41 protein-coding genes (1 of these 41 running past the window's edge) are annotated in these 57,671 nt (G+C 62.9%); 9 read left to right on the top strand and 32 right to left on the bottom strand.

The annotated features are described in order from the left end of the window. Together VFV96_17330 and VFV96_17335 are read left to right on the top strand one after the other, a co-directional pair. Window positions 1-477, top strand: a 477-nt coding sequence (locus tag VFV96_17330) for a collagen-binding domain-containing protein (protein ID HEU5072169.1), incomplete at its 5' end; no start/stop codon positions are given. A gap of 227 nt (window positions 478-704) precedes the next feature. Next, the gene (locus VFV96_17335; GenBank protein ID HEU5072170.1) at window positions 705-920 is read left to right on the top strand and encodes a hypothetical protein; all 216 of its coding nucleotides are present in this window, start codon (window positions 705-707) and stop codon (window positions 918-920) included. A gap of 44 nt (window positions 921-964) precedes the next feature. Here the strand turns inward: VFV96_17335 and VFV96_17340 are convergent, their stop codons facing one another. The 3 genes from VFV96_17340 to VFV96_17350 are packed head-to-tail and all read right to left on the bottom strand — an operon-like array spanning window position 965 to window position 3,254. After that, on the bottom strand, window positions 965-2,200 hold the full coding sequence (locus tag VFV96_17340) for a hypothetical protein (GenBank protein HEU5072171.1): 1,236 nt from the start codon (window positions 2,198-2,200) through the stop codon (window positions 965-967). Window positions 2,201-2,202: 2 nt separating this feature from the next. After that, on the bottom strand, window positions 2,203-2,787 hold the full coding sequence (locus tag VFV96_17345; protein HEU5072172.1) for a prepilin-type N-terminal cleavage/methylation domain-containing protein: 585 nt from the start codon (window positions 2,785-2,787) through the stop codon (window positions 2,203-2,205). After that, complete coding sequence (locus VFV96_17350) at window positions 2,784-3,254, bottom strand: hypothetical protein (protein ID HEU5072173.1); 471 nt, start codon at window positions 3,252-3,254, stop codon at window positions 2,784-2,786. Before VFV96_17350 ends, VFV96_17345 begins: the two co-directional genes overlap by 4 nt. Before the next feature lie 284 nt (window positions 3,255-3,538). Here VFV96_17350 and grpE point away from each other — a divergent pair, with 284 nt between their 5' ends. Further along, complete coding sequence (gene grpE, locus VFV96_17355) at window positions 3,539-4,279, top strand: nucleotide exchange factor GrpE (protein HEU5072174.1); 741 nt, start codon at window positions 3,539-3,541, stop codon at window positions 4,277-4,279. Window positions 4,280-4,319: 40 nt separating this feature from the next. On the opposite strand, the gene VFV96_17360 is transcribed toward grpE, so the two are convergent. The 10 genes from VFV96_17360 to VFV96_17405 all read right to left on the bottom strand — a co-directional run bounded on the left by VFV96_17360 (window position 4,320) and on the right by VFV96_17405 (window position 29,402). Next, the gene (locus VFV96_17360) at window positions 4,320-7,925 is read right to left on the bottom strand and encodes a UvrD-helicase domain-containing protein (protein HEU5072175.1); all 3,606 of its coding nucleotides are present in this window, start codon (window positions 7,923-7,925) and stop codon (window positions 4,320-4,322) included. 13 nt (window positions 7,926-7,938) lie between these two features. Beyond that, entirely contained in the window at window positions 7,939-11,364 is a 3,426-nt protein-coding gene (locus VFV96_17365) for a PD-(D/E)XK nuclease family protein (GenBank protein HEU5072176.1), read from the bottom strand. 111 nt (window positions 11,365-11,475) lie between these two features. Further along, complete coding sequence (locus tag VFV96_17370) at window positions 11,476-12,852, bottom strand: MBL fold metallo-hydrolase (GenBank protein ID HEU5072177.1); 1,377 nt, start codon at window positions 12,850-12,852, stop codon at window positions 11,476-11,478. Window positions 12,853-12,862: 10 nt separating this feature from the next. Then, complete coding sequence (locus VFV96_17375) at window positions 12,863-13,630, bottom strand: hypothetical protein (GenBank protein ID HEU5072178.1); 768 nt, start codon at window positions 13,628-13,630, stop codon at window positions 12,863-12,865. A gap of 84 nt (window positions 13,631-13,714) precedes the next feature. Continuing rightward, a complete protein-coding gene (locus VFV96_17380) occupies window positions 13,715-15,619 on the bottom strand; it encodes an O-antigen ligase family protein (protein HEU5072179.1) in 1,905 nt (634 codons plus the stop codon). Window positions 15,620-15,683: 64 nt separating this feature from the next. Then, entirely contained in the window at window positions 15,684-22,892 is a 7,209-nt protein-coding gene (locus tag VFV96_17385) for a lamin tail domain-containing protein (GenBank protein HEU5072180.1), read from the bottom strand. A gap of 467 nt (window positions 22,893-23,359) precedes the next feature. Continuing rightward, the gene (locus tag VFV96_17390) at window positions 23,360-24,733 is read right to left on the bottom strand and encodes an aconitase family protein (GenBank protein HEU5072181.1); all 1,374 of its coding nucleotides are present in this window, start codon (window positions 24,731-24,733) and stop codon (window positions 23,360-23,362) included. 34 nt (window positions 24,734-24,767) lie between these two features. Continuing rightward, the gene (locus VFV96_17395; GenBank protein HEU5072182.1) at window positions 24,768-25,832 is read right to left on the bottom strand and encodes a hypothetical protein; all 1,065 of its coding nucleotides are present in this window, start codon (window positions 25,830-25,832) and stop codon (window positions 24,768-24,770) included. Between the two features lie 368 nt (window positions 25,833-26,200). Beyond that, window positions 26,201-26,578, bottom strand: coding sequence for a TIM barrel protein (locus VFV96_17400; GenBank protein ID HEU5072183.1), 378 nt, complete (start codon window positions 26,576-26,578; stop codon window positions 26,201-26,203). A 19-nt stretch (window positions 26,579-26,597) separates the two neighbouring features. Then, window positions 26,598-29,402 carry a glycoside hydrolase family 2 TIM barrel-domain containing protein gene (locus VFV96_17405; protein HEU5072184.1) on the bottom strand — a complete coding sequence of 935 codons (2,805 nt, stop codon included), beginning with the start codon at window positions 29,400-29,402 and terminating at the stop codon, window positions 26,598-26,600. 191 nt (window positions 29,403-29,593) lie between these two features. Here VFV96_17405 and VFV96_17410 point away from each other — a divergent pair, with 191 nt between their 5' ends. From VFV96_17410 to VFV96_17425, 4 genes are all read left to right on the top strand, one after another. Beyond that, a complete protein-coding gene (locus tag VFV96_17410) occupies window positions 29,594-30,478 on the top strand; it encodes a hypothetical protein (protein ID HEU5072185.1) in 885 nt (294 codons plus the stop codon). Then, window positions 30,478-30,885, top strand: a complete 408-nt coding sequence (locus tag VFV96_17415) for a hypothetical protein (GenBank protein ID HEU5072186.1) — start codon at window positions 30,478-30,480, stop codon at window positions 30,883-30,885. The genes VFV96_17410 and VFV96_17415 overlap by 1 nt, the downstream gene beginning before the upstream one ends. Window positions 30,886-30,902: 17 nt before the next feature. Further along, on the top strand, window positions 30,903-31,340 hold the full coding sequence (locus VFV96_17420; protein ID HEU5072187.1) for a hypothetical protein: 438 nt from the start codon (window positions 30,903-30,905) through the stop codon (window positions 31,338-31,340). 113 nt (window positions 31,341-31,453) lie between these two features. Further along, window positions 31,454-31,786: a DUF4404 family protein gene (locus tag VFV96_17425; protein HEU5072188.1), complete on the top strand. Its 333-nt coding sequence runs from the start codon at window positions 31,454-31,456 to the stop codon at window positions 31,784-31,786. A 61-nt stretch (window positions 31,787-31,847) separates the two neighbouring features. Here the strand turns inward: VFV96_17425 and VFV96_17430 are convergent, their stop codons facing one another. The 4 genes from VFV96_17430 to VFV96_17445 form a co-directional block, all read right to left on the bottom strand. Next, on the bottom strand, window positions 31,848-32,501 hold the full coding sequence (locus VFV96_17430) for a lysophospholipid acyltransferase family protein (GenBank protein ID HEU5072189.1): 654 nt from the start codon (window positions 32,499-32,501) through the stop codon (window positions 31,848-31,850). 9 nt (window positions 32,502-32,510) lie between these two features. Further along, window positions 32,511-33,170, bottom strand: a complete 660-nt coding sequence (gene cmk, locus VFV96_17435; protein ID HEU5072190.1) for a (d)CMP kinase — start codon at window positions 33,168-33,170, stop codon at window positions 32,511-32,513. 95 nt (window positions 33,171-33,265) lie between these two features. After that, the gene (locus VFV96_17440) at window positions 33,266-34,537 is read right to left on the bottom strand and encodes a 3-phosphoshikimate 1-carboxyvinyltransferase (GenBank protein HEU5072191.1); all 1,272 of its coding nucleotides are present in this window, start codon (window positions 34,535-34,537) and stop codon (window positions 33,266-33,268) included. 9 nt (window positions 34,538-34,546) lie between these two features. After that, window positions 34,547-35,428 carry a prephenate dehydrogenase gene (locus tag VFV96_17445; protein ID HEU5072192.1) on the bottom strand — a complete coding sequence of 294 codons (882 nt, stop codon included), beginning with the start codon at window positions 35,426-35,428 and terminating at the stop codon, window positions 34,547-34,549. Between the two features lie 106 nt (window positions 35,429-35,534). Here VFV96_17445 and VFV96_17450 point away from each other — a divergent pair, with 106 nt between their 5' ends. Next, window positions 35,535-35,942, top strand: coding sequence for a c-type cytochrome domain-containing protein (locus tag VFV96_17450; protein HEU5072193.1), 408 nt, complete (start codon window positions 35,535-35,537; stop codon window positions 35,940-35,942). 31 nt (window positions 35,943-35,973) lie between these two features. Here the strand turns inward: VFV96_17450 and VFV96_17455 are convergent, their stop codons facing one another. The 5 genes from VFV96_17455 to VFV96_17475 all read right to left on the bottom strand — a co-directional run bounded on the left by VFV96_17455 (window position 35,974) and on the right by VFV96_17475 (window position 42,691). Further along, a complete protein-coding gene (locus tag VFV96_17455; protein HEU5072194.1) occupies window positions 35,974-37,482 on the bottom strand; it encodes a flippase activity-associated protein Agl23 in 1,509 nt (502 codons plus the stop codon). Between the two features lie 74 nt (window positions 37,483-37,556). Continuing rightward, window positions 37,557-38,240: a hypothetical protein gene (locus VFV96_17460; GenBank protein ID HEU5072195.1), complete on the bottom strand. Its 684-nt coding sequence runs from the start codon at window positions 38,238-38,240 to the stop codon at window positions 37,557-37,559. Between the two features lie 98 nt (window positions 38,241-38,338). After that, window positions 38,339-40,150, bottom strand: a complete 1,812-nt coding sequence (gene dnaG / locus VFV96_17465) for a DNA primase (GenBank protein ID HEU5072196.1) — start codon at window positions 40,148-40,150, stop codon at window positions 38,339-38,341. A 44-nt stretch (window positions 40,151-40,194) separates the two neighbouring features. Next, window positions 40,195-40,815 (bottom strand): CvpA family protein, encoded by a 621-nt coding sequence (locus VFV96_17470; GenBank protein ID HEU5072197.1) that lies wholly within the window; start codon window positions 40,813-40,815, stop codon window positions 40,195-40,197. Between the two features lie 76 nt (window positions 40,816-40,891). Then, window positions 40,892-42,691, bottom strand: coding sequence for a tetratricopeptide repeat protein (locus tag VFV96_17475; GenBank protein ID HEU5072198.1), 1,800 nt, complete (start codon window positions 42,689-42,691; stop codon window positions 40,892-40,894). A 51-nt stretch (window positions 42,692-42,742) separates the two neighbouring features. Between VFV96_17475 and VFV96_17480 the strand changes: the two genes are divergently transcribed. After that, window positions 42,743-43,816 carry a hypothetical protein gene (locus tag VFV96_17480; protein ID HEU5072199.1) on the top strand — a complete coding sequence of 358 codons (1,074 nt, stop codon included), beginning with the start codon at window positions 42,743-42,745 and terminating at the stop codon, window positions 43,814-43,816. Here the strand turns inward: VFV96_17480 and VFV96_17485 are convergent. The 10 genes from VFV96_17485 to VFV96_17530 form a co-directional block, all read right to left on the bottom strand. After that, window positions 43,792-45,012: a hypothetical protein gene (locus VFV96_17485; protein HEU5072200.1), complete on the bottom strand. Its 1,221-nt coding sequence runs from the start codon at window positions 45,010-45,012 to the stop codon at window positions 43,792-43,794. The two genes, VFV96_17480 and VFV96_17485, sit on opposite strands and share 25 nt — an antisense overlap. Before the next feature lie 61 nt (window positions 45,013-45,073). Beyond that, complete coding sequence (locus tag VFV96_17490; protein HEU5072201.1) at window positions 45,074-48,214, bottom strand: M12 family metallo-peptidase; 3,141 nt, start codon at window positions 48,212-48,214, stop codon at window positions 45,074-45,076. Window positions 48,215-48,264: 50 nt separating this feature from the next. Then, on the bottom strand, window positions 48,265-49,749 hold the full coding sequence (locus VFV96_17495) for an NADH-quinone oxidoreductase subunit N (protein ID HEU5072202.1): 1,485 nt from the start codon (window positions 49,747-49,749) through the stop codon (window positions 48,265-48,267). After that, window positions 49,746-51,254: an NADH-quinone oxidoreductase subunit M gene (locus VFV96_17500; protein ID HEU5072203.1), complete on the bottom strand. Its 1,509-nt coding sequence runs from the start codon at window positions 51,252-51,254 to the stop codon at window positions 49,746-49,748. Before VFV96_17500 ends, VFV96_17495 begins: the two co-directional genes overlap by 4 nt. 281 nt (window positions 51,255-51,535) lie before the next feature. After that, the gene (locus tag VFV96_17505) at window positions 51,536-53,101 is read right to left on the bottom strand and encodes an NADH-quinone oxidoreductase subunit M (protein HEU5072204.1); all 1,566 of its coding nucleotides are present in this window, start codon (window positions 53,099-53,101) and stop codon (window positions 51,536-51,538) included. Beyond that, window positions 53,098-55,230, bottom strand: coding sequence for an NADH-quinone oxidoreductase subunit L (gene nuoL, locus VFV96_17510; GenBank protein ID HEU5072205.1), 2,133 nt, complete (start codon window positions 55,228-55,230; stop codon window positions 53,098-53,100). The genes VFV96_17505 and nuoL overlap by 4 nt, the downstream gene beginning before the upstream one ends. Next, entirely contained in the window at window positions 55,227-55,538 is a 312-nt protein-coding gene (nuoK, locus tag VFV96_17515) for an NADH-quinone oxidoreductase subunit NuoK (GenBank protein HEU5072206.1), read from the bottom strand. The genes nuoL and nuoK overlap by 4 nt, the downstream gene beginning before the upstream one ends. 94 nt (window positions 55,539-55,632) lie before the next feature. Further along, complete coding sequence (locus tag VFV96_17520) at window positions 55,633-56,136, bottom strand: NADH-quinone oxidoreductase subunit J (GenBank protein ID HEU5072207.1); 504 nt, start codon at window positions 56,134-56,136, stop codon at window positions 55,633-55,635. Window positions 56,137-56,238: 102 nt separating this feature from the next. Further along, the gene (gene nuoH, locus VFV96_17525; protein ID HEU5072208.1) at window positions 56,239-57,447 is read right to left on the bottom strand and encodes an NADH-quinone oxidoreductase subunit NuoH; all 1,209 of its coding nucleotides are present in this window, start codon (window positions 57,445-57,447) and stop codon (window positions 56,239-56,241) included. A gap of 109 nt (window positions 57,448-57,556) precedes the next feature. Further along, a protein-coding gene (locus tag VFV96_17530; GenBank protein HEU5072209.1) for a 4Fe-4S dicluster domain-containing protein crosses the window boundary here: on the bottom strand, window positions 57,557-57,671 show its 3' portion. Its footprint extends 488 nt past the window's final position; 115 of the gene's 603 nt are visible here — the last part of the coding sequence; its start codon lies beyond the right edge, outside the window — the gene reads right to left on this strand; its stop codon occupies window positions 57,557-57,559.

Raw genomic sequence — 57,671 nt, forward strand, 5'->3', positions numbered from 1 at the left:
GTTTACCAGGTTCCGAGCATCAATAACGCAAACGTGTTGGTGATGGGTGGCTACGCGACCTTCATCGTCACAGGCGATGTCAGCATCAGCGGCCAAAACGGCCTGACCATCGCACCCGACAGCTCACTGAAGATGTATGTCGGCGGCTCGTCCGTCAGCTTGGGCGGCAACGGCGTGATGAATAAAAATGGTTACGCGCGCAATTTCAAATTGCTGTGCGCAGATTCCGTCACGTCCTTGAGCATTGGCGGCAACGGTGAATTCACCGGCTGTGTTTACGCCCCCAATGCGGCGGTGAAACTCAACGGCGGCGGCAACTCCGATCAGGATTTCGTCGGCGCCCTCGTCGGCAACACCATTACCATGAATGGTCACTATAGTTTTCACTATGATGAGTCGCTCAAGAGCGAAGGTGACAGCAGCCGCTACGTGATGCAGTCCTGGCAGGAAGTCTCTCTGACCCAGGCTGGAAACTGATCGAACACTGCCTTTTTCAACCTCCGGGCGAGCCATGCTCACCGGAGGTTTTTACTTTTAGGGACACGGGATTCAAGAGCAGCGGCACGCAACCGTCACATGGCGGAGCTTTACCCAATTCTGTTGGTTCGATTTGGAGCGGCATCAGAAATCCGGAGAGAGGATCTCCGAATTAGTTCAAAGCTGCCTGACAGCCGTCATTCCGATAAGGGAATCTCTCATAGATTGTGGCCAAGGCCACGTTCTCGTGCCAGCGATCGTTTACACCAGGCCGCACCACGCTTGGCAAGATATCGATTTACTTCGAGAGCACCGACAATGGCCGCGGAAAAACAACATCCGAAGTGGACGTTGGCGAATTCGAAAAGCGGTGGCTGGGACAAATCGCCACCGGCATTTGTCTGGTGGCCAGATTGCATTCCCGAGTTTATCCCGAAGCCTAAGAAATTTATCCTTTGAACACCTGCGAAAGCAGAAGAATCAACTTCTAAAGTTCCTCCCATGCGACGGCATCATAGCCACGGATGATGGGCACGTTGGGCAGCGCCTCATCGAAGTGAAAATTCACGTGGCCATTCATGGTCGCTGATTTGACTACTACGGCACCTTTGAAATCGATGGTGTCGGAGCCACCTCCGCCCAAGGTCAAATCGGAGCCCGGTGCATAAATGGTCCCGGTGTAGGTTCCATTGCCCGACATGCTGATGGTTTTATTTCCGTCGAGTCCCACCAGCATGAAATCCTTTGGCGCCGCAGCTGGATCGGTGTTCAGCGAACCGGCCCCCGACATCGAGAACGTCTGGCCCGCCATGTATATCGTCAGGCTGCCCCCCTTTTCAATGGTGATGGCCGGTGTGCCGTTCAACTTGACATCACCCGTAATCAGCAGCCGCACATGGCGATTGGTGGTGATGAGCAAACTGGTGGAAAGGGAGCTGAGCGTGTAATCGCCGTCATATTGGGGAACGTAGTCGTAAGCTGACGCCCCACCGGGTTTTGCCGGCGCCCCAAAGGTATTCCAGTCGGCCGGCAAGCCCGCCACCGCGACGTCCATGTTGAAATCGTTGGCAATGGTGCCGGAAACCGTGCCGTTCTTCAGAATCGAATTGGTGACGGTCTGCAGGCTGTTCGTGTTATTTGCCCCGAGCAACAAATCGCCATGCACATTGGCATTTCCCACATCCAACAACCCATAAAGGCTCACCACATCTCCCTGGCTGCCGACGTAGCTGGAATTGGTCGAGTTATAGCTGTCCGTGCTGATGTTGTTTCCCTTCATGTCAACGTCGTTTAACGCAACCAGAGCCGCGCCAAACAACGGCGTGGCGGCGGTTTTAACCCGCACCACCCGCACCAGTGTGGCTCCGAGCGCCGGCACCGTAACCCGGCCCGTGGAATAAAAAATCGGCGCGCTGTCGGCGGCAAAGGCCGCGTAGTTGACGTCATATTGGCTTCGCCCAATCGTCCGACTGGCCGCCCACGCGGCGCCATTGGTCCGATACTTGGGCATGCCCACGTTAACCTGGGCAAACGCCTCTTCAACACCCGCCTCCGCCGTAGCCAGTGCCACGTTCCACGCCTGGGACCGGGCCACCGTGGCGTTCTGATGCCGGACGAGCACGAGATAGCTGGCCAGCACAATACCGATGATGACGCCGGTAACCAGCGTGACCATCAGAACGCTGCCGGCGTTCCGCGAGAGGCGTGTCAAACGGAGCTTCATGGTCACTTGGATTGTTGGTTGCGGAGCACGATTTGGGCGGTTTGAATCGTTTCGGTGTTCACCAGGTTGGTGCCCATCACAGACCGCGAACATTTCCAGTTCATGCTCACCAGCTTGCACAATGCCAGCGTATCTGCGGTGTGAAAGGCATTCGTCTGGTTCGCATAGGGCGTGCGCTGCCAGAGGCTGAAGTTCCAGCGTTCACAGCCGGTCAAAAGAGTCTGTTCCTCGGCTTTGTCCGAATACTTGGCCGTCAATTCCTGGGCCGCCGGATCCCACGCGTATTTGACGGTGATGCCCTTGGGGGCGTTGGTAATCAGCAGCCAGATGGGCGTCGTGTTGGTTTGCACGCCGATCACGGCGGTCGCCTGCCGGATTTCCCGCGTCATGCGGTCGATTCCCAGCCGGCTTTGCTGGTCCAGCACGGAGTAATTGCCCAAGGCAATGAAACTGCGCGCGCCAAAAACGATCAGCGTCACCACAATGGCCAGCACCAGCGAACCGATAGCCACTGCCACCAGCACTTCCACCAGGGTCATCGCCCGGCGTGCGGCAGTGGATTGGTTTGGGGCGGCGCAGAATTTCATTGGCGGTAACCGTAAACGTAGTTTTGCATCCCCCAACGGGCGACCTGAGTCCGCAGTTCACGATAATGCGGCACCGGCGCGCCAATTCCGTTGGTCCAGCGCACTGCAATGGTCACGGCCTTGATGTCGGCCAGGTAGCCGGGCGACCCGAGATATGTCGGCTGGTTCAGGCTGATGCTGCCGTAGTAGGTCGCGCCCAGCGGGGCGTAATTGTCGGTGAAATTCGTCTGAAAGTAGGCCGAGTTGGTTAACTGGCTCCACGTGTAGAGCCGAAGGGTTTCGGCCCGCTGCACCAGAATCTGCGTGGCCCGCAGGTTTTCGCGCGCCACTTGAATCACTGAGAACGCCGCGGAAAACGCCAGATAAAGCGACACGAAGAGCACACCGATCACGCCTACGGCGACCATCACCTCGACAAACGTGTAGGCTCGTCGTGAACCGCATCCACGCTGTTGGCTGGCGCGCATTTTTGTGCTGTTTTGCTCCCCGATCTGCATCACGGCTAACCATAACCACAGGCAATGTCAAAATTAAACCCGGGAAAAACCCGTAACCTCCGCGTTTGCTGGCCCCGGTGTCTCCCGGGGTGACTCGGCCCATTCACGCGTTCTTGCACTGCTGTTGAACATCCTCTACACCGTGGGCGATGAGCAGACCATCGCAACCCACGGTCCCTAAATGGCCATTCTTTTTCAGCGACGCCTTCATGTTAGGACTGGCTTGGTTGATTTATGCCCAGGGCAAGTTTCCGATGGATACCTTTAACACGGCCGCCCTCTGTGCCTGCGTCGCCGTGGGCGCCGCCTTTGCCGTAACGCCGTTCGTGCTCGATTACCGTCTGATCCTGAAGGCCACCGAAGCCGAGGCCCTGACCACCACAATGGACAAAGTGCAAAATCTGGAGACCGTGGCCACGCAAATCGCCCAAGCCACCAGCCAGTGGCAAACTGTGCAGGATCACTGCGCGAAAACCACCACGGCGGCGCGGGAAATCGGCGAACGTATGGCCACCGAAGGCCGGGCCTTTGCGGAGTTCATGCAAAAGGCCAACGACGCCGAGAAGGCAAATCTGCGGTTGGAAGTCGAAAAACTACGTCGCGTGGAGGCCGACTGGCTGCAGGTGCTGGTGCGCATGCTGGATCATACCTTTGCCCTGCACAAAGCCGCGTTACGTTCCGGAAAGCCTGCATTGATCGAGCAAATTGCCCAGTTCCAAGGCGCTCTGCGGGATGCCGCGCGCCGCGTTGGTGTAAACCCGTTTTCCTCCGATGCGGGCGAACCCTTCGACCAGACCAAACATCAGGCCAATCAACCCGGACAACCGACAGCCGAAGCCGTCGTGCGGGAAACACTGGCCACCGGTTATACGTTCCGTGGTCAAATGGTCCGCCCCGCCCTGGTCGAACTGACCTCCCCGGCCGAAGCCGTCGTGGAGCCGGCCGCCTCGACCGCACCGGCAGACGACACCCCGAAGGAGCCAACCCTGTTCTAACCGCCGGCCGGTGCACCCCTTGCCAGCCACGCTGTGAAAATCAGACTGACACTGTGACCCCGGGCGCGAGGAAATACAGCCAGCAGCGGGTAACCGGTTTGCCGTAAATGGCCGCCAACGCCGCCGCGTAAAGTTTCAACTGGGGGCGATACAACTTCTCTTTCGCCGCCACGTCGGCGGCCGCCACCTGGTCGGTCTTGAAGTCGAGCAGCCATAACTCTGCGGGCAGCATCACCACCAGATCGGCGACGCCCTGCACCACCACGAATTCTCCGGCCGTGTCCGCCGCCGCCACTCCGGTCATTCGCTCCAATTCGGCCATCGTGAAGCGCGCCGTGAAGGGCAGTTCACGCCGGATTGCGGCGGCGTGCACCCGAATTTGCCTCCCCACATCGCCCTGCCAGAAGCGCGCCAACGCCGCGAGTTCCATCGCCGCCGCCTGCTCTGCACTGAATACACCTCGCGCCACCAGCGCCGCGAGTTGCCGGCGCAAGTCCGCCTCGTCACACGGCTGCTGGAGATTCAACCGTTGCAGGAATTGGTGGTGCAACGTGCCGATCTCGGCGGCGCCCCCCGCGCGCGGCGAACGCCGCAGCGGCTCCAACCGGGCCACCCACGGCCGCGCATCCTCATCCGCCAGTTCCGCAGCCTGCCGCCGCAGCGTCGTGACACTGGTCTTGGCGGCGGTGTTCGTCGCGACGCGATGGGGGTATTGCCAGCGAATACGCTGTTTAACCTCTTCAATCGCCCGGCCAGTTTCCGCGCTGGCTTCGGTGGCGGGCACGGGTGAATCGGCCGCGGCCGGCAACGGCATCCGTTTTACGGCCGCCCAGATGCGCCAACTGAGCAATTCCCCTGCTCCGCCGCTGTCCTGCCAGTCCTCCGCCCGTGTCACAGTCGGCAGCCACAACAACAACCAGTCGAGCGGCGTGCGCGCCGCGAGAATCTCCCGGTCGGCGGGAATGCGGGGCGGCACGGATTCCCACGCCTCACCATCCCGCCGCGTCGCCGTCGCCGTCAGCAAGAGACGGTCACGCGCCCGTGTCGCGGCGACGTAGAGCAGACGGAGTTCTTCGCCCAGAAGCTGGTGACGATGTCGCCGCGCCGCGAGCCAGTGCGCCAGCGATGGATGCTTGGTGCCCGCGGCGGGCAACACCACGCGGGCGCCCAGACCAAACTTTTCATCAAGCAAAATGTCCTGCCGCAAATCGTCGAAGTTGAACCGCCCACCGAGGCACGCCACCACCACGACCGGAAATTCGAGGCCCTTGCTTTGATGGATGCTCATCAAGCGGACGGCATTTGGCGTCGGCGCAGCGGCCGGCTCCAAGTCCTGTCCCGCCGCCTCCAACGATTCCACAAATTTCAAGAAGCGGAACAATCCCTGGCGTTGATACGGATCGTATTGACGGACGGCGGCGACGAACTTGCGCACATTGGCCGCCCGTTCCGCACCGCGTTCACCCGCCTTGATGATCGACTCGTAATCCGTCTCTGTCAGCGCCTGCTCCAGACACTGGGACAACGATGCGTGCCGGACCCGTTCCCGCCAGACGGCAAATTGGGTCAGAAAGCGATCCACCTTGGGCCAGGCCGTTTGGGCCGCCGCGGGCAGTGTGGTCCCTTCGGATGGCTGCCGGGCGACGCGATGAAACTCCCGCACGGCCGTCCAGAAACGGCGCGCGCCGTTGACGCTGCGGACGGCCGCCAGTTCATCCAGACTGACCGCGACGAGCGGCGAACGCAGCACGGCCAGCAGCGGAATATCCTGCAACGGATTGTCCAGCAGCCGCAGCAGGCTCAGCAAATCCATCACCTCCGTGCTTTGCAGAAAGCCTTCACGCGCCGCGTGCAATGGCACCCCGCACTTGTGAAACTCCTGCGCAAACGCCTCCACCCGGCTCCGGGGAGACCGCAGCAAGACAGCCATGTCACGCCATTCCACGCGTCGCAGTCGCTGGAATTCCTTGTCCCAAATCTCGAGCCCGGATTCGTGCAGCTCGCGCAATCGTTGGGCAACCAGGCACGCCTCGCGTTCCACGGTCAGCAAGTCCTCCGGCTCCGCCGCGCCGTCAGCCGGACCGTTTTCCCCACCTTCTTCCTCACCGGAATCGCGAGGGATCAGGTGAAATTCCACCGCCCGCTCCGCCGCGCGCGGCTCGTCCGCCGCCGGTTCCTCACGGCCCGGCACGAGGGGTTCATACGGCACGCCGCCGATGGTGTCGCGCATCAGGCAGGGAAAGAGCGCGTTCACGAAGCGGATGATGCCCGGCACGCTGCGAAAATTCTCCGCCAGCACCACGCGCCGCCCGCGGATCCCATCCTGCCACTGTCGTTCGTAATCACGGAACAGCTCCGGCCGCGCGAGGCGGAATTGATAAATGCTCTGCTTCACGTCACCGACCAGAAAGCGGTTGGCCAGCATGACGGGTGTTCCAGGAACTGCTTCATCGGACGCTTCGCGGCTGATGGCGGAAAGAATCGCGTCCTGTGCGGCATTGATGTCCTGGCATTCATCCACGAACACATATTCCAACGCGGCGCGCCATCGCCGCGCCACCGGCGTCAGCGCGCCCGCATCGTCCCGCAGCAGCCGCAACGCGAACTGCTCGAGATCGGCGAAGTCGATTCCGCCCGCTTCTCGTTTGGCCGCGGCGAAGGTGGCGGCAAACTCGGTCGTCAGCGACAGCAACGCCTGCAGGCACGGCCGCACCTGTGTCCAATCCGCATCCAGGCCGTCGCCCGCTTCGGTCGATTCGCACTGACTTGCCAGAAACGCCGCCTCGTCGAAAAAGCCCTGGAAGGGCTTCCGCAGTTTCAGCTTCATGCGCGGCGGCCAGTCAGCGTCGGCCTCGAGAATGGTCTGAAAATGCGGCCCGCAGGCCGCCGTGCCTTGCCGGGCCGCCACGGCGAGCTGTTGCACCGCCAGCGCGCAGCGGGCCATATTCGCCGCTTGCGCGGCCGCCGTGGCCAGTTCCGGCTCCCATTCCTTCGCCCACTCGTGCACCGCGGCGCGGAACCAGTCGCGCCATTGCACCGGTTCGGCATCGGCCAGGGCCTGACGTTGCGCGGCAAACCAGCCCGCGGGCGACGGCAGCGTTTGGGTGTAGGTGTGGACCTGACGCACCATCGCCCGGATGCCTTCCACGTCACCCTGACCGTAGCGCCGGATCAATTCCCGCACCGCCACAGACAGCTCGCCGGCGCCGGCAAAGCGGGGCGCGAGACTCGCCTCCAACGCATGTTCGATGAGCGGCCGGGTTTGTTGTTCATCGAGCACCTTCATCGCCGGATCCAGTCCCAGCAGGTGGAAGTTTTCGCGGACCAATTGAAGGCAGAACCCATGCAGCGTGCAGATGCGGGCCGAATCGAGCAGCGCAAGCTGTTCCTGCCACCAGCGGGACTGCTCCGCTTCCGTGCTCGCCTCAGCCGCCTGCATCAAGCGCAGACGCAGCCGGTGCCGCATTTCGGCCGCGGCCGCCTCGGTGAAAGTGACCAGCAGCACATTCTCGATCGAGCAACCGCCCGCCAGCAATGCGGCGCAGCGCTCCACCAGCGTGCTCGTTTTGCCGGTGCCCGCGCCGGCCACGACAATCACGTTGCCGCGCGCCTGCACGGCGTCTTGTTGGGATGGCGTCAAGGGCATGCCGAAGGATCGGTCAAGGAGTTGAGGGTTTGGGTTTGCGCGCCTCCAACCGGCGGAATGCCATCGTCCACGGATCAAACCGGCACACGGCCCGGTAGGCGCAACGGTCGCAGGCCGTTTCCTGCTTGAAGCGATACGGCGAAACCTCCGCGTCGCCGCGAAAAATCGCCCGTCCAATCTCGCGCAACTTGGCGATGGCGCCGTTGACCAGGCCGGCAAATTCGGCGGAGGTCAGGGCTTCGTTACCCCGCTTTGAAAACGAGTTGTCCCGGTTTTTGCTGAAACGAAACTGGTCGCCCTTGGATTCCCCACGCGCGTCAAACAGTTCCAGCACGCCGCCGTCGAACCGGCCGCGATGTTGAAAGCCCGCCCGCGTGTCCACCGCGGAAGCCGCCGCCTCTGCGCGCGTCGCCGCCGTCAACGGGCGCGTTCGCAACGGCACGTAAAAGCCGCCGGCCGCCCGCAGGCGCGGAGCGCCGAACCACGCCGCCGCCTCGGGCTGATGAGTCAAGGCGGCAAGATACGCGAGCAACTGCAATTCGAGCCCGTGCTCGATTTTGACCGCGTCCATCTGCTTGCCACCCGATTTGTAATCCAGGATGACCACCAACGTCTCTCCCGTTTCGGTCGGGCAGAGGTCCACGCGATCAACGCGGCCCCGCAGTTTCAGCGAGCGCCCTTCGCCCAGGTCAATGCCCCAAGCGGGCAGCGCCGCGCCGGGAAGGCCGAAGCTCACCTCCACCGCGGCGGGATCGAAGCCGTATTGCCGGGCCCAGCCCACCAGCGTTTCAATGAGTTGCTCCAGGTTGTTCAACAGCAGCGACGCCGTAAACCGGGCCGCGTCGTCCACGTTCAGCAGGCCGCCGCGGTATTCCTGGATCACGGATTGCCCGATTTCCCGAACCCATTGACGCGCCTCCGCCGGCGCCAGGTCGCGCCAGCATTTTCCCGCGTCGCGCACGCGGAGGTGAAATCGCTGCAACACCTCGTGTTGAAAACTGCCCCGCTCCCGCGCATCGACGACAAATTCCTCCCGCTCCTGCGTGCGCAGTGCCCGCGCCGCGAGGAAGTGGAACGGACAGGCGGTAAAATCCTCCAGCGCACTCACCGACGTGGCGAGTTCATTGCCATAGAGGCGGTGCGCGACATCGTCGCCCAGGCGAACCGCCTGCAAGGCAAGGCGCGCGTTCGCCCAACGTTGCACCACCGGCGCAAATTCCTCGCCGCCGGCCAAAGCGTCCAGGCCGTCAGGAGCGGGCGTGATTTGACCTTCGCCTTCGTCCGCCACACGGGCCGATTGGCGGCTCAGAATGGGCTCAACCAGTTCCGTCCGATGCCGCGCACCCGTCCAGTCCGGGGCTGTGAAGGTCGTTTCGCAAACGCCGGGGACAGCGCGTTTGATGGCCGCCACGAACGCGGACGGATTGAGCGTTTCGCCCGCGGCCTTCACGTTGGCCCAGGTGGCGGTCAATTCACGGCTGGCGCGCGTGAAGGCGATGTAACCAAAGTAGCGTTCGTGGCCGAGTTGCTGTTTCAGGCCCGCGCCCAAGGCCACGCCGCGCGCCTCCAGTTCCAGCCGGTCCGAATCCGTCAGCAGCACGCCCGGCGTGGGCGGCGCCGGGAAAACGCCCTCATTCAACCCGAGCACAAAGACCCGTTGCAGATCCGGATTGCGCGACCGATCCACGCTGCCCACGAGCACCTGGTCGAGCGAGGGCGGAATCACCCCCACGGTCAATCCCGCCAGCCCCGCTTCCACAATCGGCAGCCAGTCGCGCAACGGCAGGGTGGTCGGCCCGAAGGCGCGCTCCAGATTGTCCAGCCAGTCATTCAACTGCGTCCACACCGTTTCGTGCGCCGCGCTGTTGACGTCCAGATCGGCCGCCCGTTGGCGCCAGGCGGCGAGCGTTTCTTCCACCGGCAAGTCGCGCCACAACCGCCGGATGGCCGCCGCGAGCAGTGCGCCATCCGGATTGAATCCGGCCCGCTGGAGCGGCTCTGCAAATCTCGCGAACGGTGGCAGAATGTGCTGCCGCAGGCGTTCCAGCTCTGGTGCCCGCCCGGGTTCATCCGGCAACGCGAACGGTTCATGCCAGACGCGCCCCACCCAGCCGCGCTTTAACGCCTCGTTTTCCAGCCAGTCCACGTCCTCGTCGGACACGTTCACCAGCCCGGTCTTCAACGCGCCGAACCAATCCTCCTGTCGCCAGTCGAATGTCACCGTGCGCAACGCATAACGCGTGAGCTCGGCCAGCGGGTGATGTGTCACCACCTCGCGCCGGTCGAGGAACAACGGAATCTCGTAGCGGCGCAGCACCCGGCGCAACACGTCGTGGTAATCCTCCAACGAACGGACCAGAATGGCGCAATCGCGGAACCGTCCCCCGCCCTGCACGTGCTGCAAAATTTCCCGCGCGGCAAAGGTTGCCTCGGCTTCGGCATCCGTGCAGGCCACCAGGCGGATGGAAGATGGCGCGGCAGTGTCCGCAACCGGCGCCGCGCCTGCCCGTTCGTGGCCCGCGGCCCAGACGCGTTCCAACGCGGCCAGTTGCGGCGCGTTCGCAAACCGGCTGTGCACCGGATCCCGGGTCAACACGGACACCGCCGGACTGGCCCCCAAGGCTTGCGCCACCGCCTCCCGACAGCGGCCGAACGTGCGCCCCACAACCGTCCAGGGCGAAAGCCACGAGACCTCCGCCAGCGGTTCGCTTTCGAGACAAAAGGCCAGCGTGACGCGTTCCGCATGCGGCACCAGCGCCGCCAGCAAGGCAATTTCCTGCGGTGTCATTTCGGCGAAACCATCCAGCCACAGTCCCGCGAGCGGGAGCCGCCGGCCTCCCTCAAACCCGCTGCGCAAGGCTTCCGTCGCCAGGTCGAGCAGCCGGCTGGCATCCTCCAGCTTCCGCCCGTCCGTTTGCGCCTGTTGCAGCCATGCTTCGTAATGCCCCAGCAGCAGGGCGAGATCGTCCAGCTTTTCCGCCAGCCGCCCTGATCCGCGCGTCGTCGCTGCCAAGGCCGTCAGCCTCGCAGGCGAAACGCGGTGGCACTGGAATTCCCGCAACAACTGGCTGAGCTGGGTGGCAAAGCCGGTGAGCCGCGCGCTGGCACGGAAGATTTTCAACCCGGCATGATGCTGCGCGAGCAGGGCGCGAAGCACCATCACCCGCCCCGCCTCGCTGAGCAGCTCGGGAAACGGCCGCTCAAACTGGTCGAGAACAAACGCGGCGAGACGCTCGAAGGAAAGAATCTGCAGCCGGGAATAGCCCGCCAGCCCGGTGGTGGACAGCAACTGGCGTTCGATCTGAAACGTCGCCTGCTTCGGCGCAAGAAACACGAGCGGCGGGCCGTCGGGCGCGCGGCAGAGTTCCGCACGCACTTCCTCGACACAGCGGAACGTCTTGCCGCTGCCGGCCGGGCCGAGAAGGAATTGCACGTGCATGCCGCAGCTTTTCTGGAAAGCCGCCGCGCGCCAAGCAATTTACGGTGTCCGTTGGGAGGAACGAGAGCAGGTGTCCGCAGTCGAGGCGCGTAAACGAGGACCTCGATGATTTTACGCCTCAACCCGTTTGCCGGGCTGCGGGTGAACCACCTTGATTTTGGGATGCCGGGCGCGGATGTGATGCTCAAACCATTTCCGCGCGGCGTCGTCGCCATGTGTGAGCAGCACCACCCGCGGGTCCACCTTCCCGACGAAATCCAGCAGATCCTGCCGGTTCGCATGGGCAGTCAAATCGAAGTCGAGCAGCTCGCAGCGGCGGACGGCTTCACCCCCGCTGGGGCTGAACAGGAACTTTTCCCCCGGCCTGGCTGCCTTGAGCCGGCCGCCGGGCGTCTCCGGATCCGCGTAGCCGACAAAGAAAATTCCGTGCCTTTCGTCAGTCATCATGCGCAGCGCCAGGTCGTGCGCAGCCGTGTGTTCGCTCATCATGCCCGAGGTGATGACAAAAATGCGCCCGCCGCCCAGCTTCATTTTGCGCATCTGCTCGGGGTCCGCGACGATCAATTCAAGCGTCTCGTGCAACAGCAGGTTGCTGTGCTGGCGATGCGTCCGGTGCGCCTGCAAATCGTAAATTTCCGAGAACACGCGGCCGAGCCCGCCGATGTAGATGGGCTGGCGCTTGAGGCGCCCCTCGCGCATGAGCAGCGCCAGCAGCGTCAGGATTTCCTGCGTGCGCCCCAGTGCAAAGGCGGGAATCAGCACGCTGCCCTTCCGCTTGAGCACACGCTGGATGGCCTGGGCCAGCCGTTCGATTTCCGCCTCACGGGTGAAACCCTTCGGCACCGCGCGGTTGCCCCGCGTCGTTTCGAGGATCAACACATCCGCCTGCACGTCCTCGAAACGCGCGGCCCGCAGGATGGTCTGGTCATGAAAACACACGTCGCCCGTGTAGAACATCGTCTCCTTGCGGCCGCGCACCATGACGCCGGCCGAGCCGAGCGTGTGGCCGGCGTCCAGGAATTCCAGCGTGGGCGAGGGCTGCCCGCTACGCGACTTGTGAAAAGCCGCCCATTCAATCTCGCGGTTGTAGCGGAAGCCCTGAAACAAAGGCGCGATTTCCTCCACTTCACCGTGCGTGAAAAGCGGGTATTCGCGGATGCCGCGTTCCTCGCGTTCGCGCATCATCACATTGACGGAGTTGTGGAGCACGCGCTCGACAATGAAATAGCTCAGCTCCGTCATCAGCACGTGCGCCTTGGGGAAGTGGCGGATGGCCACCGGCAGCGAGCCGACATGGTCGAGATGACAGTGCGAGATGGCGATGGCGTCCACCTCCTGTTCGGCGACCTGTTGATACAGCGGCAGGCTGGCGTTGCCGTCATGACGCGGGTGGGTGCCGGCATCGAGCAGCAGCCGGTGCCCTTCCAACTCCACGAGCCACGAGCTGGCGCCGATGTTCGAATCTGGATTAAGATTGGTGATGCGCATGAGTGAGTTGCTATTTGCCGAGCGCCTGGCCGATGAGTTTTTTCATGACGGCCTGTGACAGCGCCCGGGCGTCGTCAAATTTTTCCGTGCCCGCGGGCAGGTCGAACAAGGCCGGCTCGGCCCGCTCGAATTTGACCCGCCAGAAATGCAGGATGACCCGGTTGGTGCCATCGTGCGTCTCGATCTGCAAGGGAAAATCCTTGAGGTCCGCCGCGTTCCAGGTGGTGGCCTCGAACCGCTGGCCATCCGGCGCCGTCAACACCACCTTCGTTTTGACGCAATGATGGCCGTCCAGTTTTTCCTGGCCCAGCGGCGTCCTTTCGATTTTCGCCGGCCGCTGCAGCACCGCGAGGTCATCGTCGCCCAAGGGCGCCACAACACACGCCTTGAACGCCGGATACAGGAGGTAGCTTTCCTTCTTGTCCGGCCGGACCAGGGTGACGACACGGTCCATGCCGACGCTTTGCGCGGCGGCGGCCGCGAGCGCGGGTAATTCCTTCGATTTGAGCCGGGCGACGTCGACATCGCCGCGCATCTTGCCATCCAGCAGCCGGAACTTCAGCGGCGCATTGAGCGTTTCCTCCCCCTTCTCGTCCAGCATGCGAATTTCCAACTGCGCCGTGAAGGCAGTGATCCCGCCAAAGAGCCGCACCAGTGCGGTGTTGAGGCCGGGTGACGCACCGGCGGCGACCTGGGCGGACACCGGCACAAGCGCGGTCCACAGGAGCAAACCGGCCAGCGCCAGCGGCCACCACAACGATCGGGAACGGACAGACATCGCGCCGCAACATAAACCCGCCCCCCGCTTAAACCAGCGAAAACTCCGGCCGCCGGCCGGCCTCGTTGAAGGAATCCACCGGTTTTACCTGGCCGTGCGCAGCAGTAATTCCTCGGGCGACTGATTCGTGGCCATTTCCATCAACCGGCGGTCGCACAGCTGAAGGTAATTTTCCGCGATGGGATTGTTGACCGATTGCAGGCGCAGCGAACGTTCAAACCACGCGCGGGCGGCGGCGTAATCGCCCGTTTGCACGTAGTGCCAGCCGATGTGCGCCACCGTGTAGTAACCATTGGGGTCCAGATCCTCCGCCCGGCTGTAATAGGGCATCGCGGCCTCGTGCTGCCCGAGCCAGTCAAGACACATCGCATAACGCAACACACTGTAGGCGTCGTAAGGATTCAGCTCCATGGCGCGCTTGAACCACTGCATCGCCGTCTGCGCCAGTTCCGCGTAATCGTCGCCGCCGTCCCAGCTTTGCACGCGGTAGCACTCGCCAATTTGATACGCGATCTCGAAGTTCTTCGGCTCGGCGGCAAACGCCCGCTCCAGCGCCGCCGCGCGTCGCGCCGACAAATCGGGCATGGCTGCGGCCCGCTGCAATTGCACGTATTCGTCCGCCCGCCGGAGGCCCGCGACCGTCAGGACCGTCATGCCCGCGAGCAGCAGCAGCGTCACCAGCACCACGACGGACCGCCGCACGTTGAACCACCAGCGTTCGGTGGCAAACCGCAGATGCGCGGCCAGCAGCGCCATCAGTGTGACCGCCAGAATCGCATTGGCCGGAATCTGCATGTTGAAATCCACGAGGCTGTGAATGGCCAGGGCCACCAGCCCGAAGGATGCGCCCAGCACAAACGCGAACCGGTTGCTGCGACGCTGGCCGAGATCCGCCGCCGTGCCGCCCACGTAACGCCACGTCTTGAGGACGCCCGCCGCCACCAGACCAACGGCGAGCCCCACCAGCGCCAGCCCGATGATGCCCCAGTCCACAAGCGTGTTGAGGTAATCATTGTGCGCCCGGTCCGGGCGGAGTTGCACATCCTGCGGCCGGACGCTGCGGAAACGGTAGTCGAAATGGCCGGGCCCGATGCCAAGCCATTTGTCCTCTTCCCACAGCCGCAGCGCGGGCCGCCATAGCTGGTAACGCACGGTTTCCCGGCTCGTCGCCTCCTCGACGCCCGCGGCAATGCGATGGCGCACCACGGAAAGCTTCGGCGCGTAAAAGCCGGCCCCGACGGCAATCACCAGCAACGCGAGTCCGGCGGGCCACCGAAATCCGCGATGACACAGCAGCACGAGAAAAAAGAGCACCAGCGCGAACAGCGTGGCCAGCCAGCTTCCGCGCGACAGGCTCACCGCAATCCCCGCCGCCACCACGCAGGAGGCGTAGCCGAGCAGGATGCGCAACACCGGCTTCATGCGGCCCACAATGGTGTAGGCCAGCCCCAGCGGCAGCAGCATTTCCAACAGGCCGGCCATGTGGTTGGGATTGATGTAAGTGCCCGTGCCGCGGCCACGATAGGCGTCGTTCGCAAAATTCCAGACGTGCGCGTTGCCGGTGAAAAACTGGTAACACGCGTAAAACGCAATGCCCATCGCGAGAAAAAGCATCACGTAGCCAAACAGGTTGACCGCCTCCTGCCGGTGCAGGTTGTTGATGACGATGAAGAACAACGCCGTGTAAATGAGGACGCGGAGGACTTCGAGCCGGGCGACATATTCAATGTCCGCCGTGAAGTAGCGCACGACGGCATAAAGCGCGAACGCCAGCACGGCCCAGCCCAGCGGTGGCATCAAAAACTGCGGCCGGGGCTTGAGCCAGAGCCGCACCAGCCACAACAACATGGCGGCCACCGTCAACCCCTGGATGATGAGAAACTCCAACGTCCGCACGGCGCCGGTCGCCAGCGGGCCAAACACCAAAATGCCGAGCACCAGCGCGATGATCCCGCGCTCGCACCAACGGTCCATTTGTTCACGATCCATGCAACCCAGAGGCTAAAAAACCGCGCGCGACCGGTCACGCGAATTAGCGCGCGCCGCATCCTGGTTACGGCGCGAGGCGCACCCGGTAAAAACGGGCCGACGCCGGCGCCGAAACGTCGACTGCGCGCAGGACCGGCCCGGTGGCCACGCCGTTCGTCAGCACCTGCCAGTTCGGCGCCGCCAAATCATCGGTGTATTGCAGGTCGTAAGTCCGGTTCAGCCGCGTCGTCCAGGCCAGGTTGAATCCGTTCGAACCCGGCGTGGCCGCAAACAATTTGGGTGCGCGTTCCGCAACAGGAGCGAGGGCCACGCCCCGAAACAATTGCCCGGGGCCCGCCGTGGCCAGGATCACGACGGGCGACAGCGCGCCATTGTCCGTGAGGGAAATCAACTGGTTGCCGGCATCCTCGGCCGTGGTCGCAAACAGCACCGGCCGCGCGCCCGAGAAATCCACCGCCAGCCCGCGGGCACCCCGGTTCGTCACGCCGGCGAAGGCATAGCTCAGCGACCAGGCACCATTCGTGAAATCCCATCGTTGAAGGCCGCCCAGATCGCCGACGGTGTCGTCCGCCACATAGGCAGTCGTGAACTCCTGATTGAAGGCGAATGCATACGGTTTCCCGGTTGGCGAACTGAACAGGAGTTCGGGCGTGGCCGCAACGGTGGGAGCGCCTGAAATGCGCCACAGCCCCGGCGTCGTTTTGCTGGTGCTGAAATAGAGGTTACCGCCCGACATGTGCACCACGGCCGTGTTTTTTACCGCGGTTTGGATCACGGCCGGCGGACCGTCACCGAAATAACAGGTGCCGCTGGCCGCACCTGCGCCCCAGTAGTTGCCAAGGCCGTCCGTGGTGCCGGAGCGCATGTTGTTCCCGCCATATTGATTGGTGGTGACTCCCACCAGTGCAAAGCCCCCAGCGGCGTCCATGACGCCCAGCGCACGTGGCACGGTGACGGCGTCCGCATTGGCCAATGACGAGGCAAGCACCGCGGCGTCGGCGAGGTTGAGGTGGTAACCCGCCAGCACCAGCAAACGGCCATCCGCCGAACGCGTGAGTGCGCCTTCGGAGGAGGCGCTGCCGCTGATGATGAACGCGTTCGTGGCGTTGTTGGGAACGGCATGGGAGTCCACCCGCACGCCGTTGGTGGTGAACTGGTCGATGAAGACGGAATTGCCGTGGCTGCCGAGCGTTTCGGTGCCGTCGCCCACCCGCAGCACGGCGAGATTACCCGCCTCAAACGGCAACGGCCCGTTGGTGTCGCCCTGATAGGTGGTCGTCACCGTCGTCGTGGCGCCCGGAACCTCCGTGTTGCGCAAATCGTAGCCCGTGATGCTGACCTGATTGGTGCCCGGCTGCAACGTGATGGTCGCGGTCCAGTTTGTCAGGCTGGTCCATGTAACCGGCACGACGGCATCGCCGAACCGGATGGTTGTCACGCCTACGGGCGCCGTGCCGGTGAGGGTTTCGAGATTGTTGGATACCGTGACGGATGGATCGACACCGAACGGCGCCGCCACCCCGGCCAGTTGCGACTGGAGAAAACCACGGCGCTGGCTGAACCAGTGCTTGACCACCGTCGCGTCCGTCAAAGGTTGTCCATCACACCATTGAATGCCGTTGGCAAACAGCGCCTGCGATTTCGCATCAATGACCGGGTCGCAGTGCTCCGGCGCCAGCGGACCGTTCACGGCGTCCTCGATGGCCCGCCAATAGGCCCGGGCAAAGGGCGGAAACGCGTAGAAGCGCGTGAGGGTTGGATCTTCCGAATTGAACAGCGGCGCGCTATCAGGCGCGTAACCGGCGTTCTGCTGGGCGGCCGCAAGCATGAGCCAGTCGAGATCGAACATGAAGAGCTTCGCCTTCCCGCTGGTGGACTGGAATAGATACATGTTCTTGCCGATTTGATGACCCCACGAATCGAAATTCACAATGATGTGCTCGGTGGCAAAGATGCGCATCCATTCCTCCACGTCCACCAGGCTGGTGACGTCGCTGGTGTAAGGCTCGGGCTGCGCCGCGTTGAAGGCATCGACGAGGTCGAACAGATGCGAAAAGTCATTCACGCGGTCGGCCGCGCGGAACAGCCAGTTCCAACGGTAACGCGCGGTTTTCTTGAGCCCGCCAGTGGTAAGGTAGGGCTGCAGGCGCGGCTGCGGATCCGCCACGAGATTGCCGGCGTCGCCGAATTCAAAGGCGCGCTCCACCTTGTAAAAGGCGCCGTCGGTTTCGTCCGGCGACCATTCATCCAGGAAATCGCCGCCCGGCTGCATCACTGCCTCAAACGTGAGGTGCCGCGCCTCATCCGTCACGCCATTGACATGCAGCCGGATGGTGTGCCGGTGACTGAAGGGCAGGTTCAACTGATCGGCGATCCAGTAGCCCATTTGCTCCTGTAAGGCCGTGGTTTCGCTGCCGTGACCGCCCGGCCAGTCGAGCACCAGCTCGTTGGCACCGAGGAACAGATCGTCGTCGGGAAATTCCACGCTGTAACCGCAGGCCTTGCCCGTGGGTGAATCGTAACCGGGCGCGATGTAGGGGCTGCCGGCGTAACGCGCCCCGGTGTTGTAAATCACCCGGCTGTCATTCAAAACAAACGTCACGTCAAACGGCGTGTTGTCGGCCTTGTTCCGGCTGCTCCAGGCATTGAGCGTCGCCTGCGTCATCCAAATGCGATAGACGGGCAGATTTCCCGTTGGCTGAACTTCGCCCACGCGCACCAGGCACTCGCGGCTGGGCGCATTCGCGGGAAACCGGGCGGTCACCGGCTGGACTGCGCCATCCGTCGCCTCGAGGTAAAAGGCGATCAGGGTTCCCGCGGCCTGGCCCGGGATGATGGCGCGGAAGGTGCCGTCGCCGTTGCTGTCCATGGACACCGTGGAATAAACCGCGCCGGGATCGAGCCGATACTTCAGGCTCAAGGTTCCCAAACCATCGACATCGCTGATGCGGGCCGTCACCACAATCGGTTCGCCAGCTTGCGGCAGCACGGGCGCGGGGTGGACCTCCGTGATGGCCGGCGGTGCGTTGGTCACGTAGCGGCTGTTCGGCAGCCGCGGCGTGCCCGGCGACGCGGGCAGGTTCATTTCACCCACGCATTCCAGCCAGTTGCCACGCAATCGCAGCAGCACTTCGGGATGCCCCGTCAGCCAGCGCACTTGGGCCTGGATGGTGGCCAACGAATTGGTCGGCAGCGGCGGGTTGACGGCGATGCGAACACGGTTGACCTGGTTGTCACCGCGGTCCACCGCCCGGATGTGATAGGACTGGCTGCTGTGGTAACCTTCCCCCGTTTCGAGGCCGGATTGGGATTCGGTGCCTTCCGCGGTCCAACCGCTGGCGCCGGATTCAAACGTCGAGTTGGCAAGGTGATTGGTTCCGCCCGCGTCCAGCACCTGCACATCGTCCACCAGACACTCGCCGGCGCCTTGCAGGAGAATCTGCAGCTCGTCGGCCGCGGTGCCGTAAGTGGAATTGTCCAGCACCCCCGTCGCCGTGACGCTGGTCCACGCGGCCTTGTGCGATTCATCGCTATCCTGCCAGTTGGGCGCGAGCGAATTGTCGGCCCGGGGATCAATCAGTTCCAGACTGCTGCCGTCCTTGTGCGCCCACCGTCCCCAGCGGCCCCCGATGCCGTAGGTCAGTTCGTTTTCGACCGGATAAATCACGTTCGTCACCGCTTCACCACTGCCGTTGGTGGTGATCAACGTGTCGGTCCGGGCGAGCGCGAGCCGTTCCCCCTTGTGCGCCAGCGAGCCGCTGAAACTGCCGGCCAGCGTGGCGGTGGTGAGATAGGGATGCGTGGCCTGCAAATGCGCGGCGTTGCGCGCCACGACCAGATAGCCGCCCGCCGGCAGGACGGTGCCATTGGAAAACGCAAAGCTGATCCCGCTCACAAATCGCCAGCCGCTGAGATCCACCGGATTGAAGCTGCGGTTGCAGAGCTCGATGTATTGGTCGTCGTCATCCAGCGTGATGGGCGCATACATGATTTCGTTGATGACCACCGGTGCCGCCTGCGGACCGCTGTTGAGCGTGCCCGGAGAGGCCGTCGCCAGCGGGCTGAATCGTTCGACGCCGTCCGGCTGCCGGCCGGTTGCCACGTCTGTTTGTTGCGCGTCAAAGCGCACCGCGTCAAGCACCCGCGTCCGGCCGGGGTTGTGGAGGTAAATCGTGTCCCCCGCCGCCGCGAGGGCAAACCCCAGTTGGGCTTCGTTGAAAGACAGCCAGCCGTGGGCCGGAATGATCGTTCCGGAAGGGAGCACCAGCTCATTGGTCTGCGAGTCGCAACCGAGCGAACACCCGGAAAGGTCGAGCGAAACCGCCCCGCGATTGTAAAGCTCGATGAACTGCGTCTGCGCGACGCCGTGCGCCAGAAATTCATTGATGACCACCGGACGCAACGGATCGGGTGTGACGGGATCCAGCCGGCCGGGCGATCCGCCCACGGAATCGCTCGCAGCCCAGGCCTGCGGGTCGTTCTCGCCATACGACGGCCGCGCCAGCACCAACGAATGCCCCGCACCATCCGCCGCCACCGGCCACGGCGCGCGGTCCGAATATTCCACCTCGAGAAACACGCCACCCGCTTGATTGAGCAAACGCACCGTGCCTTCGCTGTTGGGAAGGCTGCCCGTGAACGGACCGAACACGTTGCTGAGCCCGTATGCCGCGGCCAGCTCCGAGGGCGACTTGGCCACGACCAGACAGGCGCCGCCGGCGAGCAGCGTGCCCGGCGGAAACGTGTAATTGAGGTCGCCCGCCAGCGAGTAACCGCCCAGGCTTTGAGGTTCACCGCGCGTGTTGCACAGTTCCACAAATTCGAGCGCGCTGTTCGTCGGATGATACATGATTTCCGAAATGACCAGCCCCGTGCGCTGGCTGGACGGACCCGGCACTTCACCCACCACCACGACATTCGGGCCGGCATTCGTCACGGCGGCCAGGTCGCGGAACCGCACCGTCGTTGACGCATTCGTATCATCACTGGCCGCGAACAGGCCGAAATAAAGGGTCGCCGGCAGGCTCAAACTGGCGGTGCCGGTTTGGGTCCAGTTCTCGCCATCAAAACCCGCGTAGCCCGTGAATGTGTCACCGGCGCGTTTCAAACGCAGCCAGGTGTTGGGATAATTGACCGGCACGGAACCCGTCCGCATCGTCGCGCTGTTGCTGGCTGTGCGCGCCTCAAAAAATGCGCCGCTGATGCTTGGCGTGGCCAGTGCGGCAACAAAACGCGCCCCCGGAGCCAGCGCTTCCCGCGCCATCAAGCCGGCCTCGGACCAGGCATTGACGAACGCCAACGCATCCAGCCGCACTGCCACGTCGAAATCGCCATTCTTGAACAGGTAACTGAACTGGGCCTGGTCATTGGTGCCGCCCACCCCGGCACCGCCGGCCGTCAGATCCAAGCCGTTGGTCTGGCCGGATTGAAGTCCCGCCACCACCGGCGCACCGATGGCCTGCGGCTGAAAGACACTCGCGTTGAAGCCGGCCTGTGAGTTGGGCGCGATCTCGTTGGCCGCCGCCGATTGATCGGTGAGATGATTCACCGTCAGCACGTAGGGCGCCCCGTCGGTCGGGACGGCGACACTCAAAACCACATTGCTTTGCGACGCATCCAAGGCCGCTCCGGAAATGGCCACCGCGCCCGCCGGCCCCGCCAACGCAAAGTTTGCCAGTTGCATCGCCGTCGCCGGCACGAGGCGTTCCGAAAAACGCGCCTCCACCTGATTCAACCCAAGCGACTGCGCGGCCACGAGCGAAGGCGCACGGGTGTCCGCCATGACGAACAACGTGGCCACGTGGCTGGTGGCCGCGTAAGGAAGGTTGCTGACGACATTGGCCGCCACGACGGCAAAGCGCGCGCCGTCGTCGGCCAGCAACGCCGCCGGAATCGTGTAATTCAGGTTCGTCGCGCCCGGGAGGAGCGCATCGTTCTTATACCATTGCACGGCGGGCGCCGGGTTGCCGGTCACCGCCACGGCAAAGGTTGCGGACGCCAGTTCATCAACGGTCTGGTCGGCTGGCTGCGTCAGGACGAAGGGCGGAAACGCCTGCGCCGGCTGACCGCTGACCGCGTATATTCCGGTCGATTGCGCCGATGAGGCCCGACTGAAGGTGAGGCGGGTCAGTGGTTTGTTGGTCGGCCCCAAAAGCGCCGCCAGATTGATCGTGGTCGGATAGAAGCGCGGATTGTCCGGCGCACCTTGCGTGGCACCGGAGGAAAGCGTGATGCGCTCAACACCACCGAGGGCGTAACCGGAATTATTGAACCAGTCCGGCGCGCGATAATTGGTCACCACGGTGCTGCCGTCTGCAAAGGTCAGCGTCCAGGTGCCCGCGCTGCTCGATGAAGCGCTGGCTGAATTGGCCAGGACGGAAATGCGGTCATAAACCGCCGGCTTGATCAGTTCCAGCGTGCCGCTGGTGCTGCCGGTGGCGCTGCTCAACACCAGCGCGTTGCTCGCGGTGAAGGATGAAAATTGAAAAACGGTGTCGTCGCCGGTTGCACTGAGAAAGCTCCCCGAAAGTGGCAGCCCGTAACTCGTCCCAGCCAGTCCCTTCTGGTAAAAGGCCCGCCCTTCTCCGGGATTCAACTCCATCGCCGCCGCGTCGTAAGGCGGCCCGACCGCGCCCTTCTCCACCACCACATCACGATTGAAGCCGGTGACGGCCACGGGCCGCTGGTTCGTCGGATTAAACTCCTCCAGCCGGAAACCACCCAACGCGTAGCCGTAAACGCCGTTGGCCACGCCGCCGCCCGGCAGACCATTGGTGTATTGCCGCGTCGTCACGCTGAACGAACCCGCCGCCGACGGCACAATCTCCTCCCAATCCACCATCGCGCCGTCGGTGTTGACTCCCGTGTTGATGGCCACTTGATTCGCGGCCAGCCCTGCCGTAAAGCCGCCTGCGTGGGCACTGACAAACGACGTCGCACCGTCGATTTGAAACAAGGACCAGCGATTGGTATAGGTGGCGCCGCCGCGCACCACGCCGCCTTTCAAGCTGTAAACTTTTGTCGGGTCCAAGCCCGTAATCGTGTAAGTGACGAAGGCTCCGGCCGGAACCTGGACGATGGCATCGGATGCGCCGGCACCCGCAAAGTCCACGTAACCATTGAAGGCGTCATACAAGGGTGTGCCGGGATTCGGATTGGCCGCCGCGGGTGCGCCGCTGACGCTGCCGGCGCTCGTGATGACGACGCTCACCGGCAGCGCCGCGCCGGAATCGACATCCTTCAACGCACCGCTGCTGCCAGGAGTATTGCCCATGATGTTCCAAGTGGTCACATTCGTCGCTGTGCCACTTGCGGGCGCATGGTCGTTGAACGCCACAAACTGCGCACGGCAAAGGGGCATTGCGGCAACAAAAGCAATGAGGCTGAACCAACGCCATCCCCGACGTGAAGAGAGATTCGATTCCATGGCGACAATGTTCTGGCGGGGAGGATTCACACTCCCAAGCCCGCCCTCCGCAACCCCCGTGCGGGCCTGCCCCAGCTTGGACAGCTTCCCCCGCACGCCCGACACGTCGCAACGGCAAAGGACGCATGGGTGGAAGTTTGCAGAATACGTAAGGCTAAGAATAAACCCACCCCATGCAAGTCGCACAAGAGTGGTAGGCGGGAGTCCGGGCGTTGGATTTATCCGGTTGCCAACTTGGGGACCGGCGCGCAAACATCGATAAACAAAAAAGCCCGTCCGGCCGAAGCCGGACGGGCGGATTAAAACATGGCCCTTCAGCTCAGGTAGTCGCGCGGATCCACGATCTTGCCCGCGATGGCACTGGCGGCCACGGTGGCCGGACTGGCGAGGAACACCTGCGATTCCTTGTCGCCCATGCGGCCGGGGAAGTTGCGGTTGGTGGCGCTGATGCACTTGAGCCCCGCCTGATTGATGCGGCCGAAGGTGTCCACCGGACCGCCCAGGCACGCGGCACAACCGGCGTTTTCCGTCATGCGCACGCCGGCGTCCTCGAGGATTTGCCAGATGGTCTTGTCACCCCAACGCGTGGACTGCAATTCATGCACGATGTCGGGCGTGGCCGGCACCCCGAAGGTGTCGATGCTCACCTTCCGGCCGCGCAGCACGCGGGCGAATTCGACAAAGTCGCTGGTTTTGCCGCCCGTGCAGGAGCCGACATACGCGCGGTCGAGTTTCATGTGGCCCATCTCTCGGGCCTTCTTGCGCTGGCCCGGATCAGGATGGCAGGCCACGGTGGGCTCAAGCTTGTCGAGGTCCACCACAAGTTCGTAAACGAACTTCTGGTCGGCGTCGGCCGCCACGGGTTCATAATTCGCCTTCGTGCCGTTCAACCTGGTCCGCGCATCAACGTATTCCGCCGTGCGCGCGTCGAAGGGGAAGATGCCGTTCTTGCCGCCCGCCTCGATGGCCATGTTCGCAATCGTCATGCGGTCGTCCATGGAAAGGCTCGCCACGCCCGGACCGTCAAATTGCATCGCGCGATAGGTGGCTCCGTCAAAACCGATTTCGCCGATGCAATGCAGGATGACATCCTTTGCCATCACGCCCGGCTGCAATTTCCCTTCCAATCGGAAATGCATCGTCTCCGGAACCTTGATCAACAGCTTGCCCGTGCCCAGGACAAAGCCGGCGTCCGTGTTCCCGATGCCGGTGGCGAACTGGTTGAACGCGCCCGCCATGCAGGTGTGGGAATCGGTGCCGAAGAGCACTTCGCCCGGACGCGTGTGGCCCTTGGCCGGCAACGCGGTGTGACAGACGCCCGCGTAGTTCGCGCCGTATTGCCGCTTGAGGTTGCCCTTGGTGGCATCGAATTTCCAGGTGCCGTTCGGATCGTCAATCACGTCGTAAAAGTAGGGCAGCCCCTGCTCCCGGGCGAACTCGCGCAGGATGTCCACGTTGCGGTTGGACCGCGAATCGGCCGTGAAAATGTAGTGGTCGGGAATGATGACCACCTTCTGGCGGTCCCAAACCTTGGCGGTCTTGCCGAACTCCCGTTTGAACACGCCAATGGTGCCGGGGCCGCACACATCGTGCGTCATCAGCACGTCAGCGTTCACCCAGATGTTTTCGCCGGCTTCCACCTTGGCCTTGCCCGCCGCACGGGCGAGCAACTTTTCAGTCAACGTCATAGTCCGCAGAACGTATCCGAGGACCGCGCCAAGTTCAATACGTGACCGGCAGCCGGTCGAAGGACCGCAAATCCGGCCAAACCCGCGCCCGACCGGGGATTTGCCGGCGCACGTAGGCCGCCATGCTGGCCAGGATTTGCGGATCCAACGTCACCTTGTGGCCGCGCGGCTCGCGGTCCAGGTGAAAAATCTCGTCGTTGCCCAAATCCGCCAGGCGCCTCCGGAGCACGGTCATCTGGTGCAACGCATCCGGCGACTCGCTGCAATTGATGGTCAGGAACAGCGGCAATGTCGGCCGGGTCAGGTAATCAAGCGCGCCCTCGCGTCGCCAAACATCCAAGTTGGCATCGTGTTCACCCCACGCCGTCGCATAGCGCGGCAGCATGTGATTATCCGGCAGCAGATCCAGATAGGTGAACCGACCGGACATCACCACGGCCCCCTGCACCGCACTGCTGACGCCCGGATGTTCGCCGTGCCCCTCAAACTCCGGCAGGCCCTCCGTGGTCACCAGCATCAACGCCATGCCGCTTCCCCGGGAAAAACCCACCGGCACGATGCGCCCATTCAACCCGAGCGACTCACCCTGCGCCCGCAAGGTGCGCACGGCAGCCTTGATCTTCCACGCGCAGTCCGGCATCGGGTCGAGCCCCTTGTAAGGCGGCGGCACGGGATGATCCGCCATCGCCACCGCGAAGCCCTCCGTCGCAAACGCATCGAGTAGCGTGTCGCTGCACACCGAAAGTGAGAAGTTGCCGAAGCGATCCTTGTTGTCGCAGGAAAACTCCAGCACCGTTCCCACAGGCTGTCGAGGCCATGACGGATAAATGATGTCCATGGCCAGCGTCCGGCCTGGGTCGCGGTAGAAAACGACATCGCGCTTCAACCGGCATCCGGCCGGCACCAGGAACACGTGCGCCAGGTCCACGTTGAAATCGCCGAGCAGCTTCTTCGCGAGAACCGCATCGCGCAGCCTGGCCAGATCGCGATTGATGAAGGGCATCCGGGCGTTTGTGCGCCCGCCAAAGTCCACGGTCACGACCAGATAGCCCGCGTCCCGGAAGTCGTGCAGGATGCGGGCATCGCTTTCCATTCCCATGCGCGGCGTCGCGAGATTCTGGAGATAGAAGATGACCCGCGCCGATGCATTCGTGCTGAGCTTTGCGGGGCGAAAAACGGTGAGCGCCAGGGATTCATTGGCAACCGCGCCCGCCCAGTGCCGCCGCTCCCCTCCTTGGAGGGGCTAGGGGTGGGTTTCACCGACCATGCGACAACCAGCGCAAACCGAAAACACCAGCACTGCAATCATCGCAACCGCAAAACGGCCCGGAAAATTATGAAGCGCACCGCGCCAACACCGGCGGCTGTAATTCACCAGAAGCCGGCGAATGATTCCCCCTCTCCTTGGGGAGAGGGGCGGGAGGGAGGCCGTTTCACCAATCGCCTTCATTTCCTTCAAGCTCGTCATCATCCCTGGAAAATCTTCTTCAAATATTCCGTGTTCGCGCCGAAGTTGCGTTTCACATTCCGCGGATCGTGCTTGTCGCACGAGCGCTCAGCCACCAGCCAGCCGCGCCAGCCGAGCGCGTCCAGCGTCTGCTTGATCCTGGGCAAATCGATCTGCGGATCGTTCTCCAGCCACACGCCATCCTCGTTGGTGCAGTGAAACTGGCAAATACGGTCCCTGCCCAGCCTGCGCAGTTCGGTCGGAATGTCGCGGCCGAATTTGGCGGCGTTGGCAAAGTTGAAATAGCTTTTCACGCCGGGCGAACCCACGTCGGCCAGCAGCTTTACTTCGTCGGCAGCGGCGGCAATTTTGCCGGCCACCTGCACTTTAGACGCCAAGCCTGTGATTTATTGCCCATCAAAAACCGGGCGGACGGCCTCCCGGCAGCCGGCCAAAATAAAAGCTTACCGTGCCGGAATACTCGCCCTGCCCGACGTTCGGCTGGCCTTGAGGCCCCGTCGTGTCCGCCGGTTTGAACTTGGTGCCAATCGGCGGAATCGCATGCAGGAAACCCAGCCCGCACTGCGGCACGTTAGCGTAGGCGTGGCCGACCAGGTTCTTGGGCGGAAACTCGGGCGTGAGCACCTGCACGAACGGGATGTTCTCCGGCACCACGGTGATCAGGCCCTCGGTCGTCTCCAATTGCAGCCAGCGCACGTTGGCGAAGAAGCCCTTGAACTCGGGATACACCCAGCCGCGATAGCCGGTGATGGTGTCGTTGTAATCGTTCTCCCAGACGCCGAGCGTGCCGCCGCCGAGGCGGTTCTTCCAGACGCGATACGGCCCGTCGCCCAGCCAGCGTTTGCGCTTCACGAGCTGCTCCGGGTAATCGAAAAACACGCCGATGGCGTCGTTCCTGCCGGTGGCGGTGTATTCATAATCGCAGCACAGCCAACCGTCCCCACGCAATCGCCACGTCACTCTCTTAAGGATGGAACCGGTCGCCGCCACCTGGGGACCGCTAGAAAGCGTAAACCGCCTCCCACCGCGCTCGACATATACCAACATGCCATTCTCAATGCGCGCTACGATACCGTTTCCCCTCAACTCATTCGTGGCGCGCAACACACCGTCGAAATCTGTCCGGGCAATGACGGGAACATCCTTCGCCAGCATGTCTCGTCGCTTTAGTGGCCAGACGTAAGTATGCAACTCCCATCCGTTCGGCCCCACCACTCGCACGGCCAGAAAACCGCCTTCCGTCACGTCTGCTGTGTGCCAGAAATTCTCCGGCAGATCCAAATGCAGCTGGCCGCGACCACCTGGTGGAATGCCGGACACTCGCGCGACACCCTCGGCGCTGATCGTTTCCACACTCGAACCCGCAAGTGCCGGCGGAATGAAACGACGCAGCTGCCAGGTAAACTTGCATTGTTTCGCATCGGTAAAGTCAAAATGGTTTTCCACCGTCAGCGTGCCATCGAAATTTACGGGCAGGTTTGTCTCCAGAATCTGAATCGGCGACCACAGTTGTTTGATCGCATAGAAGCTCCCCTCGCGTTCGCGATACGGGCCGACGATGCCGTCCGGCGCCTGGTTGCCCGCCGTGTCAATCTCGCCCGTGTCCGGACGCCGGATGCCCTCGTCGGCAAACGCCCAGATGAAGCCGCCCGCGCAGTTCGGGTGGCTCATCATCATGCTCCAGTAATCCGCCAGCCCCGCCGCCGCGCCGCCGTCGTAAAGCCCGTGGATGAATTCCGTCGGCAGGTAGATGAGACCGCCGGGATAATTCGTGTTCAACATCTCCAGCTTCTTGCCCATGTTGAAATTCATCGGCTCGCCGCGCGCCGCGACCTCGGCTTTGTCGTAAGCGAGGTAATGTGCGGTGTTGAGGCCGCTGAAAATCGCCCACGGATGCAGCACCCGCCGTTGCTGCGGGTCATACGCCCCAAACAGCCGGTCGAGGTTGGTGTTGAAACCGCCCTCGTTGCCATTGTCCCAGAAAATGATGCTCGGGTGGTTCACGTCGCGCGTCACCATTTCGCGGACAAGTTTGGGGCCAACCTCGTTGTCGTAGTGATTTTGCCAGCCCGCGAGTTCGTCGAGCACGTAGAGGCCGAGTTCGTCGCAGAGGTCGAGGAACTCCACGTCCGGCGGATAATGCGACATGCGGACGGCGTTGCCGTTCATGTCCTTGATGGTCTCGATGTCGAGCCGGTGCACCGCCTCGCTCAGGCAGCGACCCGAGTCCGGCCAGAACGAATGCCGGTTCACGCCCTTGAGGATGATCTTCTTTCCGTTGAGATACAGCCCGTCGCCATCGCGCACCTCGAACGTGCGGAAGCCGAAGCGTTGTTTGCAGGTGTGGATCGTCTCGTTGCCACGCTTGAGCCGCACTTCGACCTGATAAAGATTCGGCGTCTCGGCGGTCCATTGTTTGGGCGATGAAATTTGCGTCGTGAGTTGCGCATAATCGTCGCCCATGCCAGCGGCGGCGATGGGAGCCTCAAAAGGTTCGCCAACGTCTTTGCCATCGAGCGTCTGGATTTGGGCCTCGGCATTCCAAGCGTTGGTGAGCCCATTGAAGAAAGCTTTGGCCGAAAAACGCCCATCCGCCTTGGCATCAATCGCCACGCGAGAGATGAACTGCTGTGGCACCGCTTCGAGATACACGGGCCGGTAGATGCCCGCGAACACCCAGTAATCCGCCAGCCGTTCGGCCTTGTTCACGGATTCGTTCGCCGAATGCCGTGCCACGTCCACCTCCAAATGGTTCGTCGCGCCAGGCTTCACCAGCTTCGTCACCTCGTATTTGAACCGATAGAACCCGCCCTGGTGCGTCGGCCCGACGGACTCGCCATTCAGCTTTGCGCTCGTGTCGGTCATCACACCCTCGAACACGAGAAAGACGCGTTTGCCGGTCCAGCCGGCCGGCACGGTGAAGTCGTGCTCGTATAGTCCGTGTTCATTCCAGGCGTTCGTCGCATCCTTGTGATAGGTCAAGGTGCCGAAACCCTTGACGTCCCACTGCGACGGCACGGGCAGATTCGTCCAGACTCCCGAGTGTGCGCCGCTCGTGCACAAGAAGCGCCAGGGGACCGTATTGTCCTTGTCGCGACCGGAGAGATAAAGGCGCCCGGTCTCGACGGGCGCCGCGTGAAGGGCGTTGGTGGAGGCGGCCAGCAGCACAAGGGTGGCCAGGCGTGAGGGCAACTGGATCATGGTGCCGCCATCGTAACCACACCCCGCCCCAGCGACAAACCGCGAAATGGCCGAAAGAAATGCACTTTTATGCTTTCGCACACCCTTCGCCGCCACTTGACCGTCCGTTCGCGGCCGTTCGAAAACACAAGTTCTGAACCGCTTTTTCCATGGTTGCCCGAAGCCGCGCGCCACTACGCTTGACTGCATCCATGGAACGCATCTTCGCCACGTATCGCATTGAGACACCACTGGCCGTCGAGCAGGCCGCCGCGGTGCTCGCGGGCGAACAATCTTCCGGCACGTTCGTGGAAGTGCCCGGCGAAACCGCAGAACTCAAGCAACGCTTCGCCGCGCGTGTGGAGAAAATCACGCCGCTCGTAAGCGTCACGAGCCCCGCGCTTCCCGGCTGCCGCGGCGGTTCCGGCAAAATCCAACGCGCCAAGGTCGTCGTTTCCTGGTCGCTGGAAAACATGGGCTACAACCTGCCCACGCTCGTTTCGACGATTCAGGGCAACCTCTACGAGCTTTCGCAATTCTCCGGGCTCAAGCTGACGGACCTTCAAGTGCCCGCATCGTTTGGGGAGCATTTTCGCGGGCCAAAGTTTGGTATGGCCGGCTGCCGCGCCTTGACCGGCGTTTACAACCGTCCGCTCGTCGGCACCATCATCATCCCCTTCTTCCGGCACGCGGTCGGAATGAGCGCCTACGAATACTTCGGACACCGCTTCGGCTACGGGGCCCGGGCTTACAGCGCGCTCGCGTTCACAGCAGGACATTTTTCCAAGATGGGTTTCGTGCTTTACCTGATGGCGCTCACGATCAACAGCATGACCGGCTGGAACATTTTCGTGGTCATTCTCGTCGTCGGCGTGCTGACGGTGCTCTACACGCTGGTGGGCGGACTGGAGGCGGTGATTTGGACGGACGTGGTGCAGGGCATCATCATGGTGGCCGGCCTGGGAGTGGTGATTGGCTTCCTCTGCCATCTGATGCCGGGGGACCTTCCGCGGCGTTTCACCTCGCCTGGGAAAAAAGCAAGTTCAGCCTCGGCACGACGGACCTGGACTTCACCCGCAAGAGCAGCATCTGGGTGATGTCGCTCTGCGGATTCTTCTGGCATCTGCAAAAATACAGCTCCGACCAGACGCTCGTGCAACGCTACCTCGTCGCCAAATCCGACCGCGACGCGCTCAAAGGCGTCGCACTGGGCGCCGCCTTGTGCGTGCCGGTGTGGACGTTGTTCATGCTGATCGGCAACCTGGTCTGGTGCTATTACCAGTTGTCCGGGGAGGTGTTTCCGGCCTATATCGACAGGGCCGACAAGGTCTTTCCCTACTTTCTGACCACCAAGATTCCTGCTGGCGTGACGGGTCTGTTCATGGCCGCACTGTTCGCCGCCGGCATGTCCACCCTGTCCTCGGACCTCAACTGCCTCTCGGCCGTGGGCGTGGAGGATTATTACCGCAAACTGCGGCCCCACGCCCCGGATCGCGAGCACTGAAAGCGGGGAAAATCATCGTGGGCGTCTGCGGGCTCACGGCCGTCAGCATTGCGGTGGTCATCGCGTTGCGCGGAGAACGTGTCCTGTCGCTTTACTACGCCGTGTCCTCGATCATCTCAGGCGGACTGGCGGGACTGTTCCTGTTGTCCTTCCTCAGCCGGCGGGCCAACCGCCAGGGCCTCTGGATCGGCATCACCGCCAATCTGCTCTTCACGGCGTGGGCCACGTTGACCAGCGGAAAAAGTCAGATGCTCGACCTGGGCCGCTTCAACTGCAAACTCCCAGGCGTGATGATCGGCGTGGTCGGCCACGTCTTGGTGCAACTGGTGGGCTACCTCGCCAGCTGGTGCTGCCCGACCGATGAACACGCCAAACGCGAATGGACCATCTGGGGCTGGTTGGAAAAGCGCAAAACGCTGTCCGCAACGTCACCCGACGCCGCCCGGTCCGTTTGAATTCGACCGGCAGCCGCCGTTTCAATCAATCGTCGCTCGCGGGCGGGCGCAGCATCCGCTTGTGACGTTTGGTGAACCGGCGTAGCTTGAGGCCGGAACGACAAGTTCAAGCCATGATTGACGACACGATTTCCAAACTGGAAGCGCAACTGCGCGATGCGGGCGCGATTTCGCCGGAGCGCAAGGCCGAACTGCTGACGCTGCTGGGCACGTTGAAGGCGGAAGTTTCGCAGCTTTCCCGCACGCACGCCGAGGACGCCCAGAGCATCGCCCGCTTCACCGAAGTGTCCACCCTGGAAGCCACCCGGCACGCGCGGAACCAGCAGTTGCAGGATTTGTCGCTGCAGGGCCTGCGCTCGTCCGTGCAGGGCTTCGAACAATCACATCCCCGGCTGGTGCAGGTGGTCAACGCCATCAGCCAGACGTTGTCGAACCTGGGAATTTGAGCGATGGCTCAATGAGTGATTGCCTGCCTGGTTGAATCGTTGCCGGACGAATGACACGAGCTTACGGAAACCGCTGCTTGTCGCGACACGGCTGCAGCGCCGTAATCGCAGCCATGAGTTCATCCGCCACTTCCTGGTAAATCTGCTTCAACCGGTCCTTGGAGCACGTCTTCGCCTCAGCGCGCGCCGCCGCAAACAACATTGGCTCGCCGTATTTCACCGCAATCCGGTGCGGGCGCGGAAAACGGACGCTTTTACCATACGCCTCAAAGGTGCCAAACACGCGCACCGGCACCACGGGTGCGGTGGACTTGATGATGGCCAGACCGATGCCTGAGCGCGCCGGCTGCAACCGGCCGTCCAGCGAGCGCGTCCCCTCAGGAAACATGATGATGGCGCCACCGCGTTTGAGCCGGTCGAGAATCTCCTTCAAGCCCGCGGCGCTGCCGCCGTCGCGATCCACCGGAACGGCATTCCACGAACGCAGCAACGCGCCAATGCCCGGGTAGCGGAACAACGTTTTGCGGGCCATGTAATTGATGCCGCGCTTCACGCCGGATCCCACAAGTGGCGGGTCGAGAAAGCTGAGATGATTTGAGGCCAGGATCACCGGTCCGGTGAGCGGCACGCGCTCCGGATGATACACCCGCCAGCGAAAGTAGGTGGCGTAAACGAACCGGAACAGGCACCAGCCGATGAAATAGGACGGGTTCATGGCCGCCAGTCAGCGGATCATCGGCATGATCTCGCGGATCATGCCGATGATCCGGTTGCTCGTCTGTTGCGGCGTTTCGCCGGAGTTGTTGATGATGCGCGCGCCCAATGCGATCATCAGCGGCGCCGCGGCCCGCTGGCTGTCGCGCTGATCACGCGCCGCCAGATCCTCCTTCACGCCGTCCGCCTCGCGCCGCCGCGTGCGCTCGGACAGGCTCGCGTCGAGGTAGAACTTGAAATCGGTTTCCGGAAACACGTTCGTGCCGATGTCGCGGCCTTCCATCACCAAGTTGCCGAATTGGATGCACGCCCGCTGCGTTTTCTTCATCCACTCGCGCACCTTCGGCACGGCGGCCACGTGCGGCACCGCTGCCGCCGTTTCCTTGGTGCGGATTTCCTTTTCCGGATAGTGACTGTCCACCAGCAGCCGGACGGCCTTGAGGTCGCCGTCAATGCAGCACAACTGGGTCTTCCAGCGCCGGCACGCGTTCGCAACCGCCTTCGGATCGTGCACGTCCACGCCCTGCTTCAAGCAATGCCACGCCAGCGTGCGATACATTGCGCCGGTGTCGACATAAACGTAGTCGAGCGCTTTGGCGATGAGCTTGGCGTTGGTGCTCTTGCCGCTGGCGCTCGTGCCGTCAATGGCAATGACAATGGGTGTTTTCAAAGTGTCAGCTTCTGGGTCCAAGTGTCGGTGGTCCGGTTCAACCATCGTGACGCGGTCAGTTTACAAACCTGCCCGCCGCTTGACCAGTCGCGGTCTCAGGCGGCGAACAAATCTTCCGGCGCCAGGGCCCGGCCGGTCTGCGCATCCAAAATCGTCGCGCCCAAACCGTGTGGCGGCGGGGCGGAGAGCTTCTGGAAAAAATTGGGAAAGGTCTTCTTCACGCAAGCCGGGTTGCGCAACCGGATGCCCGGCACCCGCAAGCCGAGCACGGCAAAACACATCGCCATCCGGTGGTCGTTGTAGGTTTCAATATCCGCGCCGTGAAATTCCCCGGGCTTGGCCGGATAAACCGTCAGCGTGTCGCCTTCCTCGACGACCTTGGCACCGCATTTGGTCAGCTCGGTGCGCAAAGCGACGACGCGCTCGCATTCCTGCACGCGGAGGCGGCCGAGGTCGGTGAACCGCACGGGCCGGTCCGCGAACGGCGCCAGCACAATGGCCGTCATGATGCTGTCGCCCAGTTGCGTCCGGCGGGAGACGTTTTCCGGCAGCGGCAGGAATTGGGGAAACTCGGCGTCAATCTGCCACCGCGAAACCGGCCAGTGCGCCACCCGGCAACCGGGCACTGCCCAAAAATAACTTCCGCTCGACGCGTCCGGCTCGATCTGAAATTCGCCGCCACGGCGCGGGAATGTCTTCACAAGTTCGCGGGTCATTTCCACATACGGCAGCTCATCCGCATTCGCGCCCGTGACTTCGATTTCCCAACCGCCATTTCCGGCCGCCAGCAGGAGTGCCGAGGCGAATTGCGAGCTTTCCGCCACGCTGACCCGGCATTGGCGGGGCAACAGACGCGTCTCCTGCTCACCGCCAAAAATCAGCGCCGGCAATTTGTCGTTTGCTGATTCCACGCGGTAGCCGAGTTCACGCAACGCGGCGAACAACGCCGCCTGCGGCCGTTCGTGCATGCGCGGAACACCGTGCAGGCGATATCCGCCCCGCCCCAGGCAAACGAAGGCCGCCAGGAATCGCGCGGCTGTGCCGGCATTGCCGACAAACAATTCCACCGGCTGCCCCGGCGCCCCGCCCGGCGGAATCCGGCCGCCCTTGCCATAGACGGCAATCGTCCGGTTGCAGGAATCGGCCGGGTCCGGCGCCACGTTCACCATGAAACCGAGTTCCTGCAGACACTCGACCATGATCTGTGTGTCTTCGCTCCACAACGCGCCGCGCAACACCGTCTCGCCATCGGCCAGCGCCGCGAGAATGAGCGCGCGATTGGTGATGCTCTTGGAACCGGGCACGGTGATTTCCGCCCGCGCCGGCCGGGCGCGGGGCACGATTTCGATGAGGTCAGGCAGCGCCATGGGCAACGGTTACTCGGGCGAAGTGTGGCCGGCCCGGTTGCACCACGCGTCGCGCCGCTGCTTGGCCAGGTCAAAAAAATCGGCCAGCGCTTTTTCGTCACCGGCCTGAACGGCGCGCTGCAAACGGCGCAGTTCGGTCATGAACTCGCGCAGGCTGCGCGCCAGATTGGTGCGGTTGGTCACGGCGATGTCGCGCCACATTTCGGGCGAGCCGGACGCGATGCGCGTCGTGTCGCGGAAGCCGGTCGCGCAGAGCAGCGGCTGCGCCGCGGCACTGTGACCAAGCGTGTAGTTCACCAGCTGGCAGGCCAGCAAATGCGGCAAATGACTGGAACGGGCAACGAGCTGGTCATGCACCGCCGGCGCCAGTTTCAACACCCGGGCATCGAGACCGGCCCACAGCTCCGTCACAGCCCGCACAGCGCGACGGTTGGATTTGGGCGTTGGCGTCACCACGCAGACCGCGCCGGAATAAAGATCGGGACGCGCCGCGGACACGCCCATTTTTTCGGAACCGGCCATGGGATGACTCCCCACGAAATGGGCACGCGCCCGGGCCGCAATGGGTTCGAGCTGACGAACCACTTCCCCTTTGACACTGCCGACGTCGGTGATGATGGCGCCGGGCCGGAGATGTGGGATGAGCGGCTCCAGAACAAAGGGCATCTGCGCAATGGGGGTGCACAACACTACCAGATCCGCGCCGGCCACGCCCGCGGCGAAATCCGTGGTTGCTTCGTCCACCGCGCCGACACGGCGGCACTCGGCGATGCTTGCCCGCCGGCGCACGCACCCCACTACCCGCTCCGCGAGGCGGCGTTGGCGAAGCGCCTGGCCAAGCGAGCCGCCCAGCAGGCCAACACCCACAATGGTGACCTTTTTCCAATGCACGCGGGGAAGATAGCGGAGGCTTCAACCCGCCCAAGCGAAAACGCAAACTCTCCTTGTCTGCACGCCGGTCCGCGTCCAAATTGCCCGGCATTTAAGAAAATTGACCATGCGCATTCTGCTGTTCATTGCCGTCGCCGCCACGGCCATTTTGACCAGCTGCACCCGCCAGTCCGAAGCTGCCGTCACGCCGGGCACCATTCCGCCGCCCGCTGCCAAGCAGGACGTCACGTTCGCGACCGACATCAAGCCCATTTTCGATGCCGCCTGCATCAAATGTCACGGTGCCGACAAGCAAAAGGCCGAACTCCGACTCGACAGCCGCGAAGGCGCGCTAAAGGGCAGCGAAGACGGACCGGTGTTCGAAGTGGGCAAGAGCGCCCTGAGCATCCTCGTCACCAACGTGGCGCGCGTGGGCGACGAAGACGACTGGATGCCGCCCATCGACAAAGGCAAGCCCCTTACCGTGGAACAGGTGGCCCTGATTCGCGCCTGGATCGATCAAGGCGCCAAGTAAGCGGTGCGCGGCGTTCCATCCCGGTTCACGGTCAACGGGCCACGTATTTTTCCCACAGCTGGTGCTCGACGTGCAGTTCCAGGAAGACGCCGGGACGAAGTTGAAAATAGCCAGCCATGACGTGTGATTCTTTGACGTCCTCGGGCAGCTTTAATCCTGCGGAAGCAATCACCACCGGTGCTGCCAGATTGGCCGGCACCTGCGCCCACCAGCCAACGTGTTGGTAACTGCGCAAATACCAGGGCAACGGCCAGTAGTCCCCTTCCCGCGCGACCACCCCAATCACCGTGTTCGGGCCCTGCGCCAGCGCCGCCACCGCGTTGACCTGCTCCATGAGTTCCAGCAAATCAGGCGAAGTCTGCGCATAAACCCACGGATTGGTCCGCTCGGCGCACATGGGAAAACTCGCCCGCCATGCCTCCCAGCCCAAATGCGTCGCCCCCGCGCCGAGCAACAGCGCCACAGCAACGCGCGACCCGACCCGGCGGCTCACCTGCCACAACGCCGCCGCCCCGGCGCCCGCCAGCATCACCAACCCGTGCAGAAAGCCGAGCGCGCACCACGGCGTCTTGTAGGGAATCACCGTGTAGCTGCCGGCCAACAGCACGGTGAAGCCGGCCAAAAAGCGAATCAGTTCCGGCCGGGCTCCGCTCCGCGGCATGGAACGAAAACCGTCCCACGCCCCAACCAACCCCAGGACCAGCAGCAGCCCTTCGGACCAGAACGGCCCTCCCGCCGGATGAAACCAAAATAGCCGGGCGAAGTAGAACGACCACGGATGCGCGTGCGGTGATTCACCTTTGGCCTGTTGAAACCAGAGCGCGTAGGTGCGCAGCGAATCCGCCAGGCCGCCGGCGTGGGAGAAGAAGGACGTAAAAAACACCAGCCAAACCAGCAGCCAGACCCCGACGGCCAGGCTCACATGAGCGAGCGGCAGTGAACATCGCCCCGGCTTGAGCCCCGTGAACCGCAGCCACAGCCAGTTCAGGAACAGCGCTCCCAACGCGGCAGCCACCGCGAACACAAACGTCTCCTTGGTCGCCTGCATCAACCCCAGCCCCAACCCCGTCAGCGCGGCCCAGCTCCAGGAGCGGTCGCGCCACCAACGCCACGCCGCCGCGATCGTCAGCAGCGTGAACAGGACGAGCAGTTCCTCGTGAATCCAGTAACGGCTGTAGAACACGAGCGCAGGGGACAACGCGGTGAAACCCGCCGCGCCCAGCACCGCAGCACGCCCCAATCCGTCCCGCAACAGCGGCAGGAGCACCACCAACGCCACACCCGCCAGCGCCGTGACGAGGCGCAGGCGGGCAGCGGAGTAATGTTGAAAGTCCGGCGCGGCGGTCAGCCAGCCCAAAGCCGCCGTGAAATAAGGCAGCGTGGGACCGTGATATTCCTGCGGATCGTAACGGTATTCGCCGTGTTCCCAGAGCGCGCCGAATTTGAGGGCGTTGACGGCCTCATCGTTGTGCATCGGGCGGAGCCCAAGCTCAGGCAGGCGCAAGGCGGCCGCCAAAGCCACCGTCAGCAGAAATACCAACCACCAAACGCGGGTTTGGCGCTCCGCGCCAGCGCGGCCCGAACCGGCTGGACCCGAAACGCCAAACGCGCCGTTCATTGAGCGGGTTTGCCCCAGACCTCAACTTCCGTGTATTCGTTCAGGGCGCTCTCCGTGCTGCCGCGGCTGTAAAGCCGGACGGCCGCCGCCTTCTCGCCCTTGACGGCGATCAATTTGCCTTCGTGGGTTTCAAAATACTGGCGGTCCTTGCCCGCGCCCAAGCCATCGTTGTTGGCCTTGTCGTTGTTGAAAACCGTGCGGACATTTTTGGTGAAGGCCGCATCATCGGCAATCTGCACCACGACGTCGCGATAGACCTTGCTGGAATCGAACGCATGCCAGAGCACGATCGCGTAAACTTCCGACGGCTGCTTCAGGTCGATTTGGACGTATTGCACCCCTTTGCGCAACAGGACGATTTGTTCCTCGTAGGCTTCCTTGTTGCCATCGGTGATTTTGGCCAGCTTGGCCGCCGAGGCGTTGGCGTCGCTGCTGGTCGGCTTGATGCCGGCAGCCAGGTTCACGCACCCGGCCGGCACCATCAGGGGCGGGCGCGGCTTGTCCGAAAGCGGCTCGACGTCCATGCCCTCGGGAAGTTCCTTGGGGGTGCCCTTGAAGGCCGGGGCGGGCAGTTTCAGCGGCAGCGGAACGAGATCCTCCGCGGCGCGGGTGATTTGAGGCAGCGCGGCCACGGCGAGCACCGCGGCAGTCATCCAACAGGTTGGTTTCAGCATTTTCATGTTCGGTCACGAATGTTTGCCAGCCGGAGCCGGAAAATCAAAGCCCGGTTTGCGAATTTTGGACGCCCGCCCGGCGGAAATGTTCGAACCTTTTCCTGTCAAACGGCCGGCGGCGGAATGGGCGCCTGCTTCAACAGGCGCAATTCATGGTCCTCGCGCAGCAAATCGGCGCGTGCTGCGTCGGAGGTGTCCGGCGCGTGCAACCGCTGCCGCAGCGTGGCGCGATGCGCGTCGATGTGCAGGTTGCGCAGGCGGGAGGCGACGTCGGCCAGTTGAATGGCCGGATTCGGGAGGGGCCGCTCCGTTGTGGCCGCTTCGGTGATGAGACTTTTGACCTCCGGCGCCTCGAAGGCATCAAGCATCGCAGCCACGCCCTGCCAACGGCCTTCGCGCTCCGCCGCAAACCGCCATTCCACTATGCTCCGGGCCGCGGCATGTTCGATCCATTCCGGGGCCAAATGCTCGATGGCCCACGGCACCAGGGCATCGTGCAGCAACAGCAGTTTCAGCAACCACGCCTCGGTCAGCGGTGGTTTGCTGACGACCGCGGCTGACTCGTCCGTTTCCTCCTCCGGTTCCACCGCGGACGACAGCGAAGTTCGCGCCCGACCGGCCTTCTTGAATTCCGCCCGCACCGCTTCCGGCATGACGCCGAGCCGCAGCGCCGTTTTTTGCGCAAAGGCATCGATGATCACGGCGTTGCCGGTTTTGTGCAGCGCCTCCGCCATGCTGCGCAAAATGTTCAGCCGCCCCTTGTCGCTCGTCGCGTCGTTCCCGGCACAAAGCCGGTCGAGATAATAATCAAAGAAGCCGCGGGCGGATTGAATCAGCGTGCGAAAGGCGTCGCCCCCCTGCTCCTTGATGAAGCTGTCCGGATCGTGCGGCGACGGCACCACCGCCACCCGCACCGCCAGTCCCGATCCCAACAGTGCATCCAGGGAACGCACCGCCGCATTCTGGCCGGCGTTGTCCGAATCAAAGCACAACACCACCTCGTTCACGTAACGCTTGAGAATCCGGGCGTGCTCCATCGTGAACGCGGTGCCTTGCGGCGCCACGATGTTCTGGCCGCCCGCCATGAAGCTGGCGATCAGGTCAAGCTGGCCTTCGCACACAATGGCGTATCCGGCGTCCAGAATCGCCCGCTTGGATTTGTCGAGCCCGAAGAAGACTTTGCTCTTGGTGAAGATTGGCGTTTCGGGCGAGTTGACGTATTTCGCCGTTTTTTCGTCGCCCGCCAGCACGCGGCCGCTGAAGCCGATGACCCGGCCCTGCTCGTCGCAGATGGGAAACATGAGCCGGCCCCGGAAGCGGTCGTAATGGCGGTCGGTTTCCTCCTTGCGGATGACCAGTCCGGCCTTTTCCACGTCGGCCAGATCATAGCCTTTGCTCTTCGCCCAGTTGACCGTGTCGTCCCAGGCATCCGGCGCGTAGCCGAGCCGGAACAGTTTTATCGCCTCCGCCGACACGCCGCGTTTGGCGAGGTAGTCCCGGGCGATCTGGCCGTTGGCGTCGTTGGCCAGCGCGGCCTGCCAGCGTTGGGTGATTTGCTCGTGAATCTGGAGCAGCGTGTCCTTGAGAAGCCGGACCTGCGCGCCCGCGCCGTCCTTTTCGAGTTCGAGCGGAATCTTGGCACGGTCGGCCAGCCGCTTCACGGCCTCGACGAACGTGATGTTCTCGAACTCCTTGACGAAGGTGAAGACGTCACCACCCTTGTGGCAGCCGAAGCAGTGGAAGATTTGCCGCGAGGGATTGACGTTGAAGCTGGGCGACTTCTCCTTGTGAAACGGGCAGAGCGCCACGAAGTTCGCGCCGGCCCGCTTGAGCGGAATGTAGGAGCCGATCACGTCCACGATGTCACTCGCGGCGCGAATCTGTTCCCGGGTGCTCTCTGCGATGAAGCCAGCCACGCCGACACGTTAGCGGCGCGCGCCGGCAATGTCAGCCCACAACCTTACATCGGCAGGTCAAATTGCTTGCGCTGAAGCTCCTTGGATTGTGCAATCGTCGGCCTGATCAAAATGGCGCCCAAACTGTTGTGGATGACCGGTCCGGAGAAGGAGTCCTCGAAGACCTGATGCTGGATCGTGTAAAAGGTCGGAAAGAAATTATTGTCAAAGTTCTGCTGTTGAAACTGGTTCATCGAATCAATTTCCTTCTGCGTGTAAAGCCGCGCATTCAACAGCGACAGCGCAAAAACCAGGATGCAGCCATAGCGGAACATGCCGGCCAGGATGCCGAGATAATACTCCGCCGCTCCGAAGGTGTCGCTGCCAATGATCTTTCCGCCGAGCCGCCGGCTGATCAACGCAAACACGCTGGCCAGAATCATCGCCATGCCCAGATAGGCAATGAACGAGGTCGTCAACAAACTGAGCACGGTGGTGTCCGCCATGTATTGGGCCGCCGGCCGGTAGAACATCCCGCACACCACAGCCAGCGTAATCCACTTGAGCAGCGGAATAAGCTCCTGCGACATGCCCCGCTTGCGGCCGCGCATCGCACCGGCGACAAGCACAATCACCACCAGCACATCGAACCAGTTTACCGGCAGGTTGTGGGGCACCATGTTCATTTGGTTGTCATCATTTTGGACGTTTCCCGCGCCTTCCGACGCTGGTGATTTCCAAACGAGCCATATTCGTGCCACGTCACTGCGGGTGTGCCGCCAGCCAGAAACGAATCGCCGTGGCCTGTGGATGGCCTGGGGCCAGCGCCAGGACTTTCTGGTAATGACTCCGGGCCCGGGCCGGATCTGCCAACGTTCCTGCGTATAAATTGCCCAGGGTCAAATGCGCCCGGACATCGTCCGGATTCGCCTGCAACAACCGCTCCAATTCTCGCGCGGCCTCCTGGTCGCGATGGCTGCGCTTCAGCGCCAGGGCCAGATTGAAACGCGCTTCCGCTGATGCCGGGTCCAGGGCCAGCGCCGCACGCGCGGCCGTGATGGCCTCGGCAAATTCGCCGGCTTCCAGGGCGGCGGCGGCATGGTTCAACTGCGCCTGAAACCAGCCGGGATCGGCAGCCGTGGCGGCGCGAAACGATTCGTTGGCGAGGACGAATTGCCGGCCCTTCATCGCCTGCAAGCCCCGCTCAAAATGGCGCTGCGCGGCTGCCCGATCGCCGGTTGAAACCGTGGAAATCTGAGCTTCGTCACCGGCGGCACTTTCGGAAATCGAAGGTTCTTCCGTCGTGGAATTCGTGTTGGGGCCGACGGCAACACGGGAACGCGCCGCGGGCAGCGGCGTCACTGACTCCGCCCTGGTTTGGGCGTGAAAGAGGTTGAGGGGATTGAGGCTTTGCAGAAAGCCGCGCCGGGCGGGCGGCGCTTCGCTGACGGCCGGAGTGACAGTCGCGGACGATGGGACAGAAGCGGTGGCGGGAGCGGCGGCAGCAACCGCCGAAGGGGTCGGTGTCGGTGCGGATTTGATGACCGGTTCGGGCGGCACGGTCACCACGGTGGGCGGCGAACGCACCGGCTCGCCCGCCACGCGCCGGGTCGGCGACACGGCGGGCGGCGCACGAGGTTCAGGCTCCGGCGTCACCAACTTCGCTCCCGGCGGCGGCGAACTGGGCGGCACTGATTTGACCACGGGCACGGAACCCGATGGCGCCTGCGCCAACTGCGGCGGCGGCGAAGTCGGACTCGCGGGTGGTTCCACGGGTGGTGCCAGGGTTTGCCCGGCCGACCGCGCCGGGGTCAGTTCCAGTTGCAATTGTTTGATCACTTCACGCACGGCCGCCGCGTCGTCCGGCGGGGGGCGCAGCGAAAGGTAGGCTTCATACCATTTCAAGGCGGCCGCGCGATCGCCCAGATACTGCTGGTTCACGACGGCGAGGTTCAGCAGCGCGGAGGCAAAATCACGTCGCGCCTTGACCGCCGCGGCGAAGCTTTGCGCGGCATCCCGGGCACGCCCACGCTGCAATTGCGCCAGCCCCAGGGTGTTCCAGGAGTCCGGCGATTGGGCATCCAGCTGCACGGCTTTGCGCGCGTGCTGCTCCGCGTTGGCGGTTTCCCGCAGATGCACTTCCGCCAGGGCCAGCCGCTGCAAACCGACCGGATCATTCGGCTGGCGCAACGCGTAAGTCGTCAGCTCTGATTTCGCGTCATTGATGCGACCAAGCTGGAAAAGCAGCGTGCCGAGGTTCAAATGAATGGCCAGCAGATCCGGATTGGTCGCCAGCGCCCGGCGGTAGGCACTTTCGGCGTTGGTCATCTGCCCGGCCTGATGATACGCCACGCCAAGGTCATTCCACACCTGTGCGTTCGTGCCCAGCAACTGCGTCGCCGTTTGCAAGCGCGCAATGGCCCGCGCCGTCTGGCCCGCGTCCAGCAGCCGCCGGCCATCGACCAACGCCTGCGGACCGGGCGGACGGCAGCCCGCCAAAAAGCCGGCGCACAACAGGCCCGCCAGCAGTTTGAACGCAGTCCGATTTTTTATGGTCAGCATGGGCGGGCGTGGTAGCATCCACGCTCTGACGTGTCAAGGAACGCACCAATCATGTTCGCGATCCGCTCGATTCAACCGGTAATCCTCGCTGCTCTGCTCGGCGGCGCGATCCACGCAAAGGCCGATGCGCAAGGCCTCGCGCTGCAACCGCCGACGCCGCACGCCCGCGTCGTCACGGTGCAGGATCCTCGCGCCTCCACCGCATTCAAACCCGACGCGCGCGTCGTGCAAGACATGCTAAACCGCGGCCTCACGAATCTGACGGGCCAGGCCTCCGTTGCCGCCGCCTGGGCAGGCTTGATTGGCAGCAATGAAGTGGTCGGCATCAAGGTCTATTCCGCCCCCGGGCGGGAAACGGGCACACATCCCGAAGTCGTGGCCGCCGTGATCAACGGCCTGCTCTCCGCCGGCATCCCTGCCCGGCACATCATCGTGTGGGACCATCAGGAGGCGGATTTGCGGCGGGCCGGTTTTTTTGCCCTGACAAACCAGTTCGGCGTGCGCGTGGCCGGAGCCGCCGAGGCGGGTTACGACGAGAAGACCTTTTACGAAACCGCGCTGATTGGGAACCTGGTCTACGGCGATCTGGAATTCGGCAAACATGGCGAAGGCGTCGGCCGCAAATCGTTCGTGTCAAAACTGGTCAGCCAGCAAATCACCCGGATCATCAACGTGGCTCCCGTGTTGAATCAGAACGGCGCCGGCGTGGCGGGCAATCTGTTCAGCCTTGCCTTGGGCAGCGTGGACAACAGCCTGCGTTTCGATTCCGTGGCGCGCCTGAGCGTGGCCGTGCCGGAAATCTACGCCCTGCCGGCGCTAAGCGACAAGGTGGCCTTGAACATCACGGACGCGTTGATTTGCCAATATGAGGGTGGCGAGCGCGGGTTGCTCCATTACTCGGTCGTGCTGAATGAAATCCGGCTCAGCCGTGATCCGGTGGCGCTGGACGTGCTGGCGTTGCAGGATTTGGAGCGCAGCCGGCACGCAAACGCGCCCGGCGAACCGCCCGTGGCCACGGAACTCTACAAAAATGCCGCGCTGCTGGAGCTGGGAACGGCCGATCCTGCCCGCATCGATGTCACGACCCTGCGGCCCCCACCTCACTCCGAAACGACGACGCGGTAGAAGCGCATCCGGCTGTTCGGTGACGAATCAATGGCGCCCATGACGGTGTTCGTCGCCAACACAGGCGCACCGAGACTCTGCCACGCACCCGCGACCAGATTGGTGCGATACTGCACCTGATAATGCGGGCCGGGAATCGCATTCCAGTCAAGGCGGACCACATTGTTTGACCAGCCGGTGCGGGCCAACGTGGGAGCGGGAAAGGTCGTGCAGCACACCACATTGGACGTGACCAACGTCAGGCTCCAGCCGTTCGTAATCTGGCCGGCGTCTTGGGGGGAGTTGTCCCAGACGTAGAGTGACCAGGTCCCGTTCGGCTCCGCGGCCAAGGGGGTCAGCATTTCACCGTAAGGCCCCGCCGGCGCCGGCGTCGGCAGCACGTCGGAGAAGGCGTAATTGTTTGGCTGATACGTGGCGTCCATCAAACTGGCCGTCAGTGGGAGTTGGTTGGTCGCATCGTCATTAAAACGGAGCGTCAAGCCATCAACCGGGAAGTCGGCGCCACAATTCGCCATCAACATGACGGTCGGCCCGGTATCACGCACCAGGAGCGCGTCCACATCCTGCGGAAACGAGTGACCAAAGCCCGCCAATGTGACGGTTACATCAAGCAGCGTTCCCGTAACGCCGGCGACGTTAATTGAGGACGGATACGGATCCGCCGGTGAATCATCCAGGATGTTAATAAAGGAGGCATTCGCGAACACCTGGGTCGTAATCACCGGGCTGCCGAGCAGGAAAAGGTTCGTTTGGAAGCCCAGGTTCGCGCCGCCGTCCACCAGCTGGACCACGCCCGTCACCCAATCACCGCAACGGCCGGCCGGAATGAAGCTGAATGGTCGCACCGCACTGCCGCCCGGAGGTATGGCGCCGTAATCTTGTGCTCCACTTGGGTAGTAAATGCCATTCGTCGTCAGCAACGTGGCAACGAGATTGGTGGTCGGCGCGGTCCCCGAGTTGGTGATGGCCCAGTTCACGGTGACCGTTTCGTAGGGGTCCACCGCCCCATTGGCCGGCAGACAAGATTCAGTCAGGAGCGTCGTGGCGGAAAGGAGAACGGGCTGCGCCTGAACCGCGGACCGCGCACCAAGAAATGCCAGCAGGAAGATCAGCACCGCGGACCGGCCGGGCGATTTCGCCAACAACCGGACACTCAGGTTTGCACCGCCCCAGCGAAAGCAAGCCGCGCATGGCATGCGCGCGACAATAATCCGGCGGCAGCCAATTTCCAGCGCCAAATACCTTCCACGCCGGGAATCACTCGGAAACCACCACCCGATAAAAGCGTATGGGCGCGTTGCTGACGGCGTCCGTGATGCTCATGGCAGTGTTGGTGGCCTGGATGGCGGCCCCCAGATTTTGCCACGCGCCCGTCGCAAGGTTCGTCCGGTATTGAACCTGATAATGCGGACCGGGGATCGCATTCCAGGCAAACCGCACCACATTGTTGGACCAGGTGGTGCTGGCCAGGGTTGGCGTCGGAAATGTCTCAACGCAGGCCGAAGTGGCATTCGAAATCACAAACGTCAGATTCCATCCGCCCGAAATGCTGCCGCTGTCTCCAGCCAGAAAATCAGCAACGAAGAGGGACCATTGTCCATTGGGATTGGAACCGGCCAACGTCGATAACAGACTGCCATAGGGAGGCTGTGGCGCCGGACTGGGCAGCAGGTCGCTTGGGTAATAATCCGTCGGCAGATACGTCCCGGAGGAAAACGGCCCGGTTGCCGGCAGGGAAACCGTTGCCGCATCGTCAAAGGTGAGGTTCACACCGCTAACCGCGCTCGTGTCACCACAGCCACCAATGAGCTTGACCCCCTGCCCGCCCGGATTCACGAGCAGGACGTCAACATCGCTCACATAAGCGTGAGTCAGGCCGTTGATTTTGGCCGTCACTTTACTGACAGTTCCGCTGATGCCGGAAACGTTGATGGTGGACGGATACGGCAGCGCGCTGTTGGTATCGCGAATGGTGATGAAGCTGGCGTTGTTGAAAGACTGCGTGATGACCTGAACCTGCACTCCGCCCAACGGAAATACTTGCGCCACGGTGCCCATGTTCGCGGTGCCATCCACCAACTGAAGCAGGCCCGTCACGGAACCGCCGCAGGTCCCGGCCGGCGTGAACGTGAAGGGCCGGGTGACCATGCCACCCGCGGGAATGACCCCGAAGTTTTGGGCGGCACTCGGATAATAAACGCCGTTGGACGTCAACAGGGTGGCCGTCAGGTTCGTGGTTGGGGCGCTGCCGACGTTGGACAGCGACCAGTTGACGGTCACGGTTTCGTAGGGGTCCACCGCGCCGTTGGTGGGCGAACCAGACTCGGCCACCAACACCGCGCCCACCGACTGCACCAAAGGCGTGGGACTGCCTGGACTGATGTTGAAGTTTGCATCAGACACGTCGTAAAAGATGTTCCCGGTGCCTTTGACCATGATGCGGGCCTGAGTGGAGGTAAGATTCGGGAGGACGACCGGAGCCGATCCGGAATTGGCTGCGTTGGAGGCGAGCAGGAAGGTGAAGGTGTTGCCACCGTTGGTGGAAAGATAGATGTCCACGCCGCTGGCATTAATCGGCGCCCCGGCTGTGCCCGCCACATTCCAGGTCACGGTGCGGCTGCCCGACCAGTTCGTGGCCGTGTTGGGTGCCGTCACCACAAAGGGGCCGGCGCCGCTCGCGACCGTCACCTGCGTGTCCGCGTCGGCCACGCCGCCGCCGCCCACCCGGTTGTCCCGCGCCGTCACCCGAAAGTTCATCGTCCGCGACGTTGTCGGCAGCACTTCCTGGTTCCAGTTCGTTCCCACGAGCACGCTGGACAGTTTGGGAAAATACCGCGTCGAACTGTTCACCGGGGAGAGCGACCGGAACAGCGGGCCCGAGCCACCGTCCACACCGGTGACGTCAGCGCCCGCGCCCAGATCGCGCTCCTCCCAGCAGTAGCTCAGCGTGTCGCCATTGGGATCGCTGCCCGTCGCGGTCAACATGAAAGGCGTTGACGCGGGAATCGTATGGGTGGTGCCGGCACTGACCGTGGGCGGGTTGTTGCCCGTCGCGGTCACCACCGCGCAACCGCCGCCGGCTCCCGCCAGGTAGGTTTGAATTTCATCCAGACTCGCCGTGTGAAAGTAGGGATCGCTGTGTGGCTGCAGGTCATTCGGCGGGCAGATCCCGGCATAGGCCATGATGGTTGAACCGCTGCCTGGCTCGTAGGCGGTGCCGGGGTTGCGATTGCCGGAGCAGCTGCCGGTCTCGCTGTTGAACGTGTGGTTCGCGCCAAATTGATGGCCCATTTCGTGGGCGACGTAATCGATCCAAAACGCATCCCCGTTGGGGACCGGCGAACCCGTAACACCCTTGGCCTTGTAACCAGCCACGCAAACGCAACCGAGGTTGGCGATGCCGCCGCCGCCGGTGCTGAAGACATGGCCAATGTCGTAGTTTGCACTGCCGATGACAGCATCGACCGTGCTCTGGTTCTGCGACAACATCGCCACGCCATCGTTGTTGCTGTAGGGATCGGTGGTGGCATTTGTGTAAACCAGCAGATTATTGTTCGCCACCAGCACCAGGCGCACGGCCAGTTCGGTTTCGTAAACGCCATCCACGCGGTTTACCGCCGTGATGATGGCGCTCATCGCGTTCGTCACCGTCCCGCCAAAGTAAGCGGCATATTCACCCGTGCACGCCACCGCGAGCTGGTATGTCCGCAGCGCCGTGCCCGATTGAATCTTGTTCGCCACCACACCCGATGTTCCCGCGCCCGCGCCGGTTGCCGTCCCGCCGCGCTCCGCCGTCGTGCATTTCCAGTCATCGAAAGGTTTGACGTAATCGCGCTTGTAATAGCTGACGTGGTCCTCGTCATCGCCCCGGTAAGCGGGGTCCACATACACGGCCCCGCGCGGCGACAGAATTTGCGCGTGGAAACCTTGCGGCGAGAGGTCCAGCCGCACGGTTGCCTGTGGATCATCGATCCCTTGCCCCGCGTAGGTCTTGATCTCGGGGAATTTGGCCGCCAGTTCCGGCGCCATGACCGGCGCATCAACCACCACAAAGCGTGCCGTGGTGCCGTCGGGCATGGGCAACTCGACTTCCGTGCCGGCGTTCCGGGCCAGCGCCGGGTCAATCTGGCGGGCCTTGCCAAGCCGGGTGCGCATTACCGTCCGGTTCAGGCGAAACAGCGCCCCTTGCAACGGCTGCACCCAGCGCGCGGCGCCGATTTTTCCGGCCGGCGGCGCCGTCAAAGGCGTCCAGCTGTTCGTGTCCGCCGGCAAAGATTGACTCCGCGCGGCCGTCGCTGTCCCCAGGCAAACCGCCAGGACCAGCGCGACTTTGGGAAGCTGAAAAAAACCAGCAACCGGTGTGGGGAGGAAACGCAAGCGGGGTGAGGCGATGTGCATGCCGCGCACGGTAATGACCGCTCCCGAAAAAACGAGTCCAAAAACTGGCTCTACTGAACCGCTTGGGCGGCCGCCGACAGCAGGTGCCATAAACCCTGCGGCGCGCAGCCGAGCAGCACCACCAGCAGCGCCAGCACAGCCAGCGCGATCTGTGTCGCCACCGGCACGGCGATGCGTTCCACCCCGGCCGGCGCGTCTGCCACGTAGGCTTGTTTCAAAACCCGCAGGTAGTAGTAAAACGACACCGCGCTCATGAGGATGGCCACGACCACCAGCCACAGCAGCGTGAGATGGTTTGCCTCGGCGCCCACCACACTGCTGAACACGAAGAATTTTCCGACGAATCCAGCCAGCGGCGGAATGCCGCCCAAGGACAGCAGAAACACGAGCAGGCACAGCGACAGCAACGGCGCGCGGCGGCTGAGGCCCGCGAAGTTTTCCAATCCATCGCCGCCCGTCGCGTCTTCCACCACGCCAACCACTCCAAACGCCCCGAGCGTGGTCAGCGCATACGTAATCACGTAAAAGAGCAGCGCCGTCTGGCCGGATGCCGTGTTTGCCACCACCGCCAGCAACAGGTAACCCGCGTGCGCAATCGCCGAATATGCGAGCAGCCGTTTCACGCTCGACTGCGCGATGGCCGTGAAATTGCCGAGCACCATCGAAAGCACCGCCACGACCGCCAGCACGGGCACCCAGCCGGAGTTCATCACGTGCCAGCCGGCGCTGCCTTCGGCCCCTGCAAAGCCGACCATCATCACCTTCGCGAGAATGAAGAAGCTGGCCACCTTGGAACCCGACGCGATGAACGCCGCACTCGGCGTGGGCGCGCCTTCGTAGGCATCCGGCGCCCACAAGTGGAACGGCACCGCCGCCACTTTGAAACCAAAACCGATCACCACCGTCACGATCGCCACGAGCAGCAACGGGTCGAGCCCTTTGCCCGCCAGCCCGGCGGCGATTTGCGGCAGATTCGTGGAACCCGACAGTCCGTAAAGCAGGCTCAGTCCGAAGAGTGTGAACGCCGCCGCCATGCCGCCGAACAGGAAGTATTTCAGTGCCGCCTCGGCCGATTTGAGGTTGCGCTTGTTGAACGCCGTCAGCACATACAACGAGAGGCTGAGCAGTTCCAGCGAGATGAAAATCATCAACAAATCCTCAGTGCTGACGAGGAACATCATGCCGACCGTCGCGAGCAGGATCAGCGCGAGATACTCGCCGACGTGCTCCGTGAACCTGCCTTGCGCCGAAAGCACAACGGTGAAAATCGTCAGCGCCAGGACCGCCGCCTTCACCAGGCTGGTCAGCGGGTTGACGACGAAAATGCCGTTGAACAGATTGACCTGACCGGACGCGCCCAGCACAAAGAACAAGGCCGCAGCACACCCCAGACTCGCGATCAGCGCGCCCAAGCCAAAGCGGATTCGCACCGGCTGCTCGCGCAACACCAGCAGATCCGCCGCCAGCACGACCAGCGCGGTGAGCACCACCACAGTTTCGGGCGCGGCCCATTGCAGGATTTCGAGGTAGCTCACAGCGCACCTCCCTTCACCAGGTGCTGGAACAGGGGCGAATTCACGCAAGGCTGAATCCAGTGCAGCAGCAGGTTCGGGAACAAACCGATGGCCAGCGACGTCGCGATGAGCAGCGCCGCACCGAGGCGCTCCGGCACGGAAACCGGCGGCAACGGATGATGCGCTTCCACTTCATCGTCCGGGTCAGGCGCCGGTGCGTCCGCATAAAACGCCTTTTGAATCGCGCGCAGCGTGTAGGCCACGCCGACAATAATGCCCACGCCGGCCACGATCGCCGCCGTTGGGAACGCCTGCCACGCACCCCAGAGCACCTGCAGTTCGGCCACGAACCCGCTGAAGCCGGGCAGCCCCATCGAGGCAATGCCCGCGACCACAAACGTGCCCGCCGCGAAGGGCAGCAGCTTGTTCAGCCCCATCGTTTCAAGGTTATTGAAATCCCGTGTGTGCGTCCGGTCGTAAACCATCCGCCCCACCACCGCGAACAACAAACCCGCGATGATGCCATGCGAAAACATCTGCAACACCGCGCCGCTCAGGCCAACCGAATTCAAGGTCGCCAGGCCGAGCAGCACAAAGCCCATGTGGCTCACGCTCGAATAGCCGATGACGAACTTGAAATCCTTCTGCACCAGCGCCACGCCGGCGCCATAAACGATGCCGATGACCGCCAGCACGGCGATGGTGGTTTTCCACATCACCACGCCTTCCGGGAACAGCACCATCGCCACCCGCAGGCAGCCGTAAGCGCCGAGTTTCATCACCACGCCCGCGAGCAACATCGAGCCCGCCGTCGGCGCGGCGACATGGCCCGTCGGCGCCCAGGTGTGAAACGGCCACAAGCCGGCCAGAATGCCGAAGCCCACGAACACCAGCGGAAACGCCCAGCGCTGAAAACCGACGGGAAAATGCACCTGCGAAAGCTGCACCAAATCCAGCGTGGCCTGGCCCGTCTGTGCCCGCGCCACCACCCACGCCGCAATGAGGCCGATCAGCACGAGATGGCTGCCCACGAACGAATACAACGCCAGCTTCATCGCGCCGTATTCCTTCCGCGTGCTGCCCCAGCGCGCGATGAGGAAATACTTGGGGATGATCGTCAACTCGTAGAACACGAACAGCAGGAGCAGATCGAAGCTCAGGAACACGCCATAGACGCCGCCAATCAATGCGAGGTAGAACGCAAAGAATTCCTTCGTCCGCTTCTCGATGTTCCAGGAAAACAAAATGCCCGCGATGGCCGCGAGGCCGGTCAGCACCACCAGCGTCAGGCTGATGCCGTCCGCCGCGAGATGATAATTCGCCCCGAGCGAGGGAATCCAGGCGTGGTTGGTGATGGTGGTGATTTCGCCCGGGTTGCCCTGCTGCCACGCCCCGATGAGCGCCACGGCCAACCCGGCGATGGCCGTCAGCAGCGCCACCTTGCGCGCCGAGCGGGCGTCATCGCGCGGCAGGAGCATCAGCACCAGCACGCCGAAAAACGAAATGTAAATGGTCCAGGCTAACATGCGAAACAAAGTGTCTGACGCCCCCCCTCACCCCTGCCCTCTCCCCAAAGAGAGGGAGAACCATCCGCCGTCCCACTCGAATACCAGCGACTGGATTGGCCGGACGAACGACCGAAAAACAAACCATGCGGAAACGCCATTCCCTCTCCCCGGGGGAGAGGGCCAGGGTGAGGGCGAGCGTGAAACCATTCAACTCCCACGGCGAAAATGACGATGCAAAGCGCGGGCATTTGCGCCGCTGCATCAGTTTCAAATCCGTGTCTGTCGGTGTTCATCCGTGGTCAAAAATTCAGTTGTTGCACCAGCTTCACAACCGTTGCGTCAATCACGCCCAGCACGAGCTGCGGGTAAAGGCCAAGCACAAACATCAGCCCGATGCCCGGTAACACGAGCAACCCCTCCGCGAAATTCAAATCCGGAAGCTTGAGCCACTTCTCATTCAGCGGGCCGCAGAACACGCGCTGAATCAGCGTCAGCAGGAAAATCGCGGTCACCAGCAAACCGATCGTCGCAATGGCCGCCGCCCACGGCGCCAGCGGGAACACGCCCTTGAAGATGAGGAATTCACCGACAAAGCCATTCAGGCCAGGCAGCCCGAGTGACGAGAACAGCGCAATGCCCATCAAGCCCGTGAACACCGGCACCACCTTCCGGATGCCGCCGAAATCCTGCAGCCCGCGCAGTCCCCCGCTCCGCCGCTCCAGCAGGCTGATGAACAGGAACAGCGCCGATGCCGTGAGACCGTGGTTGAACATCTGGAGCAGCACGCCGTCCAGCGCGGCGGCCTTTTGAAGGGCGATCTGATTCACGCCCGCCGGCAGGCCGACCGCCGCAAACATCGCCAGCAGGCAATAGCCCAGGTGGTTGATGGACGAATACGCCAGCATGCGCTTCAAGTCGCGCTGGGCGAACGCCGCGCACGCCGAGAGCACGATGGTCAGCACCGCGAGCCAGAGCAGCGGCGTCAGCACGAGCCGGATCTGATCAGGGAAAATCGGCAGCAGGATGCGCAGGAAGCCATACACGCCCATCTTCGACATCACGCCGGTGAGCAGCATCGTCACCGGGCTGGGCGCCTCCGCATACGCCGACGGCAGCCACGTGTGGAACGGAAACACCGGCACCTTCACGGCAAACCCGAGAAATGCGCCGGCGAAAAGAATCAAAGCCAGCGTCTGATTGCTGAGCCCGCTCCAGCCCATCGCGTGCTGGAACGCATCTCCGATCTTGGATGTGAGTTCGCCACTCTTCGCCAGTTTCGCCAGCTCAATGAAATCAAAACTGCCGGTCGCCAGCCGCAGCGCGAGGAAGCTCAGCAGCAACGCCACGCTGCCCACCATCGTGTAAATAAAGAACTGCGTCGCCGCCGGGCCGCGATTGGGCCCGCCCCAGAGCTTGATGAGGAAGAACGCGGGAATCAGCGCCAGTTCCCAGAACAGAAACCAGTGGAAGAAATTCAACGCCGTGAACGTGCCGAACAGGCCCGCCTGCAACCACAGCACCAGCGCGCCGAAGATGTGCGGCCGGTCTTCATTGCGCCAAAACGCCATCAACGCCAGCGGCGTCACAATGGCCGTGAGCAGCAGCATCAAAATCCCGAGCCCATCCACGCCGAGGCGATATTGGATGCCGAGCGATTTCACCCAGTCGAACTGCTCGGCAAATTGCAGTTCGCCGCTCGCCGCATCGAAATTCTTCCATAACAGCAGCGTCAGCCCGAGCGAAAGGAAGCTGAACGTCAGCGTCAGCTTGCGCGCGAGCTTCTGCTGATCGCGCAAACCAATGGCCACCACCCCGCCGAAGACCGGGAGGAGCGTGAGCGCGGTCAGCCAGGGAAAACTGTTCATGCCTTGCGCCCCCATACGAGAAGGAGAATCAGAACGACCAGCGCCACGCCCAGCACCCGCAGATAGGTTTGCACGCGACCGGTGTGCAGGCGGGACATTTCACCGCCGCCGCGCCGGATGCCCTCGCACCCCGCATCGAATCCGAGGTTCACCACAAATTCGTCAGTGACGCGGTAAAGCCAGGCCAGACCGATGGTCACGCCGGCCACCAGCAACACCACGCCGCCCCACACCCAGCGATCAAAAAAATCGCACGCCGCGGCGAACCACGCGTTGAAGCGGATGACCGTGTGCTCGTAGAGTTCATCCACGAAATACTTGTTCTTCAGCAGCGCGAAAATGTCAGGCCGCGCGACTTCGAGCACGTCCGGCTCCGCCGCTGTCTTGCGCCGGCGCTTACCGTAAAGCCACCAGCCGAGGCCGAGGCCGATGAATACAATGAGCGAGGAGGTCACCATCAACGGCAGGACACTTTCGCTGGTTTCGTGCGCCTGCCCGAGGAATGTCTGAAACCACGGCCACACCGGCGTGCCGAGGAAGCCCAACAAAACCGCGAACACCGCGAGGATGACCAGCGGCACCGTCATGACGGCGGGACTTTCGTGCGGAACGCCGCTGCCCCCAGCCGCAGCACTGCTTGAGTGAGAGGATCCGTGGGATGGTTTGTGAGCGGGTTCCGCGTCGTGGCCGCTGCGGCCGGGAACAGCCGCGCTCCGATACTGGCCAAAGAACACCAGCGCGACCTGGCGCGTCATGTAAAACGCCGTCAACAACGCGCCCGCCGCCCCGAGATAAAAGGGCCAGTGCGAAATGGGCCAGCCATGCGCCGCGTGCAGAATGGCGTCCTTGCTCCAGAAGCCGGCGAAGAACACCGGGAAACCCGCCAGCGCCAGCATGCCGACCGCATAAGTCGCGAACGTCACCGGCATGAACTTTTTCAAGCCGCCCATGTGCCGGATGTCCTGTTCCTCGTGGCAGCCGTGAATCACTGACCCGGAGCCGAGGAACAACAGCGCCTTGAAGAACGCGTGCGTGATGAGATGAAACATGCCAACGGCCACGCCACCCACGCCCAAGCCCATCATCATGTAGCCAAGCTGCGAAACCGTGGAGTAAGCGAGGATGCGCTTGATGTCGTTTTGGGCGACGGCAATGGTCGCAGCGAAAAAAGCGGTGATTGCGCCAACCCAAGTGATTACAAGCGTTGCATCAGGCTCCGCTATCGTAACTAGAGTGTTCGGCCCCGCGATCGCACTCCAATCTGGCTTCATCAGAGCAAACATCCGCGCCACGAGAAATACACCCGCCGCAACCATCGTGGCCGCGTGAATCAATGCGCTCACGGGCGTTGGACCTTCCATTGCATCGGGAAGCCAGACATGCAGCGGAACCTGACCAGACTTGCCCATTGCACCGACAAAAATTAGAAGCGCAATCCCAAGCAGAGAGAGCGTTTCAAATGTCGTGACGGGAAAAGACTTTGCCAATGTTGGAATTTCCAAGCAGCCATTGCCGCCGTCATAGAAATTCAAGGTGCCAGTCTTTGCGTAGAGCCACACCATGCCGATAAGCAATCCAAGGTCGCCGATGCGCGTGGTGATGAAGGCCTTCTTCGCCGCCGCCGCCGCGCTGGGCTTGTGATACCAAAAACCGATGAGCAGATAACTGGTCAGGCCGACGATCTCCCACGACATGAACAGCAGCAGCAGACTGTTGGCGATGACCACGCCGAGCATTCCCGCCGCGAACAGGGACAGGAAGCAGAAGAAGCGTGTGAAGTTCTCATCATGCGCCATGTAGCCGACGCTGAAGATGAAGATCAACGCGCCGACGAATGTGACCATCACCAGCATCACGGCGGTGAGCGGGTCAAGCACCCAGCCAAGCTGCAGCCATTGTTCCCCGAACTGGAACCAGTTGAAATTGCACACTTCCCGAAAGCCGCCAGGCGCGTCGTGTTTAAGCGTGGCCGCCAAGGCGCAGAGGGCGAGCAGAAACGCGAGGCCCATGGACCCGATGGCCAGCGTTGCCGCGCGCTTCCGCTGCGGTTGCGTGCTGACGGCAATGAGCCCCGCCGCCAGCAACGGCAGCACGGGAATCAGCCACAGATTTTTGACGATCCAGATCATCCCTTGAGATTCCTTACCTCATCCAGATTCGCCGTTTTGTAATGGCGGTAGATGGCGATGATGAGCGCAAGACCCACCGCCGCTTCCGCCGCCGCAATGGCGATGGAGAAAATCACAAACATCACGCCCGTCAGCGCCTCGGGATGCGGCCCGAAGCGCCAGAACGCGATGAAATTCAGGTTCGCCGCGTTCAGCATCAGTTCGATGCCGATGAGCGCGAGGATGGCGTTGCGCCGCGTGACGGCCCCGGCCAGCCCAATGGCGAAAAGCAGTGCGCTCACGAGCAAGTATGACGCGAGTGGTGTCATGCGGCGTGGCAGAGGGGAAAAGGAGCAGAGGGGAAAAGGAGACCTCTCCCCTGCTCCTTTTCTCCTTTTCTCCTTTTCATGGCAGTAGATGTTGTCATTTCGCGTCCGGCCTCTCGTCCTTCATCGCAATGATGACCGCGCCAATCATTGCCGCTGTCAGCAGCACGCCGACGACTTCGAGCGGCAAAATGTATTTTGTCATCAGCGCGTCGCCGATGTTCTTTACGGTGACCTCCGGCACCTCCGGCGTGGATGCCACCAGGGCACCGCTGCTCAACACGGCCCAGCCAAGGGCAGCGAAGACGACCGCCGAGATGATGATGCCGGCCATCCAGCCCGGCGCGAGCACCGCCTGGTTTGGCGTGTCGCCGCTGCGCGTGAGGAGAATCGCAAACACAATCAGGATGGCAACCGCACCAACGTAAACCAGCACCTGTGCAAAACCGACGAATTGCGCGTGGAGTTGCAGATACAGCGCCGCCAGCCCCGCGAACGTCACCACGAGCGACAGCGCGCAGTGGACGAGGTTGCGCAAACTCATGGCCGCCGCCGCGGAAAGCAGCGTGGCGAACGCGAGAATGAGGAAGGTCGGGGACACGTTAGGGCGTTGCATTGTTGAACCGTTGCATCGGCCCAAAGGCGTCGCGCAGGCGGCGTTTAATCCGCTGCAACGATGTCACGATGTCACGGTTCACGGTCTTCATTCCACAAAGCGGTAGGTGCGTTTGCCGAGGTGCTTGCTCTCCATCAGGCCGCGACCCAGCAGCAGATAAGGCCCCGCCACCAGCACCGCGCTGATAAACCAGCGCGCCAGGCCGGGGCCCATGAAATGCCAGACGCCGGCGGTGAACATGTTGATGAGCGCCATGGGGATCATGAATTTCCAGGCGAAGTTCATGAGTTGATCCATGCGCAGGCGCGGCAGCGTGCCGCGAATCCAGATGAACGTGAAGATGAGCGCCAGCAGCTTGGCAAAGAACCACAGGTAGGACGGCACCCACGTCAGGAATGGAAACGGCGCCGTCCACCCGCCGAGGAACAGCGTGATGCCCAGTCCGCTGATGGCGAACATGCCGAGGTATTCACCGAGGAAGAACAGTGCGAACTTGAACCCCGAGTATTCCGTGAAGTAGCCGGCGATGATTTCGGATTCGGCCTCGGGCAAATCGAACGGCGCCCGGTTGGATTCCGCGAGCGATGCGATGAAGAAAATGATGAATCCGGCAAAACCCCACGGGGTGAACACGAACCAGTCTGGCAGCAGCCCGGTGTAGGTCGATTGCCGCGCCACAATTTCCCCCGTATTGAGCGACCCCACGATCATGATGACCGTGACCGACGACAGGATGAGCGGGATTTCGTAGCTGATCATCTGGGCGATGCCGCGCATGGCGCCGAGCAGCGAATATTTGTTGCGGCTCGACCAGCCCGCCATGAACACCGACAGCTCCACCGCCGCGCCGACGGCAAAGAAGAACAGGACGCCCGCGTCGTAATCGGCGACGGTCATGTTGCGCCCGATGGGCAGCACGGCATACGCGAGCAGCACGGGAATCAGCAGCACGATCGGTGCGAGGAAATGCACAACCTTGTCCGCCGCGCGCGGCACAACGTCCTCCTTGATAAGCGCCTTGATGCCATCGGGAATGAACTGGCCGAAGCCCGCAAGCCGGATATCGGTGAACGGAATGCCAACGCGGTTCGGGCCGTAGCGGTTTTGGATGCGGCCGAGTCCTTTGCGCTCGAAGATGGTGACGATGGCGAACAATCCGCCGAACACAGCCACGAGCGGCGCGATGGACAGGATGGCGGAAACCAGCACCTGCCAGGCGTCGGGGAACAGCCCGACCGCCCAGTGCTTCAAGTTGACGAAGAGTTGGTCCAGCGATTCGACCATGGTCACTTCCACTGAGATCCGAAAGAGGCCCGCAGGGTCCGCAGATTTGGGCGCCGAATCAAGATTCTAAACCCGCGGCGGCGGGCCGCGTCACGGTTTTTACTGTGCCTTACGCCGTGCATTACGCGGTTTTCTGCGCCGGCGCCGGCGCGGCGGCCGCCTTGGCCTTTGCTTCCGCCGCGGCTTTGGCCTTGGCCTCGGCCTTCGCCTTTTCCCCGGCCAGCACGGCATCGGAG

The organism is Verrucomicrobiia bacterium, from assembly GCA_035765895.1.
Classification (GTDB): Bacteria; Verrucomicrobiota; Verrucomicrobiia; order Limisphaerales; family DSYF01; genus DSYF01.

Coding starts and splice junctions, on each gene's coding strand:
- VFV96_17460 (HEU5072195.1), bottom strand. CDS start 38,240: ATGAAAATGCTGAAACCAACCTGTTGGATGACTGCCGCGGTGCTCGCC.
- VFV96_17505 (HEU5072204.1), bottom strand. CDS start 53,101: ATGAACAGTTTTCCCTGGCTGACCGCGCTCACGCTCCTCCCGGTCTTC.
- VFV96_17345 (HEU5072172.1), bottom strand. CDS start 2,787: ATGAAATTCTGCGCCGCCCCAAACCAATCCACTGCCGCACGCCGGGCG.
- VFV96_17450 (HEU5072193.1), top strand. CDS start 35,535: ATGCGCATTCTGCTGTTCATTGCCGTCGCCGCCACGGCCATTTTGACC.
- VFV96_17370 (HEU5072177.1), bottom strand. CDS start 12,852: ATGCGCATCACCAATCTTAATCCAGATTCGAACATCGGCGCCAGCTCG.
- VFV96_17395 (HEU5072182.1), bottom strand. CDS start 25,832: ATGGGAATGGAAAGCGATGCCCGCATCCTGCACGACTTCCGGGACGCG.
- VFV96_17490 (HEU5072201.1), bottom strand. CDS start 48,214: ATGCACATCGCCTCACCCCGCTTGCGTTTCCTCCCCACACCGGTTGCT.
- VFV96_17380 (HEU5072179.1), bottom strand. CDS start 15,619: ATGGATCGTGAACAAATGGACCGTTGGTGCGAGCGCGGGATCATCGCG.
- VFV96_17485 (HEU5072200.1), bottom strand. CDS start 45,012: ATGCCATGCGCGGCTTGCTTTCGCTGGGGCGGTGCAAACCTGAGTGTC.
- VFV96_17390 (HEU5072181.1), bottom strand. CDS start 24,733: ATGACGTTGACTGAAAAGTTGCTCGCCCGTGCGGCGGGCAAGGCCAAG.
- VFV96_17425 (HEU5072188.1), top strand. CDS start 31,454: ATGATTGACGACACGATTTCCAAACTGGAAGCGCAACTGCGCGATGCG.
- VFV96_17480 (HEU5072199.1), top strand. CDS start 42,743: ATGTTCGCGATCCGCTCGATTCAACCGGTAATCCTCGCTGCTCTGCTC.
- nuoK (HEU5072206.1), bottom strand. CDS start 55,538: ATGACACCACTCGCGTCATACTTGCTCGTGAGCGCACTGCTTTTCGCC.
- VFV96_17405 (HEU5072184.1), bottom strand. CDS start 29,402: ATGATCCAGTTGCCCTCACGCCTGGCCACCCTTGTGCTGCTGGCCGCC.
- VFV96_17470 (HEU5072197.1), bottom strand. CDS start 40,815: ATGAACATGGTGCCCCACAACCTGCCGGTAAACTGGTTCGATGTGCTG.
- VFV96_17475 (HEU5072198.1), bottom strand. CDS start 42,691: ATGCTGACCATAAAAAATCGGACTGCGTTCAAACTGCTGGCGGGCCTG.
- VFV96_17440 (HEU5072191.1), bottom strand. CDS start 34,537: ATGGCGCTGCCTGACCTCATCGAAATCGTGCCCCGCGCCCGGCCGGCG.
- VFV96_17350 (HEU5072173.1), bottom strand. CDS start 3,254: ATGCGCGCCAGCCAACAGCGTGGATGCGGTTCACGACGAGCCTACACG.
- VFV96_17365 (HEU5072176.1), bottom strand. CDS start 11,364: ATGCACGTGCAATTCCTTCTCGGCCCGGCCGGCAGCGGCAAGACGTTC.
- grpE (HEU5072174.1), top strand. CDS start 3,539: ATGGATACCTTTAACACGGCCGCCCTCTGTGCCTGCGTCGCCGTGGGC.
- VFV96_17500 (HEU5072203.1), bottom strand. CDS start 51,254: ATGTTAGCCTGGACCATTTACATTTCGTTTTTCGGCGTGCTGGTGCTG.
- VFV96_17430 (HEU5072189.1), bottom strand. CDS start 32,501: ATGAACCCGTCCTATTTCATCGGCTGGTGCCTGTTCCGGTTCGTTTAC.
- VFV96_17375 (HEU5072178.1), bottom strand. CDS start 13,630: ATGTCTGTCCGTTCCCGATCGTTGTGGTGGCCGCTGGCGCTGGCCGGT.
- VFV96_17415 (HEU5072186.1), top strand. CDS start 30,478: ATGTCGCTCTGCGGATTCTTCTGGCATCTGCAAAAATACAGCTCCGAC.
- VFV96_17360 (HEU5072175.1), bottom strand. CDS start 7,925: ATGCCCTTGACGCCATCCCAACAAGACGCCGTGCAGGCGCGCGGCAAC.
- VFV96_17340 (HEU5072171.1), bottom strand. CDS start 2,200: ATGAAGCTCCGTTTGACACGCCTCTCGCGGAACGCCGGCAGCGTTCTG.
- VFV96_17385 (HEU5072180.1), bottom strand. CDS start 22,892: ATGGGCAATACTCCTGGCAGCAGCGGTGCGTTGAAGGATGTCGATTCC.
- nuoL (HEU5072205.1), bottom strand. CDS start 55,230: ATGATCTGGATCGTCAAAAATCTGTGGCTGATTCCCGTGCTGCCGTTG.
- VFV96_17410 (HEU5072185.1), top strand. CDS start 29,594: ATGGAACGCATCTTCGCCACGTATCGCATTGAGACACCACTGGCCGTC.